Genomic DNA, 53467 nt, shown 5'->3' with positions numbered 1-53467 from the left:
CTTTCCGATCCCGCGCCGCTTCGGCCGGTGGGTCGCGCGAGCTGACGTCGTCAACTACCTCGAGATGTACGCCGTGCACCACCGGCTCGACGTGCGCACCGGCGTCCACGTGAAGCGCGTCGCGCGGGCCGACGGCGGCTGGGTGGTCGAGGCGGAGTCGGGGGAGGTGTTCACCGGGTCGACCGTCGTGGTCGCCACCGGGTACAACCACACGCCCGTGCCGCCGGCGTGGCCGGGCGTCGAGACGTTCGCGGGAGAGCTGGTGCACGCCTCGGCGTACCGCAACGCGAAGCCGTACCGCGGCAAGGACGTGCTCGTGGTCGGTGCGGGCAACACCGGGTCGGAGATCGCCGTCGACCTCACCGAGGGCGGGGCGTCGCGCGTCCGGCTCGCGATCCGCACGCCCCCGCACATCGTCCGACGCTCGAACCTCGGCTGGCCCGCGCAGGGCACCGGGATCGTGGTGCGGCACCTGCCCGTCCGGGTGGTGGATCGCATCGCGGCCGGGGTGGCCCGCGTCGAGGTGCCGGACCTGTCCCCGTACGGCCTCCCGCGGCCGACCACCGGTCTGTACTCGCGCGTCATGGAGGGCTCTGTGCCGTTGCAGGACGTCGGCCTGATCGCGGCCGTCCAGGCGGGACGGGTGGAGCCGGTCGCGGCGGTGGAGTCGTTCGACGACGGTGCCGTGGTGCTGGCCGACGGCTCGACGATCACCCCGGAGGTCGTCGTCGCCGCCACCGGGTACCGCCGCGGGCTCGAGGCGCTGGTCGGCGACCTCGGCGTGCTCGACGAGCGCGGACTGCCGCGAACGCACGGGCCGCGGACGTTCCACTCGGCGCCCGGGCTCTACTTCACCGGGTACACCAACCCCATCAGTGGCATGTTCCGCGAGCTGCGGATCGACGCCGACCGGATCGCGCGGGCGATCAGCCGCGGCTGACGCGGCTCTCCCGCCACGCCTTCCACGCGCCCGTCGACCAGAGCGCCCAGAGCACCAGGACCGGCTGGAAGACGAGCCGGATCGCCCGGGCCCTGTCGGAGTCCAGCCCGAACGCGTCCGTCCGCGTGACCAGCTGGGAGATGTTGCCGGGGAAGATCGCGACGAAGAACGCGGCGGTCAGCCAGCCGACCGTGGCGCGGTGCTTCGGCAGCGCCACGAGCGCGCCGCCGAGGGCGAGCTCCACCAGGCCGGAGCCGACGACGACGGTGTCGGTGTCGACGGGAACCCACGGCGGCACCTGCGCGGCGAACTCCTCCCGGGCGAACGTCAGGTGGCTGGTGCCGGCGAGCAGCAGCACCGCGCCGAGGGCGATCCGGCCGACCGTCCGTGCGGGACAGGTGGAGGTCATACGGCCAGCGTCCCCCACGCCGGGCCTCACCGCACGACGCGGAACGTCAGGTGCGTCGCCTCGTCCGTCGCGACGAGGCCCGTGCGCACCAGCTCGGTGGTCTGGTCCCCGGCGATGTCGAGCAGCCGTTCGCCCCGGTGCAGCAGTACGGGCACCAGGTTGAGCACGACCTCGTCGACCAGCCCGGCGGCCAGCGCCTGCCGGCTCACGTCGGCGCCGCCCATGACGAGCACGTCCCGGTCCCCGGCGGCTGCCACGGCCTGCGCCACGGCGCTCGCGACGCCGTCGGTGACGAACGTGAAGGTGGCGCTCCGCATCGGTCGGGGATCGTGCGCCCGGTGCGTCACCACGAACGTCGGCACCGGGAACGGGGTGTCGCCCCACAGTCCGACGCCGATGTCGTAGGTCCGTCGCCCGACCACCACGGCCCCGGTGCGGGCGAGCTGCTCGTCGGCCACGGCGGCGTCGGCACCGGCGGGCGTCGTGCCGTCCGCGGCGACGGCACTGCCGCCCCCGTCCGGGAACAGCCACCGGTGCAGCCGCTCGCCGCCGACGCCCAACGGCGCCGCGTCCGACGTGTCGGGTCCGGCACTGAACCCGTCCAACGACACCGACGCGCTCACCCGCACGATTCCCATGTGCCCCACGCTAGAACGGCTTGCACCTATCCCACCGGCGGCGTCTACCGGGAGGTCGTGGAGCCGGAGCGGCTGGTGTTCACGTGGGCGGACCCGGGCGACCCGCAGGACGGTGCGCCCGTGGTCACCGTGACGCTCGAGGATCTCGGTGAGCGGACGCGCATGGTCTTCCACGTGGACGGCATCGGCGGGCTGCCCGGGGACGAGTCCGTGTACGACGGCTGGGACTCGGCGTTCGGCGAGCTGGTCGAGCACCTCCCCTGACCGTGCCCGGCAGGGCTGCCGTCCGGTCGAGGCTGTCGGAGACTGGGTTCGTGACCGACCCCGACGGATGGGTGCCGGCCCTTCGAGGACCACTTCGACGGCCTCGACCTCGACCGCGCCGTGTGGCTGCCGCACTACCTGCCGGCGTGGAGCTCGCGTGCAGCCACGGCAGCGTCCTACGAGCTCCGCGACTCGTGGTTGCACCTGCGCATCCCGCCCGACCAGGGACTGTGGTGCGCCGACGACCACCTGCCTCCGATGCGCGTGTCGGGTATCCAGTCCGGCAGCTTCTCCGGCCCGGTCGGCAGCACCCGGGGTCAGCAGCCGTACCGCGACGGCCTCCGGGTGCGCGAGGCGCAGGAGCTGTTCCACGGGTGGACCCCGTCGGGCGGTCGCATCGAGCTGCGGGCGCGCGCCGTGGTGACGCCGAGGTCGATGGTCGCGTTCTGGATGGTGGGGCTCGAGGACCAGCCCGAGCGTTCGGCGGAGATCTGCGTCGCGGAGATGTTCGGCGATGCCGTCCAGCCCGGGTCGGCGGCCGTGGGGATGGGACTACACCCGTTCCGCGACCCGGCGGTCGTCGAGGACTTCGAGGCGGTCCGGCTGCCGCTCGACATCGCGGAGCCCCACACGTACGCGGTGGACTGGTCCGCCGATCACGTCACCCTCCTCGTCGACGGCGCCGAGGTGCGCCGCTGTCCGGCCCCGCCGACGTACCCGATGCAGATGATGCTCGCGGTCTTCGACTTCCCTGAGAAGTCCGTCGGTGACGACGCCGACGCCGTTCCCGAGCTCGTCGTCGACAGCCTTCGGGGCTACGAGCGCCGCTGAGGGACCTCGTGGACGTCGCGCGACGGGACCTGAGCGAGCCACGCGCGGCGGGTCAGGGGCCGCCGCGCGTGGCGGCACGGGCTCAGAACACCCGGTTGGCGATCTCTGCCGGGGCCAGCAGCAGCTCCGTGATCTCGTCGTCCAGCTGGACCAGCGTGAGGGACGCGCCGGCCATGTCGAGCGAGGTGCAGTACTCGCCCACGTAGCTGCGGCCCACGGTGATGCCCTGTGCGGCGAGCTTCTCGTGCGCTAGCCCGTACAGCAGGTAGAGCTCGCTGATCGGGGTGCCGCCGAGACCGTTGATCATCAGCGCCACCGAGTCGCCGGAGGAGTACGGCAGGTCGGGGACGACCGCGCCGAGCAGCTCGTCGACGATCTCGTCGGCGCTGACCAGCTTCGCGCGGCGACGGCCGGGCTCGCCGTGGATGCCGACGCCGACCTCCATCTCGTCGTCGGCCAGCTCGAACAGCGGTGAGCCCTTGGCGGGCGGCGTGCAGGGGGTCAGGGCGATGCCCATGGTCCGCGTGACGGAGTTGACCTTCTCGCCGATCCGCACCAGCTCGTCCAGCGACGCTCCCGCCTCGGAGGCCGCGCCGACGGCCTTCATGACGAAGAAGTTCCCCGCGACGCCGCGTCGACCGACCGTCCAGGTCGAGTCCTTGACCGCCACGTCGTCGTTGATGAACAGCGTCCGCACGTTCAGGCCCTCGGCCTCTGCCAGCTCGGCGGCCATCTCGAACGCCATCTTGTCGCCCGTGTAGTTGTTGACCAGGAGCAGGACGCCCTTGTCGGATGCCAGCAGCTTCGCGGTCTCCAGCACGTACTCCATGGGCGGTGCCGCGAACACGTCACCGGGACACGCACCGTCGAGCATCCCCTTGCCGACGACCATGACGTGCGCCGGTTCGTGGCCCGAGCCGGAGCCCTGGATGATCGACACCTTGTCGTGGCTGGGGGCGTCGGCCCGCATGATCAGGTTGTACTCGGGCACGTAGCGCAGGGTGTCGGGGTTGGCCAGGGCGATGCCCTTGAGCATCTCGGGGACGAAGTTCAACGGGTCGTTGACGAACTTCTTCATCAGTCGTTCCTCCACATCGTCGTGATCGGTCGGTCGCCGCGTCGCCCCCGGAGCGCGGACGTGTGTGTCACCAGGTGTCGGCGACGCGCTCGGCCAGCACCGCGACCGCGACCGCACCGGGGTCGAGCGACCCGATGCTGCGCTCGCCGGTGTAGGAGGCGCGTCCGCGGCGTGCCTGCATGGGCCGGGTTGCCTCGGCGGCCTCCCGGGCGCTGACGGCGGCGGCCTTCGCGATGTCCGCGGGTGCCGACCCCGCCGCGAGCTCCCGCTCGATCGTGTCGGTCATCGGCGCGAGCGCGTCGAGCAGCGTCTTCTCGCCGAGGTCCGCACCGCCGCGCGCCTTGATGCCCTCGATCGCGGCACGCAGCATCGCGACGACGTCGTCGCCGGTGATCTCCTGCTTGCCCTTGACCTGACCGGCCGCGCGCAGGAACGCGGTGCCCCAGATCGGCCCGGACGTGCCGCCGATCCGGCCCGACATGACGACGGCGACCTTCTGCAGGAACGTGCCCGTGTCGGAGCGGTCGAACGCGTCCCACTGGGCCAGCACGTTCTCGAACCCGCGGGCCAGCGAGAACCCGAAGTCACCGTCGCCGACCACGGAGTCGAGGTCCCCGAAGTACTTCTCGTTCTCGACGCAGCCCTCGGTGAGGGTGCGGACGACGGACTCGACACGGGCATCGGACACGGCAGTCGCTCTCTTCTAGGGGGTGGTGTGCAGGAGGTGCTCGACGTGTGACAGCTCGACCTGGCCGTCGATGGCCAGGTCGTGGGGGTTGCTCAGGACGGTGGCGGGGTGCTCGGGCAGGTCACCGAGCGAGCTGACGACCAGGGAGGCGCCGGTGAAGTCCTCGTCGGCCGTGTAGCTGCTCACCGTGACGATCGTTCGCAGCCCGGCACCGAGCGCGGCGCGCAGACCGTTGGCGCTGTCCTCGACGACGACGACGTCCTGAGGTCCGACGCGGAGCTCCCGCAGCGCGAGCAGGTAGATGTCGGGGGCGGGTTTCTTGGCGGGCACGACGTCCCCGGCGAACACCGTGAACGGGGCAGCCAGGTCGGCGCCGACGGCGTGCTCCAGCACGGCCCGGACGGATGCCTCGGCCGACGTCGACGCGACAGCCAGACCCCAGCCGGCGTCGGCCGCCTCCGCCACGATCCGCTCGATGCCGGGACGGCCGGGCAGGACGCCGTCGGCCACCATCGCCGTGTAGTGCGCCGTCTTCGCCTTGTGCCAGCGCGCGATCAGGTCGCGCTGCTCGTCGGGGTCGGTGGGCAGGTGCGCGGTCTCGGCGAACAGCGGCGTGAACACGGTCGCGAGGCGCTCCTTGCCCCCGCCGATCGCGAGCAGGTGCCCGTACTCCTCCTCGCTCCAGTGGATCGGCAGGCCGGCCTCGGCGAACGTCTGGTTGAACGCGGGCAGGTGCCCGTCGCGCTCGGTGTCGGCGAGGACGCCGTCGCAGTCGAAGATCAGCGTGGGGCTCACGAGGACGCCCTCCCGGCCGCGCCGAACTCCTCGATGTGCACCGCGATCGCGGCCTGCACCGCGGCGGAGATGTCCCGGAACATCGACGGCGGGTCCCACCTGTTCGTCGCCCGCGCCTCGGCCAGGTGCTTCTCGGCCGAGCGCATGTAGGCGACCTTCACGCCGGTGGAGATGTTGATCTTGGACACGCCCGCCGCGATGAACGTCGCGAAGTCCTCGGCGGACAACCCCGTGCCGCCGTGCAGGACGATCGGGCGGTCGGTCAGCGCCGCGAGCTCCCGCACGCGTTCCGGGAGCAGGACCGGCTGCGCCGTGTACTCGCCGTGCGCGGTGCCCAGCTGCGGGGCGAGCAGGTCGACCCCGGTGCGCTGGGCGACCGCCGCCAGGGTGCCGACGTCGTAGGAGTGGAGCGAGACGTCCGACCCAACGCCGTCCTCGACGCCGATGATGTTCTCGATCTCCGACTCGACGTCGACCCCCGCGGCGTGCGCCTCTGAGACCACCTCGGCGGTCTCCCGCTCGGCGGTCTCCAGGTCGCGGTCCGAGGCGTCGAACAGCACGGACGACCAGCCCGCCCGGACGACGTCGGAGATGACGGCCCGGTCGGGGCAGTGGTCGAGGTGCAGCGCGACGGGCACGGCCACGTCGCCGGCTGCGTGCCGGAACATCGTCGTGATCAGGTCGGTGCCGATCGAGCGGACGGTCTTGACGGAGATCTGGATGATCATCGGGGAGCTCGCGGCCACCGCCGCGGCGATCACGGCGCGCAGGGACAGGTCGTCGAGGATGTTCACCGCCGGGACCGCGTACCCGCGCTCGCGAGCAGTCCGCGTCATCGTCAGCGTCGACGAGATCATGCCCAGCCCTCCCGGCGAGCGGTCCAGCGCGACCGGGACCGCATCGTCCCGACCTCTCGGCAGTCTAGACAGGTCTACTCATGCACGACCAGACGCGCGCGATCCGTGGAACCCTGGAGCCATGACGAACGTCCTGCAGCGAGAGTCGGCGGTGCCGCTCTACGCGCAGCTCGAGCAGATCCTGCACACCCGGATCACCAGCGGCGAGTGGCTACCCGGCCAGCGCATCCCGTCCGAGAACGAGCTCAACCGGATCTACGGGCTCAGCCGGATGACCGTGCGAGGCGTGCTGACCAAGCTCGTCGGCGACGGCCTGCTGGTGCGCGTGCCGGGCAAGGGCACCTACGTCGCCACGCCCAAGATCAATGCGGTCTCACCGGCCTACCGGGGCGTGCGCGAGCAGCTCGAGGGCCTCGGCTACGAGACGTCGACGCGGCTGGTCTCGGTCGGGCTCGAGACGCCATCGTCGGGGGTTCTCGAGCGGCTCGCGCTCGGCGAGGGTGACGAGACGTACGTGATCGTCCGCGTCCGCTCCGTCCAGGGCGAGCCGATCAGCCTGCACCGCTCCTACGTGCCGGCCCGCCTGGCGCCCGGGCTCGACGGGCACGACGTCGTCGCCAACCAGCTGTGCGTCGTCCTGGAGGAGCACTACGGCCTGCCGATGAAGCGCGTGCACGAGGAGCTCGAGGCCGTCGCCGTGACGTCTGCCGACGCCAAGCACCTGGGCATGCGCCGCGGCGAGCCGGCCCTCCAGCTGCAGGACGTGATCTCCGACGCGCTGTCGCGGCCGTTCGAGTACTCGTCGATCGTCTTCCGCGGCGACCGCATGCGGCTGCGCTTCGACTACGACCGTTGACCATGTAGCACAAGTGCTACGGTGGCTTTCATGAGCCACTCCGTCGGTGTCCGCGAGCTGCGCCAGCACGCCAGCGAGGTCCTGCGCCGCGTCGAGGACGGGGAGCGGCTGACGGTGACGGTCAGCGGACGCGACGTCGCGATGCTCGTCCCCGCAACACGACGTGCCTGGCGTCGGTACGACGAGGTGGCCGACATCTGGGCCAGGCCGGCCGACCCCACGTTCGCGGCGACGCGTGACCTGCTCGACCAGCAGGTCACGGACCCGTTCGAGCGCCACGCGTGAGGGCGTTGCTCGACACCAGCGTGCTCGTGGGCGGCGCTGCCGACTTCGGCGACGCCGAGCTGGCCGTCAGCGCGATCAGCCTGGCCGAGCTGCACTTCGGTGTCCTTGTCGCGCCCGACGCCGCCGCCCGGGCTCTCCGGCTGCAGCGTCTGACGGCGGTCGAGCGGCGGTTCGACCCTCTTCCGGTGGACGCGATGGTCGCGGCAGCGTACGGACAGCTCGCCGCGGCCGTGCTCGCACACGGGAGGCAGCCACGCCGTCGCGCGTTCGACCTCATGATCGCTGCGACCGCGCTGGCGCACGACGCCACGCTGCTCACGTACACCATCGACGACTTCGCCGGGCTGGAGTCGCTGGTCGAGGTCCGCGTCCCGCAGCAGTAGCGGTCAGCCCTCCAGCAGGCCGCCGCCGACCCAGGCGCGGATCGCCGTGACGTCGCCGGCGCTCATCTGCATGCGCGCTCCCCGGCACAGTCCGACGACGTTGTCCGCCCACGCCGTCGCCAGGTCGCGCGACGTGACGGAGGACGTGAGACGCAGCCCGGCGAAGATGATGCCGCCGATGACGAAGTTGACGGTCGAGAGGCCGATCTTGGCGCCCGCCTTCTGGCACGCGTCGCGCACCCGTCGTGAGGTCTCGGCACGGTCGAACGGCTGGGCTGCGAGGTCGGCGGCGAGGGTCGTGAGCAGGACGCGGTAGGTGGACTGGCTCAGGCCGGGGGTGTCGGTCACCGCGACCACCTGGTTCTGCAGCGCGCTCGGCGCCATGTCCGTGACCGCGCCGGGCAGGTCGGCCTCGCCGAAGCGCGTGGGGTCCCAGACGTAGCCCGGCGGACGGGACGAGACACCGACCTCGGGGACGACCTTCGCCAGCCAGGGCAGGAACCCACCGGCACCCGCCCACCGCGACTCCGGCAGGGAGGGCTCGGTCTTCTGAGCCAGCTGCGCGATGGTGCCCAGCGGCACGGGGCGGTCGGCGGTCTGCACCCGCTGGAGCACCGCCTTGCGCGCCGCGGTGCTCGCGGGGGGTGTGGCGGCGACCGGCTCCTGCGCGGCCTTCTTGGCCCGTGCGGGCGGGGCCGTCACGACGGGAGGCTCGGCGACGACCGGGGGCTCGACGACCACGTTCTCCACCGGCAGCGTCGACGCGGTGTGCGTCACCAGGTCCGCCAGCTCGTCGGCGGTGATGACGGAGTCGGCCACCGCGCGGTACGCGCTGGCGGCCGGGCTCGCGGTCATGATCGTGACCCGACGGTCGGCCGCCCGGCAGCGCAGGGCAAGGGGAGTGAAGTCGGCGTCGGCGGAGACGATGACGAACTCCTCGTAGTGCGTCGGCGCGGCCAGCGCGTCGACCGCGTCGAGCACGAGGTTGATGTCGGCGCTGCTCTTGCCCTGCTGCGTCAGCGACGGGCAGTCGACCACCTGGAAGCCGGCGCGCGTGAAGTTGGGCCGGAACTGCGAGAACCGCGACGGGTTGAGGTAGCACGCGCGGATGAGGAACCGCCGCGAGAAGTCGCCCTCCGCGTCGGTGCCGGACTCCAGCTCGCTGAGCCAGTGGGCCGGGTTGGTGGCGAACGCCTCCGCGGCCACGGGGTCCAGGCGCTGCAGGCCGATGTACACGTTGTCGAAGTCGACGAACAGGGCGGTCCGAAAACGCCGAGCGGCGTCGGCACGGTCGGCAGTGGTCACGCTGGAGGAAGTCACCCGAGCATCTTCCCCGCTGACGCGGGCGGGCGCGTACCCCGACGCCGTGTTCTCGGTGTCGGCCTCGTCTCGTACGGCGACGGGCACACTGGACCGATGCACCTCCTGACCGGCGCCGGGGTGCCCGGACCCGCCGCCTGTGCCGAGCACCTGGTCTCGTCCGTCCTGCTCGGACCGGCCGGCCGCAGCCGAGGCGGGGACGCGCCGTGATCCGGCGACACCTCGTCGTCAGCGGGTGGGTGCAGGGCGTCGGCTTCCGGTGGTCGGTGTCCCGGGAGGCGCGCCGGCTCGGGGTGCGCGGCTGGGTGCGCAACCGGTCGGACGGGACCGTCGAGGCCGTCGCCGAGGGGCCCGAGGACGCTGTCGCGGCACTCGTCGCCTGGTGCCGCTCCGGCCCCGGCGGTGCGCAGGTGACCGGGGTCGACGTCACCGACGAGGCCCCTGAGGGGCTGTCCGGGTTCGAGATCGAGCCGTAGCCGGTCAGCGGATCCAGACGCGCAACGGGCCCGCGGGCTCGAAGCCGACCGCCAGCGGAGCAACGAGGTCGGCGCCGGCCTCGTAGCCGACGAGCGGGTGAGCACGCAGCTCTCGACGCGCGATCAGCCCCATCTCGGACCAGACGCGCTCGGGTTCGCCGCGGAGCACCCGCACGTTCGACACGCCCACGACGGTGCCCGCACCTGCCCCGGAACGGTTCAGGGCCGCGACGGCGATCGGCCCGCCGTCGTCGGCCGCCAGGAGCAGACGCACAGCCGGGTCGTCCAGGACGCCGGGCGTCAGCGCCGCCGAGCCGTGGGCCTCGAGCCAGAGCGGCAGCGTGCCGCGGTCGACGGCCCGCCACGGCAGGTCCGCGGCCGTCGGCGGTGCTGCGGGACGCACGAGCCACTGCGCCTCGAACAGCACCGACCAGCCGTGCGGTGCGAGGTCGAGGTCGGCGAACGAGTCCTTCACCGAGGCGCCCGGGGAGTCGTCGATGCCGGCGAGCACCTCGTCGGCTCGCACCCCGGGGCGCAGCGTGACCGCGTCCGGGTAGCCGTCCGGAGAGCGGCGGGACGTCCACCAGAGGTCCGCGCCCGCGGTCGTCGGCAGGCCCGCGGCGCGGCAGACCAGGTCGCACCAGGCGGCGTTGTTCGCGGCGGCGTCGTGCACGCCACGACTCTGCCGCACACGGTTTGCGGCCCGCACGCTGCACCAGTTCCGGCCTAGGGAATGTCCCGCCGGTCCGGTCCGACGTACTGGCTCAGCGGCCGGATCAGCGAGTTGGCGCTGAGCTGCTCCATGATGTGCGCGGTCCAGCCCGTGACGCGGCTGGCGACGAACAGCGGCGTGAAGGTCGGGGTGTCGAACCCCATGAGGTGGTACGCAGGGCCGGTGGGGTAGTCGAGGTTCGGCAGGATGTTCTTGCGCTCGGTCATGGCGGACTCGAGAGCGTCGTACAGGTCGAGCATGTCGTGGCGGTCGTAGTGCTCGACCAGGGTCACCAGCGCCTCGCGCATGGTCGGCACCCGCGAGTCGCCGTGCTTGTAGACGCGGTGGCCGAAGCCCATGATCTTGCGCTTGCTCGCCAGGGCGTCGTCGAGCCAGGCGGCCGCACGATCGGCGGTGCCGATCTCGGCGAACGTCTTCATGACCGCCTCGTTGGCACCGCCGTGCAGGGGTCCCTTGAGCGCGCCGACCGCACCCGTGACCGCCGAGTGCAGGTCCGACAGGGTGGACGCGATGACGCGGGCGGTGAACGTCGAGGCGTTGAACGAGTGCTCCGCGTACAGCACCATCGAGACCTCGAACGCCTTCACGACGACGGGGTCGGGCACCTCGCCGAACGTCACGTGCAGGAAGTTCTCCGCGAAGCCGAGGTCGTGCCGCGGGGCCACCGGCTCCTGCCCGCGCCGGCGCCGCTGGTCGAGCGCGACGACCCCCGGCAGCTGCGCGAACAGCCGCACGGACTTGGCCAGGTTCGCCTCGACGGAGGAGTCCTCCTCGGTCGGGTCGTGCGCGCCGAGGACGCTCACCGCGGTGCGGACCACGTCCATCGGGTGGCAGGTGGTGGGCAGCGACAGCACGGCCTGGACCACGTCGTCGTCCAGCGCGCGCTGCGAGCGCTCGTCCTGCTGCAGCTGGGCTAGCTCATCGGGGGTCGGCAGCTCGCCGTGCCACAGCAGGTACGCGACCTGCTCGAACGAGCACCGCGCCGCCAGCTGCTGCACGGGGTAGCCGCGGTACAGCAGCGAGTTGCTCGCGGCGTCCACCGAGGAGACCTGCGTGGTGTCCACGACGACGCCGGCGAGGCCCTTGTGGATCTGGGTGTCGGACTCGGTCATGCGGTGTGCCTCCATCGTCGTTGACGGGACCCGTGCGTCAGGAAAGCAGAGGTGCTGGTCAGAGCCTGAAGTTGAACACGTTCGCGTCGAACTGACCGTAGGACTCGTAGTCCAGGAGGTCGTAGAGCTCGGCGCGCGTCTGCATCCGGTCCAGCAGCCCGGCCTGCGTGCCCTCGGCGCGGATGGTGTCGAGCCCCGCCATCGCGGCCCCCATCGCCAGCCGGAGCAGCGTGACGGGGTAGATGACGATGTTCATACCGATGTCCTCGAGCTGGCGTGCGGTCAGCAGCTCACCCTTGCCGAACTCGGTCATGTTGGCCAGCAGCGGCACGTCGACGGCGGCGCGCATCGCCGCGAACTCCTCCGCTCCGGTCAGCGCCTCGGGGAAGACCGCGTCGGCGCCGGCGTCGACCAGCGCCTTGGCTCGGTCGACCGCCGCCGCGAGCCCGTCGACCGCCCGGATGTCGGTGCGGGCGATGATCAGGAAGTTCGGGTCACGGCGTCCGTCGACGGCGGCCCGGATGCGCTTGAGCGCGGTGTCGTCGTCGACCACGGCCTTGCCGTCGAGGTGTCCGCAGCGCTTCGGGTTGACCTGGTCCTCGATGTGGCAGCCGGCGAGCCCGGCGTCCTCGAGCCCCTGGATGGTGCGGGCCACGTTCATGGGCTCACCGAACCCGGTGTCCGCGTCCACGATCGCGGGCAGGCCGGTCATCCGCGCGATCTGCCCGGCGCGCTGCGTGACCTCCGTGGCCGTGGTCAGCCCGATGTCCGGCAGCCCCAGGTCGGCGGCGAGCACGGCCCCGGACACGTAGACACCGTCGAAGCCCTTGGCCTCGATCAGCCGCGCGGACAGCGGGTTGAACGCACCGGGCAACCGCAGGAGCCCGCCCGACGCGAGCCCGTCCCGCAGAGCGACGCGCTTGTCGGCCGGCGTCGTGGTCGCGTACAGCATCAGAACAGTCCTTCCGGGGTGCTCACGGCGTCGAGGAGGCCCGCGGGCGCCACGACCGTGAGCCCCGCCAGCTCGTCGGCGGTCAGGGACGGCAGGCGCTGGGCGACGTCGAGGAACCGCTCGATCTCGTCCTGTGCGAGAACCCCGGCGGCGAGCGACCGGAACTTCGCCACGTACTGCTCGCGCGCGAACGGCCGCGCCCCCAGCGGGTGGGCGTCGGCCACGGCCAGTTCCGCGACGACGACCTCTCCGCCGGTGGTCGTGATCTCGACGCGGCCACCGAACGCCTTCTGCGCGGGGTCGCTCGAGTGGTATCGCTCCGTCCACGCGGGGTCCTCGGTGGTGGTGACCTTCTGCCACAGCTTGACCGTGTCCGCGCGGGCAGCCCGGTCGGGCGCGTAGGAGGCGACGTGGTCCCAGACGCCGTCCTGCAGCGCGACCGTGAAGATGTACGGGATCGAGTGGTCGAGCGTCTCGCGCGACGCCGTCGGGTCGTACTTCTGCGGGTCGTTCGCGCCGGACCCGATCACGTAGTGCGTGTGGTGGGACGTGTGGATGACGATCGAGACCACGTTGTGCGGGCTGGCCAGGTCAGGGCGCTCACGGTGCAGGCGGCGCGCCAGGTCGATGAGCGCCTGCGACTGGTACTCCGCCGAGTGCTCCTTGGTGTACGTGTCGAGGATCGCGCGCTTGGCCTCGCCGGGGGCGGGCAGCGGCACGTCGTAGGCGGCGTCAGGCCCGTCGAGCATCCAGGCGATGACGCCGTCCTCGCCCTCGTAGATGGGGGTCGGCGACGTCTCGCCACGCATCGCCCGGTCCACGGCCTCGATGGCGACCTTGCCCGCGAACGCCGGGGCGTAGGCCTTCCAGGACGAGATCTCGCCCTTGCGCGACTGCCGTGTGGCGGTCGTCGTGTGCAGCGCCTGGCCGACCGCGTGGAAGATCACCTCGGGCGACAGGTCGAGCAGCGTGCCCAGACCGGCGGCCACCGACGGCCCCAGGTGGGCGACGTGGTCGATCTTGTGCGCGTGCAGGCTGATCGAGCGGACCAGGTCGACCTGGATCTCGTACCCCGTGGCGATGGCCCGCACCAGAGCGGCCCCGTCCCGTCCGGTGTGCTGCGCGACCGCGACGAGCGGCGGGATGTTGTCCCCCGGGTGCGAGTAGTCGGCCGCGAGGAACGTGTCGTGGTAGTCGAGCTCGCGGACCGCGACGCCGTTGGCCCAGGCCGCCCACTCCGGGCTCACCCGCGTCGCCGGGTCCACCCCGGAGACCGTCGCGCCGTTGCGAGAGCCCGCGTACGGGTGCGCGAGCGCCTGCGCACGGGCGGTCGACGGGGGAGTCCGCGTCAGCGAGGCGACCGTGACCGCCGCGTTGTCGATCACGCGGTTGATGATCATGTCGACCACGTCGTCCGGTACCTCGACGGGGTCGGCGGCGACCTCGGCGATGGCCCAGGCCAGCTGGTCGGTGCGTGCCAGGCGGTCGGCGCTCGGGTGCACGCGCACGGCGTGGTTCTGGGTCATCTGCTCGCTTCCGGTCAGTTCAGTGCGGGTGGGTCAACGTGCGTGAGCCATGTCCCCGACGGCCAACCGTCGGAGCACCTCGACGACGACGGCCGCGGACCGGTCGGCAGCGTCGTCGACGTGCGTGAGGAAGTCCGCGCCGGCGACCGGGCCGCACAGGTCCGAGATGCCGCGGACCGACAGGAACGGCACCGCGTAGAGGTGTGCGGTGTGCGCGAGCGCGGCCGACTCCATGTCCGTGGCCATGGCCGCCGGGAACGCGCTGCGGATCCGGTCGATGCGGCTGGCGTCGATGAACGCGTCGCCGGACAGGATGGTGCCGGTCAGGACGCGCAGGTCGACGGCCGCCGTCACGGCCGCGTCGTGCAGGATCTGTTCGGCCTCGTACACCTCGGGCATGCCCGGGACCTGGCCCAGCTCGTACCCGAACGCCCGCGCATCGGCACCGGAGTAGAGGTACTCGGAGCCGACGACGACGTCGCCGACCCGCACGTCGAGCCCGACGCCGCCCGCGCTGCCGGCGCTGATGACGGCCCGCGGGTGCGTGCCCTGGATGGCGACGGCGGCGGCCGTGGCGGAGTTCACCAGCCCGATCCCGCACTGCACCAGCAGGACCTGCCGGCCGCAGACGGTCAGCAGGCGGTGCTCGGCGTGACCCATCTGTGTGGGGTCCCCGACGACGTCGGCACGCGCGAGGAACGCGGCCGACTCGTCGGGCATCGCGGTGACGATGACCGCGTCGACGGCGATCATGCGGTGACGGTCGCCCACTCCGCGCGGGCACCCAGGAACGTCCTGGCGGCGTCCTGCGCCCCGGACAGCGTGTGGTTGGCGCCCCAGCCGCACTGCACCTCGTTCGCGGCCGGCACCTCGGTCGCCGTCGTGATGTCCGTGAGGGTGTCCTCGACCAGGCCCAGGACGTCGTCGTAGTCCCACTCGCCCTGCAGGATCAGGTAGAACCCCGTCTGGCAGCCCATCGGGGAGAAGTCGATGACGCGCTCCGAGTGGTTGCGCGAGTGCTCCGCGAACAGGTGCTCGAGGGAGTGCACCGTCGGCATCTCGAGGTGGGCGACGTTCGGCTGCGTGAAGCGGACGTCGTACTTCTGGATCACGTCCCCGGCGGGCAGCTGCTTGGTGTCCGCCAGGCGCACGTACGGCGCGGCGACGGTCCGGTGGTCGAGGTTGAACGACTCGACGTTCATGCGGGGCTGGTTCACGGCACAGGTCCTTCTCGGTCGGCGACGGTCCATTCTCACCCGCGAGCGCCCGGCGGCCGAACGCACGTCCCCTACGATCGGCCGGTGCCGACCCCTGAGTACGTCCTCGCCCTGCGTGCTGCCGCCGGTCACGCGCTGCTCTGGCTTCCCGGTGTGACGGCCGTCGTCGTGCGCGGCGACGAGGTCCTCCTGGTCAAGCGTGCGGACAACGGCGAGTGGACGCCGGTCACCGGCATCATCGACCCGGGGGAGGAGCCGGCCGTCGCCGGCGCCCGCGAGGTGCTCGAGGAGGCCGGCGTCGTCGCGGTCGCGGAGCGTCTGACGTGGGTGCACGCGCTGCCGCCGATGGCCTACGACAACGGGGACCGCGCGCAGTACCTCGACCACACGTTCCGGTTCCGGTACGTGTCGGGCGAGCCCTTCCCTGCGGACGGGGAGAACACCGAGGCGGCCTGGTACGCGCTCGACGCGCTCCCGCCCATGTCCGCGGAGATGCACGCGCGGATCGCGAGCGCACTGGCCCCCGCCGGACCGGCAGCGTTCGAGTCCTGAGTCACCGCGCAAGGCGCTCGACGTCACCGTGCAGGGCGCTCGACGTCACCGCGCGAGGCGCTCGACGACCGCGCCGTACAGCCGGGGTGCCGTGACGGCCAGCGGCACGATTCCGCGCCGCAGCGGTGACCCGGCGGCGGCGAGCAGGCCGCTGGTGAGCACCCGGTAGTCGCGGGTGGCCGCGGTCCACGCCTTCTCGTAGGCCGCGTTGGAGCGGCGGACGTCGTCGTCCAGCGTGGCGACGGCCGCGTGCGCCTGCGCGAGCCCGACCCGTACCCCCTCGCCGGTCAGGGCGTCGACGTAGCCCGACGCGTCCCCCACCAGGCGGACGCGCCCTGTCGTGCGGTGCTGGCTCTGCTGGTACATCGGGCCGGCGCCGCGGACGGGGCCCAGCCGCTCGGCGTCACCGAGGCGTCGGCGCAGGGCGTCGAACGAGTCGAGCGTCCGGTCGTAGTCGTGGTGGGCCGGGCCCAGGAGCGCGACGCCGACCACGTCGTCGGCCACCGGGGTCACGTAGGCCTCGACGGTGCGCCCCCAGTGCACCTCGACCAGGTCGGTCCACGGCTCCACCCGGAAGTGGCGGCGCACCCCGAAGCGTCGGGCGCGCAGGCGGTGGTGCGTCGCGAGGTCGACCTGGCGGCGCACCGTCGAGTGCAGTCCGTCGCAGGCCAGGAGCCAGCGCCCCCGGATCCCCGCGCACCACACGGAGGACGCGTCCTGCTCGACGGCACCGGCCCGCCCGGGGACGACGTGGGCACCCAGCTCCAGCGCGCGCGCGGCGAGGGCGGCGTGCAGCACGGTCCGTCGGACCCCGCGGCCGGGCGACGACCTGAAGAGATGGTCGGCGGTGCGCTCGCCCCGCAGGTACCGGATCCCGGTGAGCGTGTGCCCCGTGGGATCGACGCCGAGCCGGGCGAGGGCCTCGACCGCGCCCGGCATCAGCCCTTCGCCGCACGCCTTGTCCACGGGCGTCGCACGGGGCTCGACGACGATGACGGACAGCCCCGCGAGCCGCCCCTCGATCGCCACGGCGAGCCCCACCGGTCCGCCGCCGATCACCAGCAGGTCGGCGTCGGGTGTCATGCCGGGGCCGGGCTGACAGACCGCAGGGCGCGCTCCTCCGTGGGGATCCGGAAGCCGAGCAGGAGCACGGCGTTCAGCACGGTGAACGCGACCGCGGTGACCCACGCCGTGTGCACGAGGGGGAGCGCGGCTCCCTCGACAGCGACGGCGACGTAGTTCGGGTGGCTCAGCCAGCGGTACGGGCCGCGGCGGACCAGCGCCACGCCGGGCACGACGATGACCCGGGTGCTCCACTGGTTGCCGAGCGTGCCGATGCACCACCAGCGCAGCACGTTCGCCGCGACGACGAGTGCCAGCGCGGTCCACCCGAGCGCGGGGACGAACGGCCGGTCCGCCACGTGCACCTCGACCACGCACGCGACGAGCAGACCGGTGTGCAGCGCCACCATCGGCGGGTAGTGCCGCTTGCCGGTCTCGACGCCGCCGTGCGCGAACGCCCAGGTCACGTGGCGTTGGGAGACGATCAGCTCGGCCAGGCGCTCGAACGCGACGACGACGATCAGCCAGTCGTACCAGCTCACCTACGGCTCCTCGGGCCAACGCAGCAGGACGGTCTCCGTGCACACGCCGGGACCGATGGCGAAGAGGACACCGGCGGACCCGGGGATCTGCCCACCGGTCGCCAGCTCGTCGGCGAGCACGTGCAGGACTCCGGACGAGCTCAGGTTGCCGACCCGCGCCAGCGACCGCCAGCTCGCCGCAAAGGCCTCCTCGGGCAGCTCGAGCGCGCTCGCCGCGGCCTGCAGGATGCGTGGCCCGCCGGTGTGCGCCACCCACGTGCCGACGTCGGCGACCTTGAGGTCGTGCGCGGCGAGCAGGTCGACGACGCCGGGGCCTAGGTTCTGCTCGACGATGTCCGCGAGGCTCGCCGCGAGCACGATCCGGAACCCGCTGCCGCCGATGTCCCAGCCGAGCGCGTCGGTGGTGCCCGGCACCAGGTCGCTGCGGGAGTCGACCACGTCGACGCCGCCGGGCACGTCGTCCACGCGGTCGCTGCCCACCATCACGACGGCCGCGGCGCCGTCCCCGAACAGCCCGCTGGACACGATGTTCGCCATCGAGTCGTCGCCCTGCTGCAGCGTGAGCGAGCACAGCTCGACCGAGACGAGCAGGGCGACGTCCTGCGGGTGGCCCTGCAGGTGGTCCCGCACCCGGGCGATCCCCGCGGCGCCCGCGACGCACCCGAGCCCGAACACGGGGACCCGCTTGACGTCGGGGCGCAGCCCGACCCGCTCGACCAGGAGCACGTCGAGCGACGGGGTGGCGATGCCGGTGATCGACGTGACCATCAGGAAGTCGACGTCCTCGGGCTCCAGCCCGGCCTGTGCCAGGGCCCGCCGGCATGCCTCGGCCGCCAGGGACGTGCCCTCCCGGACGAACACGTCGTTGGCGGTCGTGAACGAGGTCAGACCGGCGTACTGGTCGAGGGGCAGCGTGAGGTGGCGGGTCTGGATGCCTGTGGCGGCGTGGATCCGCTCGATCGTCGCCAGCCGGCGCGGGTCGGACGAGAGCAGCGGAGCGATCGCTGCGGTGATCTCGCTCTGGGCGTGGACGTGCTGGGGGAGGACGGGGGCAATCGCGGCGATACGCGCCATCCGGGCATCGTGCCATGCGCTGGTGCGTCGGGCACGCGTCTGGGCCGTGCGGAACAATCTCTCGAGATGTCGCCCGACCTGCGACGATGGCGCGTCGATGCGGAGGTGAGCAGGTGGGGATGCGTTCCGGTGGGTCGCGCGCCGTCGACCTCGCCCTGGCCTGCCACCCGGGACCGACGTTCGCGGTGACCGTCTTCGCGGTCGCCATGGCCGCGGGAGCCGACGCGCCACCCGCGACGACAGCGCTGGTCGGGGCCGCGGTCCTGGCCGGGCAGCTGTCGGTCGGCTGGTCCAACGACTGGATCGACGCGGACCGGGACGCCGCGGTCGGGCGCACGGACAAGCCCGTCGGTGCCGGGCGGTTGGCGGTCTCGACCGTCCGCACGGCGGCGCTGAGCGCGGCGGCGGCGTGCGTGGTGCTCTCCCTGGCGCTCGGCTGGCGCGCGGGCGTGGTCCACCTGGCGACGGTGGCGTCGGCCTGGGCCTACAACGCCCGCCTCAAGAGCACGGTCTGGTCGTGGGCGCCGTACGCGTTCTCGTTCGGCTTCCTGCCCCTGGGGATCGCGTTGGCGCTGCCCGGCTCGCCGGTCGCCGCCTGGTGGGCCATGGCGTCGGGCGCGCTGCTCGGCATCGGTGCGCACGGGGCGAACGTGGTGCCGGACCTCCAGGACGACCGGGCGACCGGCGTCCGAGGGCTCCCGCACCGGGTGGGCGGGACGGCCACGAGCATCGGCACCGCCCTGGCGCTCGTCGGCGCCACGGTGCTGCTCGTCCTGGCGCCCGCGGGTCCGCCGAGGGCCGCGGCGGCCGTGGTGCTCGTCGTCGCCGTCGGCCTGACGATCGTGGGGACGGTGCTCGCCCTCGGCGGTGGACGCCACCGGCTGCCGTTCATGTTCGCCATCGCGGTGGCGGCGGTTGACGTCGTCCTGCTGGTCCTGTCGGACTGGGTGGTCGGCTGACCGGCCCCAGGGGCTAGGCGGCCGCGTCGGCCGCCGCGTGCAGGGCGGCGACGTCGATCTTGGTCATCGTCAGCAGGGCGTTCAGCGCGCGTCCGGCGCGGCCGGGGTCGGGGTCGCTCAGCAGCTCGGGCAGGGCCTCCGGGATGACCTGCCACGACAGCCCCCACTGGTCCTTGAGCCAGCCGCACTGGCCCGGCTCGCCGCCATCGGCGATCAGGGCGTCCCACACGCGGTCGCACTCGGCCTGGTCGGGGACGTTGACGTAGAACGAGAACGCCTCGGTGAAGGAGTACAGCGGTCCGCCGTTGAGGGCCTGGACCTCCACACCGTCGAGCACGAAGCTCACCGACATCGCCGTCCCGGCCGGCTGGGGAGCACCCTCCCCGTAGCGGGCGACCGACACGATGTGCGAGTTCGGGAAGATCTCGACGTAGCGCTCGGCGGCCTGCTCGGCCTGGCCGTCGAACCACAGGAACGGGCTGATGGTCTGCATCTCGGTGCCTCCGGTGTGAGTGACGCGAGCCTTGGTGCTCGGCGTCCTTTCGTGAGGTGGTCGGAGCCGCGCCCGTGATCTCGACATCGGGCCCGTGACGACTTCTTCCTTCGAGCCGTCGAGCACCTCCCAGCGCGCCACCGCCTCGTTGCGCGAGGACCACCCGGCCCTCGGGCGCGGTCGCGTGAGCACTCTCACCAGTGCGCGGGCGCGACCAGGCCCGACGGGAGGCGGGTCGTGCCGTCGCCGAGCGCCGACGCAACCTGCGGCGGCGTGACGAACAGGGCCCCGACGAGGTCGGCACCGTGCAATCGGGCGCCCCGCAGATCGGCACCGAGCAGGTCTGCCAGCCGCAGGTCGGCGCCGCGCAGGTCCGCGCCGATCAGGAGCGCACCACGCAGGTCGGCACCGTGCAGGTCGGCGCCGGCGAGTCCCGCTCCCGTCAGATCGGCACCGCGCGCCTGCCGGCCGCGCAGGCCGTCCCGCACGAGCGCGCTCACCCGCCCGAGCAGCTCGCCGACCCTGCCTTGCATGTCCGGTCCCGTGCTCGCGTCCCGCGCCTCGGCCACCTCGGCGAGCAGGCGCGCCACCTCCCCGTGCAGGGGCGCAGCAGCGGGGATCGCGAGCGCCCCGCCGAGGTACCAGAGCAGCTCGTGCAGCCCGCGCATCGTCGCGAAGACCGCGAACATCTCGGCGGCGATCGCGGGTTCGTCGCGCCAGGTGCGACCGTCGAACAGCTGTTGCGTGACGAACTGGCCGGCCCCGAAGCACTCGTAGACCGTGCAGCCCGTGAACCCGCTGGTGCGCAGGTCGGCGTGGATGCCACACCGGAAGTCGGCCTGCAGGTTGCGGCACGGGGTGCCCGCCCGCTTGTCGTACGCGAAGTCCGACGACCGCTGGAACGTGTGCGCCACACAGCACAGCCCCGCGCAGCGGGCGCAGTCCGAGCGCAGCTCCCGCAGCGGGATCGGGACGTGGTCGGTCACGAGGTCGAGACTAGATCGGTCGTCACTCCACCGCGTCGATCAGTCGGCGCACCGCCGCGACGTGGTCGCGCAGGGCCTGCCGGCCGACCGGTGTCAGCCCCACCCACGTGGTCCGTCGTCCCGCGTGCACGCCCTTGCGACTGCGCAGGTAGCCGGCCTCGACCAGCGCGGAGACGTGCTTGGACAGCACCGAGTCGCTGACCTCGAGCGCGTCCCGCAACGTCGCGAACTCCGCCTCCGACACCCCGGACAACGTCGTGACGAGCTGCAGCCGCGTCGGAGCGTGGATCAGCGGGTCGAGCCCGGCCATCAGCCGAGGACCAGCAGCGCGGCGCACCCGAGGCACGCGACGACCGCGAGCACCGCGAGCACCCGCGGGGAGGGGCCGCGCGCGTGGGCCACAGGATCCTGTCGGTAGGCGTGCCACCAGTGGCGGACGCCGAGCGCGCAGCCGGCTCCCGCAGCCACGGCCGCCACCCCGACGAGCCACCACCGGGAGTCGAACGCGGCGACGATCCCCACGGCGAGCGCGCCGAGGTAGACGACCGAGGCGCCGGCTCCCGCCGCGAGGACGACCTGGCTGGCCAGGCCGTCCACGCGGACCCCGTTGATCCGACTGAACCGGTGCAGCAGGAGCGCCGCGACGGCCAGGAACACCGCGGCCCCGGCGAGCGCGACGGCGACGCCCGTGACCGTCTGCGCGGCGATCCCCCAGGCCGCGGTGCCGACCTGGACCGCGATCCCGGCGGCGAGCATCGGGTAGAAGCCGACCGGCAGTCGCAGGCCTGTCGTCAGTCTGCTGCGTGCGTCGTCGGCCGCGGCCAGGCCCGCGCGCGGGTCGTCGGGGTTGCTACGAGCTCGGCTACTTTCCATATCGGAAAGTATGGCTCCAACTTTCCAGACTGGCAAGTAGGGCGTCTGCCGTCGGCAGATCTGCCCACGGCAGACCAGGGGTCCGCGCGCGGTCTGCGCGTGTGACGGTCGAGGGACCAGCGACCCACGGAGGCACTCATGACCACCGCACCACCCACTGCGCGTCCCTTCGACGACGACCTGTCCACCCGGCTCCTGCACCAGCGCATCGTGGTGCTCGGTCAGGAGGTCGACGACGTCATCGCCAACCGCGTCTGCGCGCAGCTGCTCCTGCTCTCCGCCGAGGATCCCCGCCGCGACATCGCGCTCTACATCAACTCCCCGGGCGGCTCCGTCAGCGCGGCCCTCGCGATGTACGACACCATGCGGCTCATCCCGAACGACGTCGCGACGCTGGCGATGGGCCTGGCCGCGAGCGCCGCCCAGTTCCTGCTCAGCGCCGGCACCCCGGGCAAGCGGTTCGCGCTGCAGCACTCGCGCGTCCTCATGCACCAGCCGTCCGGCGGCATCGGCGGCACCGCGGTCGACATCGCGATCCAGGCGCAGAACATGGCGCACGTGAAGCGGACCATGCAGTCGCTGACCGCCGAGCACACCGGTCAGAGCCTCCAGACGATCGAGCGGGACGCCGACCGCGACGCCTGGTTCACGGCCGAGGAGGCGCTGGCGTACGGGTTCATCGACCGGGTGGTCGAGCACCTCGACGACGTGCGACCGGACGCGTCGATGCGACGGGCGGGCCTGTGATGGCCGGCCAGTACACGATCCCCGTGGTCATCGAGCAGCGACCGACGGGCGAGCGCGCCTCCGACGTCTACTCCCGCCTGCTCACCGACCGGATCATCTTCCTGGGCACCGAGATCGACGACGGCGTCGCCAACGTCGTCATCGCGCAGCTGCTGCACCTGCAGTCGGAGAGCCAGGACTCACCGATCCACCTGTACATCAACTCGCCGGGCGGCTCGATCACCGCGCTGCTCGCCATCTACGACACCATGCAGTACATCAAGCCGACGGTCGCGACGTTCTGCCTGGGACAGGCCGCGTCCGCGGCGGCCGTGCTGCTCGCGGCGGGCACCCCCGGCAACCGGCACGTCCTGGAGCATGCGCGCGTGCTGCTGCACCAGCCGTCGGGCGGGGGAGAGGGGACCGCGGCCGACCTGGAGATCCAGGCCCGGGAGATCGCGCGGCTGCGCGAGCAGGTGGACGAGATCCTGCACCGCCACACGGGTCAACCGCTGGCCAAGCTGCGGACCGACACGGAGCGCGATCTCATCCTCACGGCGCAGCAGGCGGTCGACTACGGGCTGGCGGACCGGGTCGTGACGACCCTCAAGGAGGTGCCGCCGATCAGCTGACGCGTCAGGCGGCCAGCAGCAGCGTCGCGCCGACCTGAACGGTCGGCGACGCCGTGTCCGCGTGGGCGGTGAGGGTGGTGACGCTCGCGAGCTCGTGGCGGCCCGAAGACGCCAGGTCGGCGGACGCGGGCGCAGTGAGGTCCACCACGAGCCGGCCCTCGGCGAGCGCGAGCTGCGCGTGCGCGGTGCCGACCAGGTCGACGAGCCGCAGCCCGAGCGCCCGGCAGACCGCGGCGAGGACCTCGGACGACGCCTCCTTGCGGCCGCGCTCGACCTCGGACAGGTACGCGACGGACACCCGGGCGTCCCCGGCGACGTCGCGCAGGGTCCGCCGCTGACGCTCCCGCTGCTCCCGCAGGATCGAGCCCACGAGCCGTCGGAGCAGTGGCTCGGTGCGGTGCTCGAGGTGCGTCAGGTGCGGCGTCATCGCGTCCTCCGGGGTCCTGTGGTGCTCCCGCCACGCTAGCTCGCGATACCCGCCGAGCGGCGTCGCGACCCTTCTGCCCTGAGCGGACGGGTGAGCGGCGGTCGTGGTCAGGTGCGAGGTGCGTACATGATGACGGCGACGCCGAGCAGGCAGATGGCGGCGCCCGTGAGGTCCCAGCGGTCGGGCTGGAACTTGTCGACGGCCATGCCCCAGGCCAGCGAGCCGGCGACGAAGATCCCGCCGTACGCGGCCAGGATCCGTCCGAAGCTGGCGTCGGGCTGCAGCGTCGCGACGAACCCGTAGGCGCCGAGCGCGAGCACGCCGGCACCGATCCAGAGCACGCCGCGGTGCTCCCGCACGCCCTGCCAGATCAGCCAGGCGCCACCGATCTCTGCGACGGCCGCGACAGCGAACAGGAGCAAGGAGCGCAGCAGGGTCATGGGAGCAGTCTCGCGGGGTCAGGGTGCGGACGCGGCGCGCTCGATCGGGCGGACTCAGGCGGCGGTGCCGAACATCGCCGCCACGACGTCGACGGCGTCGTCCGGCGCCTGGACCTCGAGGCGAACCTGGCCGGTGGTCATCTGCAGGGTGAAGGTGAAGAAGGTGCAGCAGTCCTGTTCGGCGGCGGCGAGCCGGGCGACCTCCGCGACGAGCTCGGGCGAGGCGCCGAACTGCAGGGCCATACCGCCCGTGATCGGCTCGCGTCTCACCGCCTGGGCGACGAGCGCCTGCCAGTCGGAGATCCGGTCCGGCATCGAGCCGGCGTCCAGGGAGCACGCGATCACCGGTGCATCCGGCGCTGGGACGGCCGGACCGCGGGTCAGCGGGACGAGCGTCCGCCGGTCGGCCAGCGGGGCAGGTGCCGCGGTCGCGCACGGGCACCCGTCCCCGCAGGGACCCGAGGTGGGTGCGTCAGCGAGCCGCGCGGAGACCGTCTGCAGCTCGGCGGCCAAGCCCACGAGCTCGCCGATGCGCTCCTGGGTCTCGGCCAGCCGCGTGGCGACCATCTCCACGACCTGGTGCGCCACGGACGAGCAGTCCTCGACGTCGTACGCCGTGACCAGCTCCGCGACGTCGCCCAAGGGGATGCCGAGGTTCTTGGTGGCGGTGATGAAACGCAGCCGCGCGAGGTCGGCGTCGTCGTAGGACCGGTACCCGTTCCCCGTGCGGGCGGGCTGGTCGATCAGACCGATGTCCTCGTAGTAGCGCAACGTCGTGGCAGGGACCCCGACCAGCTCTGCGGCTTCAGCGATGCGGTAGGTCATGCCACGACGGTAAACCTTCAAGTCGAGTCGAAGGTCAAGCCCCAGAGGTCAGCTCGACACGTCCGCCGTCGTGAACCGGCTCCACGCCAGCGCCCCGAAGATCACCACCCACGCCGCCTGCAGGGCGAGCCCCTGACCGAGCACGCCCCAGTCCGGTTCGAGGCGGAGGAACTCGGCGAAGTCGAGCCAGTGGTGGGTCAGCAGCGCGGGCGCGATCGTGGCCAGCTGCGGGAGCTGGTCGAGGACGCCGCAGACGATCGCGGTGACGACCGTCGCGGCCATCGCGCCGACCGGCACCTCGGTGAGCGTCGAGTAGAACAGCCCGACCGCGACGAGGCCGGTCATCGACAGCCCGACGTAGACGACGACCGCGGCGATGCGCAGGATGCCGTCGCCCAGGGAGACGGTGGTCCCGGACAGCAGGGTGATGCCGCGCAGACCGAAGTACGCCGCGCCGGCCACGATGCCGACGACCGCGATGGCCAGCACGGCGGACGCCGCGAACGTCAGGGCGCCGACGGCCTTGACGGCGAGCAGCCGTCCGCGCGCGACGGGCACGGTCAGCAGGTAGCGCAGGGTGCCGGCGGACGCCTCGCCCGCGATGGCGTCGCCGGACGCGATCCCGATGGTCAGCGGCAGCAGGAACGGCAGGCACAGGAACAGGGACGCGACCACGAGGAACAGCCCGTTGCCGGTCACCCGACCGACGAACCCGGGCCCCTGGCCGCTGAGGGCGGTGTCCTGGGAGAGGAACAGCACGGTGCCCAGCAGCAGGGGGACCAGGGAGAGCCCGGCCAGCAGGACCAGGTTGCGCCGGCGGCCCAGGACGAGGCGGAGCTCGCTGCGGACCAGCCGCGCGAGCGATCCTCGCAGTGGCCTGATCGGCGGAGCCGTCTCAACGAGCGACATCGAAGCCCTCCCCGGTCAGCTCGACGAAGATCTGCTCGAGATTCGGTCGGCGGACCTCGAGGCCCAGCAGGTCGACGCCCCCGTGCACGAGCGCGGCCGACACCTTCTCGGGCGGCACGGCGCCCAGCAGCGCGGAGACCGTGACCCCCGTGGCCTGCACGTCGGTGAGGCCGAGCCCGGTCAGGACCTCCGCCGCGGCGCCGACGTGGTCAGCCGACGTCTGCACCGACAGCCGCGGCAGGCCGCGGGAGATGAGGTCGGCGCGGTCGCCCTGGAGCAGCAGGTGCCCGCTGCTCATGATCCCGATGTGGCTGCACACCTGCTCGATCTCGGCCAGCAGGTGCGACGAGACCAGCACGGTCGTGCCGTTCAGGGCGAGCTCGCGCACCAGGTGGCGGACCTCACGCGTGCCCTGCGGGTCGAGGCCGTTGGTCGGCTCGTCGAGCACCAGCAGGTCGCGAGGCCGCAGCAGGGCCGCCGCGAGCCCGAGCCGCTGCTTCATGCCGAGCGAGTACTGCCGGTACGGCTTGCCGGCCGCAGCGGCCAGCCCGACGCGGTCGAGCGCCTCGGCGGCGCGCTGCCGGGAGGTGCGGGGATCGGCCGTCGCGTCGCTGGCCTCCAGCCGCGCGAGGTTGGCCGAGCCGGTCAGGTACGGGTGGAAGGCCGGTCCCTCGACGAGCGCGCCGACGCGTGGCAGCACGTCGGAGCCGGCCCCCGGCATCTCGCCGCCCAGCAGGAACGCGCGCCCGCTCGTCGGCCGCACCAGCCCCAGCAGCATGCGGATGGTCGTCGTCTTGCCGGAGCCGTTGGGGCCGATGAAGCCGTACACGGCACCGCGCGGGACGCGCAGGTCGATGCCGGCGACCGCCACCTGCCCGGAGCGGAACCGCTTCGTGAGCCCGTCGGTCGAGATGGCGAGGCCGTCCGGGGACGCGACAGAAGCCGCACCGGAGGGTGCGGCTCCCGTCGTCGGGTCCGTCACTGGGCCGCCAGGGCCTGGAGCGTGGCGCCGGGCACCGCGCCGACCAGCACGCGGCCGTCGTCGGTGACCAGCACCGACAGGAGCGCGGAGGACAGCAGCCGCCCCTCGGGCACCTCGGTCGTCAGGGTCTCGTACAGCGCGGTGGTGTCGAGGTCACCCATCGGCGACCCGGACCCCTCCTCCGGCACGAACTCCGAGTAGAGGTCCGCGGCACCCTGCGAGCCGAACGTCTTGTCGACGCCGGGCAGGCTGGCCGCGGCCGACGGGTCACCGGCGACCAGGGCGGCCACGTCGAGCCCCGAGGCCTGCACGACGGTGTCCCAGCCGGTGCCGCTGACGGTGACGCCCTCCGGCAGCTCCTTGTCCGGAGTCGCCGTCGTCGCCTCGGCGGGCACCTCCGGCAGCGGGACGACGACCTCGCGGGTCGACGACCCGGCCGGGGCCGAGAACGCGAGGACCGAGTCGGCCGGCGTCGTGAACGAGACGTCGGTGAACCCGATCTCCAGAGCGGGCGTCTGGGTGTCGGACGTGCTCCACACCTGCACCCGCAGCGGGGTCGAGGTCTCGGCGTCCACGGCCACCACGATCCTCCCGACCAGGGTCGTGTCGCTGGTCGGCGTCACCACCAGCTGGTAGGCGGGCCGCCCGGCGACCTCGGTCTGCGCGTCGAGCGTCACGGTCGAGGTGAGCCTGGCCATCCCGACCGCCTGCCGACCGGCCTCCTCCGGCGTGGGCAGGTCGCCCTGCACGGGCAGGTCACCGGCCTCCGCCTGCGCTGCCAGCTCGTCATACCGGGCGGCGTCGGCCGCGGTCAGGCTGTAGTGCACGACCGCGTCGTCGGTGCTGGAGTACGTCCATGCCTCCGGGCCGTCCTGCACCACCGAGAACTCCGACGTCGCCCCCAGCAGCGCGACGCGGGACCGCTCTCCACCGTCCGACCAGACCCGCATCGTCGAGCTGCCACCGAGCAGGGCGACGGGGTCGGCACCGCCGACCTCACCGAACGGGAGGGCCGGCAGCCCGAGGCGCGCGGTGTAGACGACCGTGCCGGACAGCGGCGACGGCTCGGCGGCCGCCACCTGCGTGGCGAGCTCTTCGGGACTGATGGTCGGCAGGCCGGCGTCGTCGGCCGACGCGAACAGCGGGGGCGCGGCGAACGCGAGGCCCACCGCGACGGCGGCGACCACGGGGACGGCCCAGCGGCTTCTGGGGGAGAGGGTGTGACGGGAGTCGGTCATGGCTCCACTGTGCGTCATGCCTGCTGAGGGCATCCTGAGAGCGCGACGACCTGGGCGTGGGCACCGGATGGGATGCTCGGATCATGCGGGTTCTGGTGGTGGACGACGAGCGCGGTCTGGTGCGTGCGCTGCACCGCGGGCTGACCGCCGAGGGCTTCGCCGTCGACGTCGCGTTCGACGGGGTGCGCGGTCTCGAGCTCGCCTCCCAGGGCGGCTACGACGTCATCGTGCTCGACGTGATGCTCCCGCGGCGCAACGGGTACGACGTCGTCACCGAGCTGCGCGCCCAGGACGTGTGGACGCCCGTCCTCATGCTCAGTGCCAAGGACGGCGAGTACGACGTCGCCGACGGGCTCGATGTCGGCGCCGACGACTACCTGACCAAACCGTTCGCGTTCGTCGTCCTCGTCGCGCGGCTACGAGCCCTCCTGCGGCGGCAGGGCGACGTGCGCCCGCCGGTGCTGACCGTCGGCGACCTGGTCCTCGACCCGGCGACCCGGCGCGTGACCCGGTCGGGCGAGGACGTGGCGCTGACCACCCGCGAGCTCGCGCTGCTCGAGTACCTGATGCACCACGCCGACCGGGTCGTCGGCAAGGTCGAGCTGCGTGACCACGTGTGGGACGGCACCGGCGAGGACGTCAACGTGGTCGAGGTCTACGTCGGCTACCTGCGCCGCAAGCTCGGCCGCCAGACCGTCGAGACGGTCCGCGGTGCCGGGTACCGCGTGGCGGGCTGACCGTGACCGACCCGGTGACGGTCCCGGTGCGCCGGGGGGCGTCGCTGCGGCTGCGGCTGACGCTGCTCGCATCGGGGGCGCTGTGCGTGGCGCTCGTCGTCGGGGCGATCGCGCTCACCACCGTCCTGCGCAGCACGCGCATCGACGCCCTCGACGACGTGGTCCGCGACCGCGCCGCCACCGTGTCCGCGCTCGCGTCCGACGACCGTCTGCCCGAGACGTTGCCGGTCGCCGAGCCGGGGGAGATCGCGCAGCTCATCGACGCCGGCGGCGCCGTGCTCGCCACGTCCCCGAACGCGAGCCGGACGCTGCCCGTGCTGCCGCAGGACGTCCTGGCGGAGCTGACCGGCGTCTCGACGACCGACCGCAGCGCCTACGACGACGTCGCCCGTGTCGCCGTGGAGGGCGCGACCCACCGTGGCGAGCCGGTGACGGTCGTCGCGACCGTGCCGCTGACCGAGGTCCAGGGGGTGATCGACGCGCTCCGGGTCGCGCTCGCGGTGGTCGTGCCGCTGCTCACCGTGGCGTTGGGCCTGGTCGTCTGGCTGATCCTCGGCCGGGCGCTGCGACCGGTCGAGGAGCTGAGGCGCGGAGCAGCACTCGTGGCGTCGTCGGGCGGTCCCGGCTCGCTGCCGGTCCCGGCCCGCGACGACGAGCTCGGCGCCCTTGCGCGCACGCTCAACTCGATGCTCGACCGGCTCGAGGCCGGTGCCGCGCGGCAGCGGGCGTTCGTCGCGGACGCCGCGCACGAGCTGCGTTCCCCGCTGGCCGCCCTGCGGACCAGCGTCGAGGTCGCGCGGGCTCACCCGCAGTCCTACCGGACCGACGAGCTGGCGGCCGAGCTCGAGGGCGAGGTGCTGCGGATGCAGGCGCTGGTGGACGACCTTCTGCTGCTCGCCCGGGTGGGGTCCACCCCGATGGCGCACGAGGAGCTCGACCTCGCCGCGGTCGCGCGGGACGTCGTGCGGCCGACCGAACCCGTGACCGTCACCGGCGCCGGGCACGCCCGCGGGGACGCCGCCGCGGTCGGTCGCGTGCTGCGCAACCTCGTCGACAACGCCGTCCGGCACGCGGGGTCCCGGGTCGAGGTGGTTGTCGCCGACGGGTCCGTGCGGGTGGACGACGACGGTGCCGGGCTCGACCCGGGGGACCGCGAGCGCGTGTTCGAGAGGTTCGTGCGGCTGGACGAGGCACGTCAGCGAGACGAGGGCGGCAGCGGGCTGGGGCTCGCGATCGCCCGCGAGATCGCGCGCGAGCAGGGCGGCGACGTCGTGCTCGGGGCCGCCGACCTCGGCGGGCTGCGGGCCGAGCTGCGGCTGCCGCACTGACAGGGGTCCACTCGTCGTCGTAGCGTGGTGGCGACGAGTTCCGGAGGTGACGATGCCCGAGCACGACCCGGTGCGCGACGCGGCCCGGTACCGCGTGGAGCGCGACTCGAAGGGCGAGCACGACCCGCAGCAGCCCGCTCCGCCGCGGGGCCGGATGGAGAACCGGCACCAGTGGGTCGACGTCGTCATCGACCAGGCGATCGCTCGAGGCGAGTTCGACGACCTGCCCCTGGCCGGCAAACCGATCCCGGGCATCGCCCGGCACGACCCGGACTGGTGGCTCAAGGCGCTCATCGAGCGGGAGCAGATCTCGGGCGTCCTGCCGGAGGCGATCCAGCTGCGCAAGGACGACACGGTCATGGCGGACCGGCTGGATGCGCTGCACACCGAGGACGACGTGCGCGCCGCCGTCGAGGAGTTCAACGCCCGGATCGTGTCAGCGCGGCGTCAGCTGATGGGCGGTCCGCCCGTGGTCACGCCGCTGCGGGACGTCGACCGCGAGGTCCGCGAGTGGCACGCGCGACGCCGGGCGCCGGAGCCGCCACCGGAGCCGGAGCCGGTCCGTCAGCGCCGTCGTGGCAGCTACCTCTGGCGCCGCCGGTCGGCGAGCTGACGCGTCAGGCGCGGTCCTCGAGCGCCGGCAGGATCGTCGTCGGGATCGCGAACGCGAGCGAGACGGCGGCGATGCCACCGGCGAACACCCACGCGCCCCAGTCGTCGACATTGAAGGCCACCGCGAACAGGGCGAGACCCAGCAGGAAGAGGATGGCGGGGAAGACGACGCTGAGCATGCGACCGGGCGTGCCCGACCCGTCGTCCTCGCGACGCTCGATCACCGGGTAGCTCATGGTCGGTCCTCCACGGAGTGCTGCGCTGGGGTCCCCGGCGGTCGTTCCACCGAGGACCCCAGCGTAGTCAGTGCGCCAGGGCGGGCGCCGCCTCGTCGACCGGTGCGCCGTGCGGTGACGGAGCGGCCTTGACGAAGAACGCGGCAGGGATCGCCGCCAGGGAGATCACCGCGCCCACCAGGAACGCCGCGTGGATCCCGCCCGCGGTCGCGTCGACCGCTTCGGACCCACCGGCCAGCAGCGTGGCGCTCTGCGCGGTGAGCACGGTGACGAACAGCGCCGTGCCGGCGGCCCCGGCCACCTGCTGCACCGTGCCGACCATCGCGCTGCCGTGCGAGTACAGGTGCATCGGCAGCGCACCCAGCGCTGAGGTGAACAGCGGCGTGAACATCAGGGCCAGGCCCGCGCTGAGCGTGACGTGGCACGCGAGCATGAGCCACGGCGAGCTCGTCGCGCCCAGGAGGGTGAAGCCCCACGCGCTGGCGCTCACGACGATCGCCCCCGGGACGAGCAGCGGCCGCGGACCGACCCGGTCGTACGCGCGCCCGACGCTCGGGGCCAGCAGGCCCATGAGCAGCCCGCCGGGGAGCAGCAGCAGACCGGTCTGCAGCGCCTCGAGCCCGAGCACCGTCTGTGCGTAGAGGGGCACCAGGATCAGCGTCCCGAACAGCGACATCATGCTGATCGCCATCACGCCCACCGAGACGGTGAACGTGGACGACGAGAACGTGCGCAGGTCCAGGAGCGCGCCGTCGACCTTCTGCAGCTGCAGCTGGCGCAGCACGAAGACCACCAGCGCGACCGCGCCGGCGCCGAGCGACACCCAGGTCGTCGTCGTGATGCCGGTCGTCGCCACCGCACCGAGTCCGCTGAGCCCGTACACGATCCCGCCGAACGCGACGGCCGAGAGGATCACCGAGCCGACGTCGACGCGGGCGCTTCGGGTCTCGGTCAGGTTCGGCAGCCGGACCGCGCCGAGCGCCAGCGCACCGATCGCGATCGGCAGCACCAGCGCGAACAGCCAGCGCCAGTCGAGCACGCTGAGCACCAGCCCCGAGATGGTCGGCCCGATGGCGGGAGCGACCGAGATGACGATGGAGATGTTGCCCATCGTGCGGCCGCGGCTCGCGGGCGGGGTCACGGTCATGACGGTCGTCATGAGCAGCGGGAGCATGATCGCCGTGCCGCACGCCTGCACGACGCGGCCGACGATGAGCGCGTCGAACCCTGGCGCCAGCGCGCAGATCGCGGTGCCCAGGCTGAACAGTGTCATCGCCGCCAGGAACACCGCGCGCGTGGTGAACCGCTGGATCACGAAGCCGGTCACGGGGATGACGATCGCCATCGTCAGCATGAACGCGGTGGTGACCCACTGGGCCGTGCTGGCCGGGATGTCCAGGTCGCTCATCAGCCGGGGGAGCGCGACGCCCATGATCGTCTCGTTGAGGATGACGACGAACGTCGAGATCAGCAGCAGGCGGACCGCGAGACGGTCGCGCACGCCGGTCCCGGCGGCCGCGGCCGCGTCCGAGGGCGGATGGGTGGTGGTCAGGGTCTCGTCGGTCACAGGGGTACACCTCGGGTGTCAGAGGGAAGAGTGTGGCGCGGCCGGTGGTGATCGGCGCGGACGGTGAGCACAGTCTGTGCGGTGCGGCCCTGGCGGGTCGACGTTTTTCGCTGTCAGGAGACGGTCGTCACAGCCCCAGGGGCCAGAACGGCCGGACCTCGACGCGTCCGAAGCGGGCCATGGGGTGCGCCGCCGCGCGTTCCAGTGCCTCGTCGAGGTCGGCGCACTCGAGCACGTCGAAGCCGGCGATGGACTCCTGCGTCTCGGCGAACGGTCCGTCGGTGACCAGCAGCTGTCCCGAGCGCACGCGGACCGTGCGGGCGTCGGCGGGGGGCCGGAGCCGGTCGCCGATCACGCTGAGGTGGCGACGGTCGTTCTCCGCCACCCAGTCGACGATGGTGTCGTCCTCGGGTCGGTACGTCTCGGCGGTCGGGTCGTCGCAGATCAGGAGCAGGAATCGCATGGGTCCTCCAGGAGGTGATCGGTCCGTCATCAGGTGGACGATCCTGCGAGCGTCGGATCGACACGATCGGGCGAGCAGTTTTCAGTGCAGCGGTCGAGCGCGGGGTGCGCGTGGACCGAACTTCGGTGCGCGCGAGGTCTGCGTGAGCTCCAGCAGCCTGATCACGCGCTGCCGATGACCGGCCCAGCGTTCCAGCAGGCGCAGCATCCCGGCGTCGTCGGTGCGGCTCCCGGTCAGCGCCCACCCGACCAGGTGCGCCAGGTGGAAGTCGCCCACGGAGACCGCGTCGGCGTCGCCCAGCGCACGCGAGGCGACCTCCGCGACCGTCCACGGGCCGATGCCCCGCACGGTGAGCAACCGCCGGCGTGCCTCCTCGATCGACAGGTCCGCGCCCTCCTGCAGGCGGCGCGCCACGACGGCGGCCCGCAGCACCGTGCCTGACCGAGCCTCCTCGACGCCCGCTCGGCGCCAGTCCCACACCGGCACCTCGCGCCAGCCCGCAGCGGTCGGCGGCACCCGCATCGTGCGCGGAGCCGGACCCGGCGCCGGGGTGCCGTGCTGCAGCACGAGCCGTCGCCACGCCGCCTTGGCGTCCAGCCCGACGACCCTCTGCTCGAGGACCGCCGGGACGAGCGCCTCGAACACGTTGCCCGACCGCGAGATCCGCATCGCCGTGCGACTGCGGTAGGCCTCGCGGACAACGGGGTGCAACGACGGGTCGAACCCGCGCGGGTCGTCGTGGGCACCCAGCAGGTCGGCGACACCGGACAGCGCCCGCTCCGCACCCGGACCCCACGCGGTGGCGTGCACCCCGTCGCTGCGCACGACGAGGTGGCGGGTGGCGGGACCGTCCGCCGTCCAGGTCGCCTGCCAGACCGCTCCGTCCGGCGCGAACCACCACGCCGGGTCGCCACCCCCGCGCCGGTGCGGACCGAGCGTCAGCCTCAGGTCGACGCGGTCGCGCGGGCGGTAGACCGACGTGAGACCCGCCTGCTCGGCGGTCGGGACGGAGGTCACGCCACCACTATGCGCCGCACCGCCGACACACTGGGCGCATGACCATCCGCACGGGGATCTCCGGCTGGCGCTACGCACCGTGGCGCTCGGTGTTCTACCCCGCGGGCCTGCCGCACCGTCGCGAGCTCGAGTACGCGTCCCGCCGGCTCACGTCCATCGAGATCAACGGCTCCTTCTACGCGCTCCAGAAGCCGGAGAACTACGTCGCGTGGGCCGCCGAGACGCCCCAGGACTTCGTGTTCTCGGTCAAGGGCCCGCGCTTCGTGACCCACATGAAGAAGCTGGCCGACGTGCGGGTGCCGGTCGCCAACTTCTTCGCCAGCGGCGTGCTCGCGCTCGGGCCCAAGCTGGGACCGATCCTGTGGCAGCTGCCGCCGAACCTCGGGTTCCACCCCGACCGGCTCGCCACGTTCGTCGACCTTCTGCCGCGCACCACGGCCGCCGCCGCGCAGCTGGCCACCGAGCACGACGAGCGACTCGACGACAGGTCGTGGACCACCACGGACGCCGACCGACCCCTGCGGCACGTGCTGGAGGTCAGGCACGCGAGCTTCGAGGACCCGGCCTTCGTCGAGCTCCTGCGTGCGCACGGCATCGGTCTCGTCGTCGCCGATGCCGCCGGCCGGTGGCCAGTGATCGAGGACGTGACCGCCGACCTCGTGTACGTGCGGCTGCACGGCGAGACCGAGCTGTACGCCAGCGGCTACGACGACAACGCGCTCGACCGGTGGGCGACGAAGGTCCGTGCGTGGGCGTCCGGCGGCGAACCGGTGGGCGCCCGGACGCTGGCCGGTCCGGCCGAGCGGGCCGGCGAGCGCGACGTGTTCGTGTACTTCGACAACGACCTGAAGGTCCGAGCCCCCTACGACTCGATGGCGCTCGCGGCACGGCTGGGCCTGAGCCCGGGTCAGTGACCGCGCAGCTTCTGGATCAGGCGGCGGTCACGCTTGGTGGGTCGGCCCGCGCCGCGGTCGCGCTCGCCCGCGACCACGTGCTCCTTGGGCAAAGGAGCGGGGGAGCGGTCGAGGTAGCAGGCGACCGCGACCGGGGCACCGACGCGCTTCACGACGGTCCGCTGCACGACGACGATCCGCTCGCGCTCACCCCCGCGGACGTGCACCTCGTCACCGGGGACGACCATCGTCGCGGGCTTGGCGCGGTCGCCGTTCACGCGGACGTGCCCGGCGCGGCACGCGGCCGCGGCGGCGGACCGGGTCGGGAACAACCGCACCGCCCAGGTCCACGCGTCCACGCGCGCCCGCGTCACCTCACCCATCGCCCGAGCCTCTCACGGGCACGCGTGCGGGTGGCGGGCCGCCCCGGCCGCTGTCGGCCGCGACCGAAGACCGCTGGTCGCGCGAGCGCCCGAGAGACCGCCGGTCGCGCCGGTGCCCGACCAGTCCGCCGCGCCTCGTCAGGCGCGGAGCTCCAGGTAGCGGCTGATCAGGGCGCGGGTGGACGGGTCCTGCGCTGCCAGAGCCGCGGCGTCGCCCTGCACCGCCGGGGCGATCTCGAGCGCGAGCTTCTTGCCCAGCTCCACGCCCCACTGGTCGAACGAGTCGATGCCCCAGACGACGCCCTGCACGAACGTGATGTGCTCGTACAGCGCGATGAGCTGGCCCAGGACGCTCGGCGTCAGGGACGCGGCCAGGATCGACGTGGTCGGGCGGTTCCCGGAGAACACCCGGGCGGCGACGATGTCCTCGGCGGTGCCCTCCGCGCGGACCTCGTCGGCGGTCTTGCCGAACGCGAGGGCCTTGGTCTGCGCGAAGAAGTTGGCCAGGAACAGGCCGTGCACGTCGACGCCGCCGTCCGCCAGCGGGTATGCCGGGTTGGCGACCGCGATGAAGTCGGCGGGGATGAGCCGCGTGCCCTGGTGGATGAGCTGGTAGAACGCGTGCTGGCCGTTGGTGCCCGGCTCGCCCCAGAACACCTCGCCGGTCTGCGTGGTGACGGGGGTGCCGTCCCAGCGGACCGACTTGCCGTTGGACTCCATGGTCAGCTGCTGCAGGTACGCCGCGAACCGGTGCAGGTGCTGGGCGTATGGGAGCACCGCGTGGGTGTGCGCGCCGAGGAAGTTGACGTACCAGACGTTCAGCAGCCCCATGAGGACGGGCACGTTCTGCGCGAACGGGGTGGTCGCCACGTGCTGGTCGACGGCGTGGAACCCGCCCAGGAACTCGCGGAACGCGTCGGGGCCGACCGCGATCGCGAGCGAGGTGCCGATCGTCGAGTCGACGGAGTAGCGACCGCCCACCCAGTCCCAGAAGCCGAACGCGTTGGTCGGGTCGATGCCGAACGCGGCGACCTTGTCCAGCGCGGTGGACACGGCGACGAAGTGCTTGGCGACGGCCGCGTTGCGCGACTCGTCGTCGTCGGCGGTGCCCAGCTGCTCCCAGAGCCACGTCCGGGCCAGCCGCGCGTTGGTGAGCGTCTCCAGGGTGCCGAACGTCTTGGACGCGACGATGAACAGCGTGGTCGTCGGGTCGAGGCCCTTGACCGTCTCCGCGAGGTCGCTGGGGTCGATGTTGGAGACGAACCGCACCTCGAGGCCGTCCTGCACGTACGGCTTGAGCGCCTCGTAGGCCATGACCGGGCCGAGGTCGGAGCCGCCGATGCCGATGTTGACGACCGTGCGTACGCGCTCGCCGGTGACGCCCGTCCACTCGCCCGAGCGCACCTTGTCCGCGAACGCGAACATCTTCGCCAGCTCGGTCTGGACGTCGGTGTCGATGTCCTGCCCGTCGACGACGAGCGGCGGCTGCGCGCCGGCGGGACGGCGCAGCGCCGTGTGCAGGACCGCGCGGTCCTCGGTCACGTTGATGTGGTCTCCGCGCAGCTGCGCCTGCAGCCGGTCGGCCAGGCCGACCTCGTCGGCGAGCCGGACCAGCAGGGCGAGCGTCTCGTCGGTGACCAGGTTCTTGGACAGGTCGACGGTGAGATCCGCCAGCGGGAGGGTCAGGCGCCTGGCGCGCTCGGGGTCGTCGGCGAACCAGGCGCGCAGGTCGGGGCTGAGCGTCGACTCGTGGACGCTGAGCTCCTGCCAGGCAGCGGTGGACGTGGCGTCGATGGGCGAGGTGGGCATGGGCACCACCGTATTGCGCGAGCACGATCCCTCGCACCGTCGTCCGCGTCCTACGGTGGTGCCCATGTCTCGCGTCCCCACCGCCGTCATCGCCGCGCTCACCCTGGTGGTCGGGTTCGCCGTCGCCGACGTCACCGAGGTGCGTGCCCTGGGCGGGGTTGTCCTGGTTGCCGGGGTCGTGTGGTGCGCGGTGCGTGCCCGCGCCGCCGGCTGGTGGAGGGTCGCGGCCGTCGTCCTGACCGGTGCCGTGTGCTTCGCCCTGTCGCACCCGCTCGGTGGCGTGATCGGTGCGTGGCCGGCCGTCGTGGTCGCGGCCCTGGTGCTGGGGGTCGCGACGCTCGCGCTGGTCGACCGCCCCGTCGCGCAGCCTGCCCGCGTCGCGTGACCGCGCTGCTGGTCTGCTGCGGCCTGGCGACGCTCGACGTCGTCCAGGTGGTCGACCGGCTGCCGGCGGCTGACGAAAAGGTCGTCGCCCGCAGCCTGGACGTCACGTTCGGTGGTCCGGCCGCGAACGCGGCGGCGACGGCGGCCGCGCTCGGGATCCGCACGGTGCTGGTGACGGCGCTCGGGACCGGACCGGTTGCCGACCTCGTCCGCGCCGGGCTCGCGGCCGCAGGGGTCGACGTCGTCGACCTGCTCGCCGGGCCCGGGACGCCGGCCGTCTCGACCGTCCTGGTGACGCACGCGACGGGCGAGCGGGCTGTCGTGTCCGTCAACGCGGTCGGCGTGCCGGACCTGGCCGCCGGAGCACGGGCACTCGGCCTGCACCGGGACGCGACGGCGGTCCTGGTCGACGGCCATCACCTGGGAGCCGCGACGGTGCTCGCGGCCGACGCCACCGCGCGGGGCATCCCGGTGCTGCTCGACGGCGGCAGCTGGAAGCCCGGGCTGGACAGCTTGCTGGCCCACGTCGACCACGCGGTGCTGTCGGCGGACTTCCGGCTGCCCGACTGTGCTGAGGGTGCCGAGGGTGTGCGCGATGCTGACGAGCTGCTCGACCGCGTCGCCGACCTCGGACCGCGTCTCGTGGCCCGGTCGGCGGGACCGGGTCCGGTCCGGATCCGCACCGTCGACGCCGACGGTCGGCGGTCGTCGTCGGTCCTGCACCCGCGGGCCGTCCCCGCCGCGGACGTCGTCGACACGCTGGGCGCGGGCGACGTGCTGCACGGCGCGACGGCCGCCTCGCTGGCGGCAGGTCACGCGGTGCTGACGGCGCTCGCCGACGGCGTCGACCGGGCGACCGAGTCGGTGCGCCATCCCGGTGCGCTCGGTTGGGTGCACTGAGGGACGACGCGCATCTCGGCCGATCGGTCGAGCCGCACGAGAGCGCGCGTCCCTAGGCTGCGGACGTGATCCCCGACGCCCTCCGCCCGCTCTGGACGGCCCCGCGGCCGCCCGGCGCGCCCGCACGGGTGTGGCGCGACTGGGCTCTCGTCGCCGTGCTCGTGCCGACCGCGGTGCTGGAGGGGGTGCAGCGGCCGGACGTGACCTGGCGGCCGGTCGCTCTCGTCCTGGCCCTCGTGGTGGTCCTGTCGCTGCTCTGGCGCCGGACCCACCCGCTGGGCGCGGTTCTCGTCGTGTTCGGCACGCTCACAGTGGCGGACACGGCCGCCCTCGTCGGCGGGGCGGGTGAGCTGGGTCTGTACACGACAGCCTGCGTCCTCCTCCTGCCGTACTCGCTCTGCCGCTGGGGGAGCGGCCGCGAGGTGGTGCTCGGACTCGCGGTCATCCTGGCGGGTTCGGCGCTGGGTGTGGCGGCGGACTACACCGGGGTGACGGACGCCGTGCTCGCGGTGATCGTCGTCCTGTCACCCGCCGCCATCGGCGCCGGGATCCGCCTCGCGGCGACCTCCCGGCTGCGGGAGCAGGACCAGGTCCGGCTGCGCGAGCGTGAGCAGCTGGCCCGCGAGCTGCACGACACCGTGGCGCACCACGTCTCCGCGATCGCGATCCGTGCGCAGGCGGGACGGGTGGTGGCGGCGTCGGACCCGTCCGCGGCGCTCGACGCGCTCGTCGTGATCGAGGGGGAAGCGTCGCGCGCCCTCACCGAGATGCGGTTGATGGTCGGCGCGCTGCGCGACGACGGAGCCGCGGAGCTGGCGCCACAGCGGGGGGTCGCAGACATCGGGAGCCTCGCCACCGGGGGGCCGCCCCAGGTCGCGGTCGAGCTCTCCGGTGACCTCGACGACCTTCGACCGTCGGTCGGTGCCGCGATCTACCGGCTCGCCCAGGAGTCGGTGACGAATGCGCTGCGGCACTCGCGGCACGCCTCCCGGGTCAGCGTGGCGGTGCAGGCGGACGACGACAGCGTCCGCCTGACGGTGGTCGACGACGGTGACCTCCAGGGTCGTGCCGGGACCGGGTACGGACTGGTGGGCATGGCCGAGCGCGCGGCCCTCCTGGGCGGCACGCTGGATGCCGGACCGGGACCGGAGCGCGGCTGGACCGTGGTCGCCGTGCTGCCGAGGACGGGGACGTTCGCATGACGATCCGGGTGCTCGTCGCCGACGACCAGGAGCTGGTCCGCACGGGCCTGTCGATGATCCTCGACGCGCAGCCCGGGATCGAGGTGGTGGGTCAGGCCGCGGACGGCCGCCAGGCGGTGTCGCGTGCCCGCGCGCTGCGCCCGGACGTGTGCCTGTTCGACATCCGGATGCCGGGGCTGGACGGCATCGAGGCGACCCGCCTGATCGCCGGACCGGACGTCGCGGACCCGATCGCGGTGGTGGTGATCACGACGTTCGACCTCGACGAGTACGTGCACGGTGCGCTGAAGGCGGGCGCCCGCGGCTTCCTGCTCAAGGACGCGGGCCCGGAGCTCCTGGTCCAGGCCGTGCACGCGGCTGCCGCCGGCGACGCGCTCATCGCACCGAACGTCACGGTCCGCCTGCTGGCCGCGTTCGCCGCCACGGACAGACGCAGCCGGGTGCTGCCGCCCGTGGTGCCGCTCACCGGCCGGGAGGAGGAGGTCCTCGCCACGGTGGCCCGCGGTCGGACGAACGCCGAGGTCGCCGACGAGCTCCACATCAGCCTGAGCACGGTGAAGACGCACCTGGGTGCCCTCATGGACAAGCTCGGTGCCCGGAACCGCGTCGAGCTGGCGATGTGGGCCTACGAGTCGGGCCGGATGGACTGACGTCCGATCAGCCCAGCGCTGCACGCACGAGCGGCGCGACCTGCGTTCCCAGCAGCTCGATGGAGCGCAGCGACTCCTTCTGCGGCACCCCGGACAGGTCCATCTGGAACGCCTGCCGGTCGTGGTGCAGCACGCCGTGCAGCGCGACGATGCGCTCCGCGATCTGCTCCGGCTCACCGACGAAGTACGCACCGCCGCGCGCCGCCTGTGCCTCGTACGAGATCCGGTTGGGCATCGGGAACCCGCGCTCCGAGGAGATCCGGCGCATGGACTCCAGCCAGTACGGGTAGAAGTAGTCGCGGGCGACCTTGGCGTCGTGCGCGACGAAGCCCATGCCGGCGACGGACACGAAGCGGTCTGCCGGCGCGTGCCCGGACTCCGCGTGCGTCCGACGGTAGAGGTCGACCAGGGGAGCGAACTGGGCCAGCTGTCCGCCGATGATCGCGTAGCTGATGGGGAGCCCGAGCACCCCCGCGCGCACCGACGACTGCGGGTTGCCGCCCGTCGCCACAGCGATGCGCAGGTGCTGCCCGCGGCCGGGGTGGTCGAACGGGCGGGGGAGGACCAGGGCGTCGTCGAGCGCGGGCCGGAACCGTCCCTGCCACGTGGTGCGCTCGGCCGCGTCGAGCCGCAGGAGAAGCTGGATCTTCTCGTCGTAGAGCTCGTCGTAGTCGTCGAGCGACGCGCCGAACAGGGGATAGGACTCGATGAACGACCCCCGCCCTGCCAGCAGCTCGACGCGGCCCTCCGACAGCAGGTCCATGGTCGCGAACTGCTGGAACACCCGGACCGGGTCCTCGGTGGACAGCACGGTCACGGCGCTGCCGACGGTGATCCGAGAGGTCTGCGCCAGGGCGGCAGCGATCACGGTCGACGGGGACGAGATCGCGTAGTCGGGGCGGTGGTGCTCGCCGATGCCGACGTAGTCGAGACCGACCTCCTCGGCCAGCCGGATGCGTTCGAGGATCTCCCGGATGCGGTGGCCGGGGGAGACCTGTGCCCCGGAGACGGGGTCGGGGTGGACGTCGCCGAACGTGTAGAGACCGAGTTCCATGAGGATGCGAACGTATCGACCGCCCGGGCTGTTCCCCGTGTTCGCGCAGGTGAAGGCCTCGCGCGTTGAATCGATTCGGCTCTGTCACTCCAGGCGTCGGGGAGGTGAACGTCCGATCACGATGTGGTCACAGTCACAGGGCCGACTTGACAACGGATTTGTAAGGAAGGTCTACTAACAAACGTGACAGCGACGACGCAGCCCCTCGCGGCAGCCCACGGAGTCGGTCGGGCACTGCGCCCGACGGGCAAGGTGCTGCCCGAGCACGCTCGCGCGCACAACCGGTCGCTGGTGCTCGCGCACCTCTTCCACACCGGCCACGCCTCCCGCGCCGACATCGCCCGCAGCACCGGCCTGACCCGGGTGACGGTGTCCGGTCTGGTGGCCGAGCTGATCGCCGAGGGACTGGTCGAGGAGCTCGGGGTCCGGGTCGAGGGCAAGGTCGGCAAGCCGGCCACGCTCGTCGGCATGCGGACCGAGGCCTTCCAGATCGTGGCGGTGGACCTCACGGACGACGCCCACCTGCGAGGGGCCGTGATGACCCTCGTCGGCGCCGTCGTCGCCCGGCGCTCCGTCGCCCTCGAAGGGCGCACGGGACAGGCCGCTACCGACCTGCTGGAGAGCCTGTGCCGCGACCTGCTCGCGGTGGCGACCCGTCCGGTCATCGGCGTCGGCATCGCGTCTCCGGGCGTCATCGACGTCGACGGCACGGTCGTCCAGGCACCGAACCGGGGCTGGTACGACCTGCCGCTCGCCGCAGACCTCACCGAGAGCCTCGGTGTCCCGGTGCACGTCGCCAACGACGCCAACACCCGCGCGCTCGGCGAGTTCACCTACGGCTCCGCGGCCGGGTCCGGCTGCATGGTCCTGACGATCGGGGAGGGCGTGGGCGCCGGCATCGTCGTCGACGGCGCCCTCGTGCTCGGTCGCCACCACGCCGCCGGCGAGATCGGCCACGTCACCGTCGTCGACGGCGACGCGCGGGACGAGCCGCCGCTGGACTGCGCCTGCGGCCGCTCCGGCTGCCTCGAGACGGTGCTGAGCGTCCCGGCCCTGCGCCGCCGGACCGCCGGTCTGTCCACCGAAGACTCCGACGCCGCCCTGGCGTCGGTCGGACGGTTGCTGGGCATCGCCCTGGCACCCGTCGTCAGTGCGCTCGACCTCGCAGAGGTCCTGCTCTCCGGTCCGCCGGAGCTGCTGGACGGCGCTCTGCGCGAGTCGGCGCTGGCCACCGTCCGCGCACGCACGATGCCCGTCATCGGGCACGGACTGGCACTGCGGATGGGATCTCTCGACGAGGACGGGGCGCTCGCTGGTGCAGCAGTCCTCGTCCTGTCAGGCCAGCTGGGGGTCTCGTGACGACCCCCAGCCAGCCCACTGCAGGTCAGAAGAACCACCCGGCGGCGCCGTCCGGCGCACGCCTCGCTCACGGGAGGAACCCCAACGTGAAGATCCTACGTTTCGCGGCCGTCGGCGTGGCGGCCGCGCTCACGCTCACGGCGTGCGGCAACGGCGACGACGCCGCTGACTCGCCCACCGAGAACGGGACGCCCGAGCCCGCCACGATCAAGCTGTGGCTCAACGGCACGGACACCCCGGACGCGCTCCGCGAGTACCTCACGACGACCTTCGAGTCGGAGAACCCCGGCTCCAAGCTCGTGATCGAGGAGCAGGACTGGAACGGCCTCGTGCCGCGTCTCCAGACCGCGCTGGGCTCCGCCGACCAGACGCCTGACGTCGTCGAGATCGGCAACACGCAGTCCCCGACGTTCACCTACGCCGGTGCGTTCGCCGACATCACGGACATGTACGACGAGCTGGGTGGCGACAACCTGCTCGAGGGCTTCGTCGAGGCCGGTAGCGCGGACGGCAGCTTCTACGCCGCCCCGTACTACTCCGGTGCCCGTGCCGTGTTCTACAACAAGGACGCGTTCGCCGCGGCCGGTGTCGAGGTCCCCACGACGCTCGCCGAGTTCACCGAGGTCGCCAAGAAGCTGCAGTCCGACACCCAGTCGGGCTTCTGGTTCCCCGGTCAGGACTGGTACAACGGCGCCGCCTGGATCTACACCAACGGCGGCGACTTCGCGGTCAAGGACGGCGACGCCTGGAAGGGCGCGCTCTCCTCTGCCGAGTCGATCACGGGCCTCGAGGAGGTCCAGGACCTGCTCGCCAACGCGACCAACGCGCCGGCCGACAGCGACTCGAACGAGCCGTGGGTCCCGTTCAACGCCGGCCAGGCGGCCATGTTCTCCGCGCCGACGTGGGCCCGGTGGAGCATCGACCTGCCGCAGTGCAACAAGGCCGTCGACCCCGAGGACGAGTCCGAGGAGGCCAAGGCGCTGCGCGCTGAGCAGCAGGCCTGCAACGAGGAGCACACCGGTGTCTTCCCGCTGCCGGGTCTCGAGGAGGGCACGTTCGCGAACGGCTTCGCGGGCGGCTCGAACATCGCCGTCGCGGCGAAGTCCAAGCACCCCGAGCTGGCCAAGAGCCTCCTGAAGATCATCTTCACGGAGGAGTTCCAGAACATGCTCGGCGAGAACGGCCTCATCCCGGGCAACACGGAGTACGCCGCCTCGATGGGTGACGACGTGTACGCCAAGGCTGCCGTCGACGCCGCGCTCAACGCCAAGCTCACGCCGGCGGCCGAGAAGTGGGCCGACGTCGAGGGTGACCGCATCCTGGAGGACTTCTTCCAGCAGCTCGCCACCGGTGCGGACGTCAAGGAGGCTGCCGCGGATACGGACCAGCTCCTCGAGGACGCGCTGAACTGATCACCACCCCGGCCGGCCGTGCGCGCACGGCCGGCCGGGACAGGTGATCCACGAACCGCCGGTCCGCCGCATCTCGTTCGGCTGATCACCTGATCCGGGCACGACCGGGCCTGCCCACGCAGGCCGGCCCGGTCGTGCCACCAGACAGGAGCTCCCCATGGCAGCCACTGCCCCCGCGCTGCAGCAGGACGACACGGTCGTCTTCCCGCGCCGCCGCCGCCGCAAGCTCGGCGTGTACGGCCTGCTCGTCCCCGCCGCCGTCCTCATGGGCGTCGCGCTGGGCTACCCGCTGGTCCGCCAGTTCGTCATCTCCTTCCAGGAGTACGGGCTGCGCCAGCAGTTCGGTCAGCCCGCCGAGTGGGTCGGCCTGAAGAACTACACCGACCTCCTGACCGACCCCTACGTGTGGACGGTCATCGGGCGCTCGATCGCCTTCTGCCTGGTGAACGCCGCGGTCACGATGCTCATCGGGATCGCGTTCGCGGTCCTCATGTCGCGGATCGGCACGGCCTCGCGCATCACGCTGCAGGTGGCGCTGCTCCTCGCCTGGGGCACACCGGTCCTCGCGTCGATGACCGTCTGGCAGTGGCTGTTCGACTCGCAGTACGGCGTCGTCAACTGGGTGCTGTCCAACGTCTTCGGGCTCGAGGACATGGCGGGCCACTCCTGGATCATCGAGCCGCTGTCCTTCTACTTCGTCGCGACGGTCATCGTCGTGTGGATGTCCGTGCCGTTCGTCGCCTTCTCCATCTACGCGGGCCTGCTCCAGGTGCCCGAGGAGACGATGGAGGCCGCGCAGCTCGACGGTGCCTCGTCCCGGCAGCGGTTCTGGAACATCACCATCCCGATGATCCGCCCGGTCCTGTCGATCGTGATGCTGCTGCAGGTGATCTGGGACTTCAAGGTGTTCACCCAGATCTACGTGCTCCAGCGAGCAGGGGCCCCGACGCGCGAGACCAACCTCCTGGGCACCCTCATCTACTCCTACGCCAGCGAGTTCTCGCTCGCCGGTGCGCTCGCCACGATCATGCTCGTCATCACGCTCGCCCTCACCGGGTTCTACATCCGGCAGATGCTGAAGGAGGACGAGCTGTGAGCGCCGTCGACGTGCCTGCACCCGCCCCGCAGGCCACACCGCAGGAGATCCGGCTCCGCAAGGTGACGAAGTCGTCCGAGGCCGGTCGCGCCCAGTCGAAGCGCGGCCGACGATCGCTCGGCGTCGTCGCCGTCGTGCTGGCGGTCATGTGGGTCTTCCCCATCTACTGGATGATCAACAGCGCGTTCCTGCCGCTGAACAAGCTCCAGACGCCGGACCCGACGTTCTTCCCCGTGGGCGGCACGCTGTCGAACTTCCGCCGCGTGCTCGACGACCCCACGTTCTGGGCCGCGATGCGCGTCTCGCTGGCGGTCGTCATCGTCGTCCTCGTCGCCGCGCTGCTGTTCGCCTTCCTCGCCGCACTGGCCGTCAGCCGGTTCCGGTTCCGGGGCCGCAAGGGCTTCATCCTCACGATCCTCGTGGTCCAGATGATCCCGGCCGAGGGCCTGTTCATCTCGCAGTACCAGATGCTCGACGGCTGGAACCTGGTCAACAAGATCGCGGGGCTCTCCCTGGTCTACACGGCGGCGATCCTGCCGTTCACGATCTGGATGCTGCGCGGGTTCGTCGCGGGCGTGCCGATCGAGCTCGAGGAGGCCGGGATGGTCGACGGGCTCTCCCGGACCGCCGCCTTCTTCCGCATCACGTTCCCGCTGCTGGCTCCCGGGCTGGTCGCCGCCGGCGTCTACGGGTTCCTCCAGGCGTGGAACGAGTACACCTTGGCCCTCGTCGTGATGACCGACCCCGCGCAGCGCACGCTGCCGCTGTGGTTGCAAGGGCTCGTCGAGTCCAACCGCGCCACCGACTGGGGTGTCGTCATGGCGGGCTCGGCACTCATCGCGATCCCCGTCATCGTCTTCTTCCTGTTCGTGCAGAACAAGATGACGTCCGGGCTCGTCGCGGGTGCGGTGAAGGGCTGACGTGAACGCGCAGGGGATCCCGACGCCGCACCAGGCGCCGGTCGGGGAGACGCGTCGCTGGTCCGTCGGTCTGGACGTCGGCGGCACCAAGGTGCTCGGCGTGCTGCTGGACGCCGACGGCGTGGTGAGGCACCAGCTGCGGTGCGCCACGGTCGGCGGAGCAGCGGGGGTGGCCGACACCGCGGGCACCGTCGTCGAGGAGCTGTGCGCGGCCGCCGGCATCCCGGTCGTCGAGCTGGCCGGCGTCGGTATCGGCCTGCCGGGGGTGGTCGACCCGGCGGAGGGCACGGTCGAGCACGCGGTCAACCTCGGCATCGAGGAGCGCACCCCGCTCGCGGCGCTGGTCGCCGAGCGGCTCGGGGTGCGGGTCCGCGTCGAGAACGACCTCACCGTCGCTGTCGTCGGCGCCGCGCACACGGTCGAGGGCCAGCACGCGTCGACGGACGACGCCGTCGTGCACGACCTCGCGTTCCTCGCGCTCGGCACCGGCCTCGCCGCGGGGCTGCTGCTCGAGGGACGCCTGCGGCGCGGGTCGACCGGTGGTGCCGGGGAGATCGGGCACCTGACGCTCGTCCCCGACGGTCTGCCGTGCAAGTGCGGCCAGCTGGGGTGCCTGGAGCAGTACGCCTCGGGCTCGGCGCTCGACACGGCGTGGCCCAGCACGTACGGGCGGCCCGCCCCCGAGGAGCTGTTCGCCGCGGCGGAGGCGGGCGACGTGCGGGCGATCGAGCTGCGGGACCGGTTCGCCTGGGCGGTCGCCGCTGCGGTACGGATCCTGGTGCTGACCTGCGACGTCGAGCGCGTCGTCATCGGTGGCGGCGTGAGCGCGCTGGGCCAGCCGCTGCTGCGGGCCGTGACCACCGAGCTCGAGCGGGAGGCGCAGGCGTCGCCGTTCCTTGCCACGATGGGACTGGCGCGACGGGTGAGCCTCGCGCCCGCGGACGTGCCGGTCGGCGCGGTCGGCGCGGCGCTGCTCGGCAGAGGGGAGTACGTCTGATGGAGGTCGTCATCGCACCCGGCCGCGAGCTGGGCCGGCTGGCCGCCGCGGCGGTCGAGCAGCTGGTCCGCGACCAGCCCGACGCCGTGCTGGGCCTCGCCACGGGGTCGAGCCCGCTCGCTGTCTACGACGAGCTGGCCCGCCGGCACGCCGAGCACGGACTGTCGTTCGCGCGCGTACGCGCCTTCATGCTCGACGAGTACGTCGGCCTCGCCGCGGACCACCCGGAGCGCTACCGCAACGTCATCGAGAAGGAGATCGCGTCGCGCGTGGACTTCGCGCCCGGCGCGGTGCAGGGGCCGGACGGGCTCGCCGAGGACCTGGTCGGGGCCTGCGCGGCCTACGAGGACGCCATCGCCTCCGTCGGCGGCGTCGACCTGCAGCTCCTCGGCATCGGCACCGACGGCCACATCGCCTTCAACGAGCCCGGCTCGTCGCTCGCGTCGCGCACCCGCATCAAGACCCTCACGCGCCAGACGCGCGAGGACAACGCACGCTTCTTCGGCGGCGACCTCGACCAGGTGCCGCAGCACTGCCTCACGCAGGGCCTGGCGACGATCATGTCCGCGCGGCACCTGGTGCTCCTGGCCACCGGCCGCGGCAAGGCCGAGGCGGTGCACCAGCTGGTCGAGGGGCCGGTCAGCGCGATGTGGCCGGCGACGATCCTGCAGCACCACCCGCACGTCACGGTGCTCGTCGACGACGCGGCCGCGAGCCGCCTCCAGCTGGCCGACTACTACCGCGAGACGTTCGCCTCGAAGCCGGACTGGCAGGGTCTCTGAGCGCGGACGTCCTCGGGTCGTGTCCGCCCTCCGACGTACACTTCACGCCATGAGCGAGCCCCTGCCTCCGAGCACCGGACCCGACGACCCGTTCTCCTCGGACCCGGGCACGTCGACCAGCGTGCTGGAGCGCGAGGAGACCACCGAGCAGGTAGAGCCGGGCGATCACGAGCGGTTCGCGCACTACGTGCGCAAGGAGAAGATCCTCGACTCCGCCATCAGCGGCAAGCCCGTCATCGCGCTCTGCGGCAAGGTCTGGGTGCCGGGCCGGGACCCGAACAAGTTCCCGGTCTGCCCCGTCTGCAAGGAGATCTACGAGGGGCTCCGCGAGCCGCAGGACGGCGACAAGAACGAGGGCGGCAAGGGCTCCGGCGGCGGCCGGAAGTGGGGCTTCGGCCGTAACCCCGGCAGCGGCGGCGCGTGACGGCGGCCCCGCGCCCGTCCTCCCTCCCCTCGACCCACGCATCCTCGTCGGCGGCCTCCCAGCTGCCGCCGGCGTTCCCCGCGCGTGCGCCCTGGGGCACGGCGGGCAAGCTGCGCGCCTGGCAGGCGGAGGCGATCGAGACCTACCGGATGGCCAACCCGCGCGACTTCCTCGCGGTGGCGACGCCCGGCGCCGGCAAGACGACGTTCGCCCTGCGCATCGCCACCGAGCTGCTCGAGGCGAAGCTGGTCCGCCGCGTGACCGTCGTCGCTCCCACCGAGCACCTCAAGCGCCAGTGGGCCGACGCCGCCGCACGCGTGGGGATCACGCTGGACCCCAACTTCAGCAACGCCCAGGGCCGCCACGGCCACGGGTTCGACGGCGTCGCGGTGACGTACGCGCAGGTGGCCAGCAAGCCCGCCCTGCACGCCGCCCGCACCGCCGCCGCGCCCACGCTGGTGATCCTCGACGAGGTGCACCACGGTGGTGACGCGCTGTCCTGGGGCGACGCCGTCCGGGAAGCCTTTGAGGGCGCCACCCGCCGGCTGGCGCTGACGGGCACGCCGTTCCGGTCCGACACGGCGGCCATCCCGTTCGTGCGCTACGACCGCGACACCGACGGGATCCGGCGCAGCGTCGCCGACTACACCTACGGATACGGGGACGCGCTGCGCGACCACGTCGTGCGTCCGGTCATCTTCCTGTCGTACAGCGGCTCGATGCGCTGGCGCACCAAGGCGGGTGACGAGGTCAGCGCCCGGCTGGGGGAGCCGCTGACCAAGGACATCACCGCCCAGGCGTGGCGGACCGCCCTCGACCCCAACGGGGAGTGGATCCCGAGCGTGCTCGCGGCCGCCGACCGTCGCCTCTCCGAGGTGCGCCGGGCCATCCCCGACGCGGGCGCGATGGTCATCGCGACGGACCAGACGGACGCCCGGGCCTACGCGGGCCACCTCGCGCGCATCACCGGGAGGTCGCCGACGGTCGTGCTGTCCGACGACGACGGGGCCAGCGACCGGATCGACGAGTTCTCCGCGGGCGACTCGCGGTGGCTCGTCGCGGTGCGGATGGTCTCGGAGGGTGTCGACGTGCCGCGCCTTGCCGTCGGCGTCTACGCGACCAGCACCGCCACGCCGCTGTTCTTCGCGCAGGCGGTGGGCCGGTTTGTGCGGGCTCGTCGTCGCGGGGAGACCGCGTCGGTGTTCCTGCCGAGCGTCCCGCAGCTCCTCGCGCTGGCCAACACCCTGGAGCTCGAGCGGGACCACGCGCTCGACCGCCCGAAGACGCTCGAGGAGCAGGGCGTCGACGTCGGCCTGGACGACGGGATGCTCGACGAGGCCAACCGTGAGCGCAACGGGCCGGACGAGATCGGCCCGGACGGCAAGCAGGGTGCGTTCGAGGCTCTGGAGGCGCAGGCGTCGTTCGACCGGGTGCTGTTCGACGGCGGCGAGTTCGGCACGGGCGCCGAGATGGGGTCGGACGAGGAGCTCGACTTCCTCGGCCTGCCCGGGCTGCTCGACGTCGACCAGGTCTCCGCGCTGCTCCGGCAGCGGCAGGCCGACCAGATCAGCGGGCGCAAGAAGGCGGGCTCGACCGCGGAGGCGCTGGCGGAGATGGACCACCGCAAGCAGGCGGAGCTGCGCAAGGAGCTCTCGCAGCTGGTGGGGGCGTGGGCGCGCAAGAGCGGTCAGCCGCACGGGTCGGTGCACAACGAGCTGCGGAGGCGGTGCGGGGGACCCGAGGTCGCGCTGGCGGACCCCGAGCAGCTCACTGCGCGGGTGGCCATGGTGCGCGGGTGGTTCGTCGGCAAGAAGTGACCCGATGGCTCCATGAACGTCGCTCGGCTACCTCTAGAACAGGCAAAGTCGCAAGGGCCATCTCACCATTCGGACCACCCACATTCGCAGTAGATGTGCAGGTCAGAGCCCTGGACGCGCGACCACATAGCAGTCCGGTTCGCTGACGCAACTTTTCTCTCGACGTGCCGAGCTCGTCCGGGGCTGCCACATTTGTTCTGTGACACACGGCGCCGGGTACCCCCGGATGCCGGATCGGTGACCACAGAACGAAAGGGTCAACCATGCCTACCTGGCTCATCCTCATCATTGTCGGTGTCGTCCTCCTCATCCTCGGAGTCGCGACGGGCATCGGCCAGTGGCTCATCTGGATCGGTGTGGCGGTGCTCGTCATCAGCCTCATCCTGGCGCTCGTCGGTCGGGGCCGTTCGCGGGTGTAACCCGGCGGGTGACGGCCAGGCGTGCTGACCGCCGGATCTCCCGGCTCTCCGCCCGGCCGCACCAGCACGGCCGCTCTCCCGTCGGTCCGCTCGTGCCGTGACAGAGCACAGCGCACGCAGGCCGCAAGACCGGCGCTGCGGCTCGGGACCTGTCAGTCCCCGAGCCGCAGCGCCACGGTCGGCACCGCTGCCTCGTCGTCCGACAGCCGTCGCGCCCCGCGCGGCAGCTCGTCGCGCGAGGCGCGGTGCCGTTCTGCTGCCCGGCGCACCCCGTCGGCGCCCACCCAGCGAGGGTCGACCACCCCGTCGGTCACCAGGGGCACGTGCAACGGGCGCAGCGCCGCCTCCGTGGACGACCACCCCCGGACGTCGTCGTCGGGACCTGTGACCAGCACCTCTTCCACGGCCCGACCGTCGGCCCCCAGCCGCCGCGCCGCCGCCTTGCGGCCCCCGACGCTGATCTTTCCGCGCGCAGCCTTCGCCACCGGGGCCAGGACCCCGTCGGCCCCCTCGCGGGCGACCAGCTTGTAGACCATCCCGCACGTCGGCGCACCGGACCCGGTGACCACCGACGTGCCCACCCCGTAGGAGTCCACCGGCGCCACCGCGAGGGACGCGATCGCGTACTCGTCCAGGTCCGAGGTGACCGTGATCTTCGTGCCCCGGGCGCCGGCCTGGTCCAGCTGCGCGCGCACCTCGTGCGCGAGGACCCCCAGGTCGCCGGAGTCGAGCCGCACGGCGCCCAGCTCCGTCCCCGCGGCGGCCATCGCGAGCTCCACCCCGCGCCGGACGTCGAAGGTGTCGACCAGCAGCGTCGTGCTCGGGCCGAAGGCGGCCACCTGCGCCGCGAACGCGGACGCCTCGTCGTCGTGCAGGAGCGTGAACGCGTGCGCGGCCGTGCCGATCGTCGCGAGCCCGTACCGCCGTCCCGCCTCCAGGTTCGACGTCCCCGCGAAGCCTGCGACCACCGCCGCCCGGGCCGCCGCGACGGCGGCCTCTTCGTGCGCGCGCCGCGACCCCATCTCGAGGCACGGGCGGTCGACGGCCGCACTCGTCATCCGCGACGCCGCCGACGCGACCGCCGAGTCGAAGTTGAGGATCGACAGGACGAGCGTCTCCAGCAGGACCGCCTCTGCGAACGTGCCGTCGACGACCATGACCGGCGACGTCGGGAAGAACGCCTCGCCCTCCGCGTACCCGACGACGGACCCGGAGAACCGGTAGTCCGCCAGGTACGCGAGCGTGGCGTCGTCGACGACGTGCTCGTCGGCCAGCCAGTCGAGCTCCGCCGCGTCGAACCGGAAGCGCGGCAGCGACTCGAGCACCCGGCCGGTCCCGGCCACGACCCCGTACCGCCGCCCGGCGGGGAGCCGACGGGTGAACACCTCGAAGACGCAGCGTCGGTGTGCGGTCCCGTCGGCCAGCGCCGCCTGGAGCATCGTCAGCTCGTACCGGTCGGTGAGGAGCGCCGCACTGGGCGGCCGCGGGGCGGTCATGGGTTCAACGTAGGGGTGCTGATCCCACCGGACGCGGCGAGCGGTGCGGTGTGGCGCTCCAGATCAGCGACTGTTCTTGTGGTCGCTCTGACCTTCCGTTCCGCTCCAGGCGGGTGCGCTGGCGCGCCCCCACCTTCCGCTGCACTCCAGGTCAGCGCTCCGCTTACAGTGGACGACGTGCCAGTGCAGACCCTCCCCGACGCCAGCGTCGAGCAGGAGGAGAAGACCGCGGTCGCCGACCCGTGGGTGACGATCGTCTGGAACGACCCCGTGAACCTCATGAGCTACGTGACCTACGTGTTCGAGGCCTACTTCGGCCACCCGCGGCCGAAGGCCGAGCGACTGATGAAGCAGGTGCACGAGCAGGGGCGGGCGGTCGTGTCGACCGGGTCGCTCGAGGCGATGGAGGTCGACGTGCAGGCCATGCACGGCTTCGGGCTCTGGGCGACGCTCCAGCGCAGCGGTCAGTGATGCGCGCGTTCAAGCGTCGCCGGGGGATGTACGCCGCCCGCCTGGACACCGACGAGCGCGACGTCATCGCCGCGCTCGTGGCGGACGTCGCGGAGCTGCTCGGCGGCGGGCGCCTGGAGGCGCGGGGCCCCGAGGCGGCGGTCGTCGGCGACGGCGACCCGCGCATGCGGATCGAGCCGCTCCCGCCGCCGTCGGACCCCGCGGTTCGCCGGCTGCTGCCGGACGCGTCCCGCGACGACCCGCAGATCGCGGAGGAGTTCCGCCGGCTCACCGAGGACGACCTGCGTGCGGGCAAGATCGCGCGCCTGACGAAGCTCTGGGACGCCCTGACCACGCCGGCCGAGGGCTGGCGGGCGGACGCGTTCGTCGTGGCACCGCAGGACGCGCAGGAGCTCGCCGCCGCGATCACCGACCTGCGCCTCGTGCTCGCCGAGCGCCTCGGGATCCGGACGGACGAGCAGGCCGAGCGCCTGTACGACGCGCTGCTGGACTCCCCGCAGGCGGAGGTCGCGGACGACGCCGTGGAGCCTGCCGAAATCCTCGACCCGGCCGCGCGGCGCTACCTGGTCGCCGTCTACGGCGCCTTGAGCTGGCTGCAGGAGTCGCTCGTCGACCTCCTGCTGCACGATCTGCGCGCCCCGGGGCGCCCGGCGGGCCCGTGACCCGCCAGCGGTTAGGCTCGTCCGCGTGAACGACGCCCCTCTCGGCATCTTCGACTCCGGCGTCGGCGGGCTCACCGTGGCCCGGTCGATCCTCGACCAGCTGCCCCAGGAGTCCACCCTCTACATCGGGGACACCCTCAACACGCCGTACGGCTCCAAGCCGCTCGCGGCCGTGCGCGCCCACGCCCTGGAAGTCATGGACGACCTGGTCGACGCGGGCGTGAAGCTGCTGGTCATCGCGTGCAACACGGCGTCGTCGGCGATGCTGCGCGACGCCCGTGAGCGGTACACGCTGCG

The 53467-nt window shown here is 72.6% G+C and carries 65 protein-coding genes (2 of these 65 cut by a window edge); 31 read left to right on the top strand and 34 right to left on the bottom strand.

The window, feature by feature from the left end:
- Positions 1–940, top strand: the 3' portion of a protein-coding gene (locus tag ASG23_RS06185) for a flavin-containing monooxygenase (RefSeq protein ID WP_056021709.1). The gene continues 185 nt to the left of window position 1, outside the view; only the last 940 of its 1125 coding nucleotides appear in the window; its start codon lies off the left edge, out of view; its stop codon occupies positions 938–940.
- Here the strand turns inward: ASG23_RS06185 and ASG23_RS06180 are convergent.
- Positions 927–1349, bottom strand: coding sequence for a DoxX family protein (locus tag ASG23_RS06180; RefSeq protein ID WP_056021706.1), 423 nt, complete (start codon positions 1347–1349; stop codon positions 927–929). The two genes, ASG23_RS06185 and ASG23_RS06180, sit on opposite strands and share 14 nt — an antisense overlap.
- 26 nt (positions 1350–1375) lie before the next feature.
- Entirely contained in the window at positions 1376–1987 is a 612-nt protein-coding gene (locus ASG23_RS06175) for a dihydrofolate reductase family protein (RefSeq protein ID WP_056021703.1), read from the bottom strand.
- On the opposite strand from ASG23_RS06175, the gene ASG23_RS19445 reads away from it, so the two are divergent.
- On the top strand, positions 1988–2251 hold the full coding sequence (locus ASG23_RS19445) for an SRPBCC family protein (RefSeq protein ID WP_235520910.1): 264 nt from the start codon (positions 1988–1990) through the stop codon (positions 2249–2251).
- Positions 2252–2371: 120 nt separating this feature from the next.
- On the top strand, positions 2372–3082 hold the full coding sequence (locus tag ASG23_RS06165) for a glycoside hydrolase family 16 protein (protein WP_056021698.1): 711 nt from the start codon (positions 2372–2374) through the stop codon (positions 3080–3082).
- Between the two features lie 82 nt (positions 3083–3164).
- Here ASG23_RS06165 and dhaK read toward each other — a convergent pair whose 3' ends face one another.
- The 4 genes from dhaK to ASG23_RS06145 form a co-directional block, all read right to left on the bottom strand.
- Positions 3165–4160 (bottom strand): dihydroxyacetone kinase subunit DhaK, encoded by a 996-nt coding sequence (dhaK, locus tag ASG23_RS06160; protein ID WP_082515877.1) that lies wholly within the window; start codon positions 4158–4160, stop codon positions 3165–3167.
- Between the two features lie 67 nt (positions 4161–4227).
- Positions 4228–4848, bottom strand: coding sequence for a dihydroxyacetone kinase subunit DhaL (dhaL, locus tag ASG23_RS06155; RefSeq protein WP_056021696.1), 621 nt, complete (start codon positions 4846–4848; stop codon positions 4228–4230).
- Positions 4849–4863: 15 nt separating this feature from the next.
- Positions 4864–5643 carry an HAD-IA family hydrolase gene (locus tag ASG23_RS06150; RefSeq protein WP_056021693.1) on the bottom strand — a complete coding sequence of 260 codons (780 nt, stop codon included), beginning with the start codon at positions 5641–5643 and terminating at the stop codon, positions 4864–4866.
- On the bottom strand, positions 5640–6500 hold the full coding sequence (locus ASG23_RS06145; protein WP_056021690.1) for a class II fructose-bisphosphate aldolase: 861 nt from the start codon (positions 6498–6500) through the stop codon (positions 5640–5642). The genes ASG23_RS06150 and ASG23_RS06145 overlap by 4 nt, the downstream gene beginning before the upstream one ends.
- Before the next feature lie 121 nt (positions 6501–6621).
- Here ASG23_RS06145 and ASG23_RS06140 point away from each other — a divergent pair, with 121 nt between their 5' ends.
- From ASG23_RS06140 to ASG23_RS06130, 3 genes are read left to right on the top strand one after another with little or no spacing between them, the layout of a single operon-like run.
- Entirely contained in the window at positions 6622–7356 is a 735-nt protein-coding gene (locus tag ASG23_RS06140; RefSeq protein WP_056021687.1) for a GntR family transcriptional regulator, read from the top strand.
- Between the two features lie 30 nt (positions 7357–7386).
- Positions 7387–7641, top strand: a complete 255-nt coding sequence (locus tag ASG23_RS06135) for a type II toxin-antitoxin system Phd/YefM family antitoxin (protein WP_056021684.1) — start codon at positions 7387–7389, stop codon at positions 7639–7641.
- Positions 7638–8024, top strand: a complete 387-nt coding sequence (locus tag ASG23_RS06130; protein ID WP_056021681.1) for a PIN domain-containing protein — start codon at positions 7638–7640, stop codon at positions 8022–8024. The genes ASG23_RS06135 and ASG23_RS06130 overlap by 4 nt, the downstream gene beginning before the upstream one ends.
- Before the next feature lie 3 nt (positions 8025–8027).
- On the opposite strand, the gene ASG23_RS06125 is transcribed toward ASG23_RS06130, so the two are convergent.
- Positions 8028–9344, bottom strand: coding sequence for an NYN domain-containing protein (locus ASG23_RS06125; RefSeq protein WP_162242663.1), 1317 nt, complete (start codon positions 9342–9344; stop codon positions 8028–8030).
- A 206-nt stretch (positions 9345–9550) separates the two neighbouring features.
- On the opposite strand from ASG23_RS06125, the gene ASG23_RS06120 reads away from it, so the two are divergent.
- Positions 9551–9820: an acylphosphatase gene (locus tag ASG23_RS06120; protein WP_056021674.1), complete on the top strand. Its 270-nt coding sequence runs from the start codon at positions 9551–9553 to the stop codon at positions 9818–9820.
- A 4-nt stretch (positions 9821–9824) separates the two neighbouring features.
- Here ASG23_RS06120 and ASG23_RS06115 read toward each other — a convergent pair whose 3' ends face one another.
- The 6 genes from ASG23_RS06115 to ASG23_RS06090 are packed head-to-tail and all read right to left on the bottom strand — an operon-like array spanning position 9825 to position 15345.
- Positions 9825–10493 (bottom strand): hypothetical protein, encoded by a 669-nt coding sequence (locus tag ASG23_RS06115; RefSeq protein ID WP_056021670.1) that lies wholly within the window; start codon positions 10491–10493, stop codon positions 9825–9827.
- Positions 10494–10546: 53 nt separating this feature from the next.
- The gene (locus ASG23_RS06110) at positions 10547–11665 is read right to left on the bottom strand and encodes a bifunctional 2-methylcitrate synthase/citrate synthase (RefSeq protein WP_056021666.1); all 1119 of its coding nucleotides are present in this window, start codon (positions 11663–11665) and stop codon (positions 10547–10549) included.
- Positions 11666–11723: 58 nt separating this feature from the next.
- Complete coding sequence (gene prpB, locus ASG23_RS06105; protein ID WP_056021663.1) at positions 11724–12617, bottom strand: methylisocitrate lyase; 894 nt, start codon at positions 12615–12617, stop codon at positions 11724–11726.
- Complete coding sequence (locus ASG23_RS06100) at positions 12617–14143, bottom strand: MmgE/PrpD family protein (RefSeq protein WP_056021660.1); 1527 nt, start codon at positions 14141–14143, stop codon at positions 12617–12619. Before ASG23_RS06100 ends, prpB begins: the two co-directional genes overlap by 1 nt.
- Positions 14144–14176: 33 nt before the next feature.
- Positions 14177–14896: a 5'-methylthioadenosine/adenosylhomocysteine nucleosidase gene (locus ASG23_RS06095; protein WP_056022687.1), complete on the bottom strand. Its 720-nt coding sequence runs from the start codon at positions 14894–14896 to the stop codon at positions 14177–14179.
- Positions 14893–15345, bottom strand: coding sequence for an S-ribosylhomocysteine lyase (locus ASG23_RS06090; RefSeq protein ID WP_056022684.1), 453 nt, complete (start codon positions 15343–15345; stop codon positions 14893–14895). Before ASG23_RS06090 ends, ASG23_RS06095 begins: the two co-directional genes overlap by 4 nt.
- 99 nt (positions 15346–15444) lie before the next feature.
- Here ASG23_RS06090 and ASG23_RS06085 point away from each other — a divergent pair, with 99 nt between their 5' ends.
- Positions 15445–15912: an NUDIX hydrolase gene (locus tag ASG23_RS06085; RefSeq protein ID WP_056021656.1), complete on the top strand. Its 468-nt coding sequence runs from the start codon at positions 15445–15447 to the stop codon at positions 15910–15912.
- A gap of 45 nt (positions 15913–15957) precedes the next feature.
- Here ASG23_RS06085 and ASG23_RS06080 read toward each other — a convergent pair whose 3' ends face one another.
- The 3 genes from ASG23_RS06080 to ASG23_RS06070 are packed head-to-tail and all read right to left on the bottom strand — an operon-like array spanning position 15958 to position 18590.
- A complete protein-coding gene (locus ASG23_RS06080; RefSeq protein WP_056021653.1) occupies positions 15958–16995 on the bottom strand; it encodes an NAD(P)/FAD-dependent oxidoreductase in 1038 nt (345 codons plus the stop codon).
- On the bottom strand, positions 16992–17516 hold the full coding sequence (locus ASG23_RS06075; protein WP_056021651.1) for an isoprenylcysteine carboxyl methyltransferase family protein: 525 nt from the start codon (positions 17514–17516) through the stop codon (positions 16992–16994). Before ASG23_RS06075 ends, ASG23_RS06080 begins: the two co-directional genes overlap by 4 nt.
- A complete protein-coding gene (locus ASG23_RS06070; RefSeq protein WP_056021648.1) occupies positions 17517–18590 on the bottom strand; it encodes a type III polyketide synthase in 1074 nt (357 codons plus the stop codon).
- A gap of 119 nt (positions 18591–18709) precedes the next feature.
- On the opposite strand from ASG23_RS06070, the gene ASG23_RS06065 reads away from it, so the two are divergent.
- A complete protein-coding gene (locus ASG23_RS06065) occupies positions 18710–19549 on the top strand; it encodes a UbiA family prenyltransferase (protein WP_056021645.1) in 840 nt (279 codons plus the stop codon).
- A gap of 13 nt (positions 19550–19562) precedes the next feature.
- On the opposite strand, the gene ASG23_RS06060 is transcribed toward ASG23_RS06065, so the two are convergent.
- The 4 genes from ASG23_RS06060 to ASG23_RS06045 all read right to left on the bottom strand — a co-directional run bounded on the left by ASG23_RS06060 (position 19563) and on the right by ASG23_RS06045 (position 21901).
- Positions 19563–20042 (bottom strand): VOC family protein, encoded by a 480-nt coding sequence (locus ASG23_RS06060; protein ID WP_056021642.1) that lies wholly within the window; start codon positions 20040–20042, stop codon positions 19563–19565.
- A 194-nt stretch (positions 20043–20236) separates the two neighbouring features.
- Positions 20237–21028, bottom strand: coding sequence for a pentapeptide repeat-containing protein (locus ASG23_RS06055; protein ID WP_056021640.1), 792 nt, complete (start codon positions 21026–21028; stop codon positions 20237–20239).
- A gap of 22 nt (positions 21029–21050) precedes the next feature.
- A complete protein-coding gene (locus ASG23_RS06050; protein ID WP_082515873.1) occupies positions 21051–21338 on the bottom strand; it encodes a transcriptional regulator in 288 nt (95 codons plus the stop codon).
- Positions 21338–21901 (bottom strand): hypothetical protein, encoded by a 564-nt coding sequence (locus ASG23_RS06045; protein WP_157465538.1) that lies wholly within the window; start codon positions 21899–21901, stop codon positions 21338–21340. Before ASG23_RS06045 ends, ASG23_RS06050 begins: the two co-directional genes overlap by 1 nt.
- A 138-nt stretch (positions 21902–22039) precedes the next feature.
- Between ASG23_RS06045 and ASG23_RS06040 the strand changes: the two genes are divergently transcribed.
- Both ASG23_RS06040 and ASG23_RS06035 read left to right on the top strand, forming a co-directional pair.
- Positions 22040–22648, top strand: a complete 609-nt coding sequence (locus ASG23_RS06040; protein WP_056021634.1) for an ATP-dependent Clp protease proteolytic subunit — start codon at positions 22040–22042, stop codon at positions 22646–22648.
- Positions 22648–23259, top strand: coding sequence for a ClpP family protease (locus ASG23_RS06035; protein WP_056021631.1), 612 nt, complete (start codon positions 22648–22650; stop codon positions 23257–23259). The genes ASG23_RS06040 and ASG23_RS06035 overlap by 1 nt, the downstream gene beginning before the upstream one ends.
- Before the next feature lie 4 nt (positions 23260–23263).
- Here ASG23_RS06035 and ASG23_RS06030 read toward each other — a convergent pair whose 3' ends face one another.
- The 6 genes from ASG23_RS06030 to ASG23_RS06005 all read right to left on the bottom strand — a co-directional run bounded on the left by ASG23_RS06030 (position 23264) and on the right by ASG23_RS06005 (position 28080).
- Positions 23264–23686: a helix-turn-helix domain-containing protein gene (locus tag ASG23_RS06030; RefSeq protein ID WP_082515871.1), complete on the bottom strand. Its 423-nt coding sequence runs from the start codon at positions 23684–23686 to the stop codon at positions 23264–23266.
- Between the two features lie 107 nt (positions 23687–23793).
- Positions 23794–24126, bottom strand: a complete 333-nt coding sequence (locus tag ASG23_RS06025; protein ID WP_056021628.1) for a YnfA family protein — start codon at positions 24124–24126, stop codon at positions 23794–23796.
- Positions 24127–24180: 54 nt separating this feature from the next.
- Complete coding sequence (locus tag ASG23_RS06020) at positions 24181–24951, bottom strand: MerR family transcriptional regulator (RefSeq protein ID WP_056021625.1); 771 nt, start codon at positions 24949–24951, stop codon at positions 24181–24183.
- A gap of 48 nt (positions 24952–24999) precedes the next feature.
- Positions 25000–25860, bottom strand: coding sequence for an ABC transporter permease (locus ASG23_RS06015; protein ID WP_056021622.1), 861 nt, complete (start codon positions 25858–25860; stop codon positions 25000–25002).
- Positions 25847–26842 carry an ABC transporter ATP-binding protein gene (locus ASG23_RS06010; protein WP_056021620.1) on the bottom strand — a complete coding sequence of 332 codons (996 nt, stop codon included), beginning with the start codon at positions 26840–26842 and terminating at the stop codon, positions 25847–25849. The genes ASG23_RS06015 and ASG23_RS06010 overlap by 14 nt, the downstream gene beginning before the upstream one ends.
- Positions 26839–28080 carry a LolA family protein gene (locus ASG23_RS06005; protein WP_082515869.1) on the bottom strand — a complete coding sequence of 414 codons (1242 nt, stop codon included), beginning with the start codon at positions 28078–28080 and terminating at the stop codon, positions 26839–26841. The genes ASG23_RS06010 and ASG23_RS06005 overlap by 4 nt, the downstream gene beginning before the upstream one ends.
- Before the next feature lie 83 nt (positions 28081–28163).
- Here ASG23_RS06005 and ASG23_RS06000 point away from each other — a divergent pair, with 83 nt between their 5' ends.
- Genes ASG23_RS06000 through ASG23_RS05990 form a run of 3 tightly spaced genes read left to right on the top strand, consistent with a single transcriptional unit; the run spans position 28164 to position 30758 of the window.
- A complete protein-coding gene (locus tag ASG23_RS06000; RefSeq protein WP_056022675.1) occupies positions 28164–28817 on the top strand; it encodes a response regulator transcription factor in 654 nt (217 codons plus the stop codon).
- Between the two features lie 2 nt (positions 28818–28819).
- Positions 28820–30145, top strand: a complete 1326-nt coding sequence (locus ASG23_RS05995; protein ID WP_056021614.1) for an ATP-binding protein — start codon at positions 28820–28822, stop codon at positions 30143–30145.
- 52 nt (positions 30146–30197) lie between these two features.
- Positions 30198–30758: a J-domain-containing protein gene (locus ASG23_RS05990; protein ID WP_056022673.1), complete on the top strand. Its 561-nt coding sequence runs from the start codon at positions 30198–30200 to the stop codon at positions 30756–30758.
- 4 nt (positions 30759–30762) lie between these two features.
- On the opposite strand, the gene ASG23_RS05985 is transcribed toward ASG23_RS05990, so the two are convergent.
- From ASG23_RS05985 to ASG23_RS05970, 4 genes are all read right to left on the bottom strand, one after another.
- Complete coding sequence (locus ASG23_RS05985) at positions 30763–30993, bottom strand: hypothetical protein (RefSeq protein WP_056021611.1); 231 nt, start codon at positions 30991–30993, stop codon at positions 30763–30765.
- Between the two features lie 67 nt (positions 30994–31060).
- Complete coding sequence (locus ASG23_RS05980; protein ID WP_082515868.1) at positions 31061–32560, bottom strand: MDR family MFS transporter; 1500 nt, start codon at positions 32558–32560, stop codon at positions 31061–31063.
- Between the two features lie 127 nt (positions 32561–32687).
- Positions 32688–33023 (bottom strand): YciI family protein, encoded by a 336-nt coding sequence (locus tag ASG23_RS05975; protein ID WP_056021607.1) that lies wholly within the window; start codon positions 33021–33023, stop codon positions 32688–32690.
- An 81-nt stretch (positions 33024–33104) separates the two neighbouring features.
- Positions 33105–34040 carry a DNA-3-methyladenine glycosylase family protein gene (locus ASG23_RS05970; protein ID WP_235520908.1) on the bottom strand — a complete coding sequence of 312 codons (936 nt, stop codon included), beginning with the start codon at positions 34038–34040 and terminating at the stop codon, positions 33105–33107.
- 38 nt (positions 34041–34078) lie between these two features.
- On the opposite strand from ASG23_RS05970, the gene ASG23_RS05965 reads away from it, so the two are divergent.
- Positions 34079–34954 (top strand): DUF72 domain-containing protein, encoded by an 876-nt coding sequence (locus tag ASG23_RS05965; protein ID WP_056021604.1) that lies wholly within the window; start codon positions 34079–34081, stop codon positions 34952–34954.
- Here ASG23_RS05965 and ASG23_RS05960 read toward each other — a convergent pair.
- A complete protein-coding gene (locus ASG23_RS05960; RefSeq protein WP_056021601.1) occupies positions 34948–35316 on the bottom strand; it encodes an RNA-binding S4 domain-containing protein in 369 nt (122 codons plus the stop codon). The genes ASG23_RS05965 and ASG23_RS05960 overlap by 7 nt on opposite strands.
- Positions 35317–35454: 138 nt before the next feature.
- Positions 35455–37125, bottom strand: coding sequence for a glucose-6-phosphate isomerase (pgi, locus tag ASG23_RS05955; protein ID WP_056022664.1), 1671 nt, complete (start codon positions 37123–37125; stop codon positions 35455–35457).
- 64 nt (positions 37126–37189) lie between these two features.
- Between pgi and ASG23_RS05950 the strand changes: the two genes are divergently transcribed.
- From ASG23_RS05950 to ASG23_RS05935, 4 genes are all read left to right on the top strand, one after another.
- Positions 37190–37510, top strand: a complete 321-nt coding sequence (locus ASG23_RS05950) for a hypothetical protein (protein ID WP_056022662.1) — start codon at positions 37190–37192, stop codon at positions 37508–37510.
- Positions 37507–38409 carry a PfkB family carbohydrate kinase gene (locus ASG23_RS05945; protein ID WP_056021598.1) on the top strand — a complete coding sequence of 301 codons (903 nt, stop codon included), beginning with the start codon at positions 37507–37509 and terminating at the stop codon, positions 38407–38409. The genes ASG23_RS05950 and ASG23_RS05945 overlap by 4 nt, the downstream gene beginning before the upstream one ends.
- A 65-nt stretch (positions 38410–38474) precedes the next feature.
- A complete protein-coding gene (locus ASG23_RS05940; RefSeq protein ID WP_056021595.1) occupies positions 38475–39611 on the top strand; it encodes a sensor histidine kinase in 1137 nt (378 codons plus the stop codon).
- Positions 39608–40261, top strand: coding sequence for a response regulator transcription factor (locus ASG23_RS05935; RefSeq protein ID WP_056021592.1), 654 nt, complete (start codon positions 39608–39610; stop codon positions 40259–40261). Before ASG23_RS05940 ends, ASG23_RS05935 begins: the two co-directional genes overlap by 4 nt.
- Before the next feature lie 7 nt (positions 40262–40268).
- Here ASG23_RS05935 and ASG23_RS05930 read toward each other — a convergent pair whose 3' ends face one another.
- A complete protein-coding gene (locus tag ASG23_RS05930; RefSeq protein ID WP_056021589.1) occupies positions 40269–41315 on the bottom strand; it encodes an LLM class flavin-dependent oxidoreductase in 1047 nt (348 codons plus the stop codon).
- 183 nt (positions 41316–41498) lie between these two features.
- On the opposite strand from ASG23_RS05930, the gene ASG23_RS05925 reads away from it, so the two are divergent.
- The 9 genes from ASG23_RS05925 to ASG23_RS20115 all read left to right on the top strand — a co-directional run bounded on the left by ASG23_RS05925 (position 41499) and on the right by ASG23_RS20115 (position 50541).
- Positions 41499–42674: an ROK family transcriptional regulator gene (locus tag ASG23_RS05925; RefSeq protein ID WP_056021587.1), complete on the top strand. Its 1176-nt coding sequence runs from the start codon at positions 41499–41501 to the stop codon at positions 42672–42674.
- An 86-nt stretch (positions 42675–42760) separates the two neighbouring features.
- Complete coding sequence (locus tag ASG23_RS05920; protein ID WP_056021584.1) at positions 42761–44086, top strand: extracellular solute-binding protein; 1326 nt, start codon at positions 42761–42763, stop codon at positions 44084–44086.
- Between the two features lie 157 nt (positions 44087–44243).
- Entirely contained in the window at positions 44244–45182 is a 939-nt protein-coding gene (locus ASG23_RS05915) for a carbohydrate ABC transporter permease (protein ID WP_056021580.1), read from the top strand.
- Positions 45179–46102: a carbohydrate ABC transporter permease gene (locus ASG23_RS05910; RefSeq protein ID WP_442856808.1), complete on the top strand. Its 924-nt coding sequence runs from the start codon at positions 45179–45181 to the stop codon at positions 46100–46102. Before ASG23_RS05915 ends, ASG23_RS05910 begins: the two co-directional genes overlap by 4 nt.
- Before the next feature lies 1 nt (position 46103).
- Complete coding sequence (locus ASG23_RS05905) at positions 46104–47099, top strand: ROK family protein (RefSeq protein ID WP_235520906.1); 996 nt, start codon at positions 46104–46106, stop codon at positions 47097–47099.
- Positions 47099–47881 carry a glucosamine-6-phosphate deaminase gene (gene nagB / locus ASG23_RS05900; RefSeq protein WP_056021578.1) on the top strand — a complete coding sequence of 261 codons (783 nt, stop codon included), beginning with the start codon at positions 47099–47101 and terminating at the stop codon, positions 47879–47881. The genes ASG23_RS05905 and nagB overlap by 1 nt, the downstream gene beginning before the upstream one ends.
- Positions 47882–47930: 49 nt before the next feature.
- Entirely contained in the window at positions 47931–48305 is a 375-nt protein-coding gene (locus tag ASG23_RS05895; protein WP_056021576.1) for a DUF3039 domain-containing protein, read from the top strand.
- Positions 48302–50122 carry a DEAD/DEAH box helicase gene (locus tag ASG23_RS05890; RefSeq protein WP_056021575.1) on the top strand — a complete coding sequence of 607 codons (1821 nt, stop codon included), beginning with the start codon at positions 48302–48304 and terminating at the stop codon, positions 50120–50122. The genes ASG23_RS05895 and ASG23_RS05890 overlap by 4 nt, the downstream gene beginning before the upstream one ends.
- A gap of 263 nt (positions 50123–50385) precedes the next feature.
- A complete protein-coding gene (locus tag ASG23_RS20115) occupies positions 50386–50541 on the top strand; it encodes a DUF4175 domain-containing protein (RefSeq protein WP_162242662.1) in 156 nt (51 codons plus the stop codon).
- Positions 50542–50693: 152 nt separating this feature from the next.
- Here the strand turns inward: ASG23_RS20115 and ASG23_RS05885 are convergent, their stop codons facing one another.
- Positions 50694–52037, bottom strand: coding sequence for a nicotinate phosphoribosyltransferase (locus tag ASG23_RS05885; RefSeq protein ID WP_056021572.1), 1344 nt, complete (start codon positions 52035–52037; stop codon positions 50694–50696).
- Positions 52038–52214: 177 nt separating this feature from the next.
- Here ASG23_RS05885 and clpS point away from each other — a divergent pair, with 177 nt between their 5' ends.
- The 3 genes in view from clpS to murI are tightly spaced (at most 25 nt apart) and all read left to right on the top strand, a layout consistent with a single transcriptional unit that may run on beyond the window.
- Entirely contained in the window at positions 52215–52508 is a 294-nt protein-coding gene (clpS, locus tag ASG23_RS05880) for an ATP-dependent Clp protease adapter ClpS (protein WP_056022654.1), read from the top strand.
- Entirely contained in the window at positions 52508–53170 is a 663-nt protein-coding gene (locus tag ASG23_RS05875) for a DUF2017 domain-containing protein (RefSeq protein WP_056021569.1), read from the top strand. Before clpS ends, ASG23_RS05875 begins: the two co-directional genes overlap by 1 nt.
- Before the next feature lie 25 nt (positions 53171–53195).
- On the top strand, positions 53196–53467 hold the 5' portion of the coding sequence (murI, locus tag ASG23_RS05870; protein WP_056021567.1) for a glutamate racemase. It continues 544 nt past the right edge of the window; 272 of the gene's 816 nt are visible here — the first part of the coding sequence; the start codon lies at positions 53196–53198; the stop codon falls past the right edge of the window.

Source organism: Cellulomonas sp. Leaf395 (assembly GCF_001424125.1).
Taxonomy (GTDB): Bacteria; Actinomycetota; Actinomycetes; order Actinomycetales; family Cellulomonadaceae; genus Cellulomonas.
Note: the sequence above shows the minus strand (reverse complement) of the source record. Positions and strands in the feature narration are given on the sequence as shown.

Coding starts and splice junctions, on each gene's coding strand:
- ASG23_RS06145 (WP_056021690.1), bottom strand. CDS start 6,500: ATGATCTCGTCGACGCTGACGATGACGCGGACTGCTCGCGAGCGCGGG.
- ASG23_RS20115 (WP_162242662.1), top strand. CDS start 50,386: ATGCCTACCTGGCTCATCCTCATCATTGTCGGTGTCGTCCTCCTCATC.
- ASG23_RS05875 (WP_056021569.1), top strand. CDS start 52,508: ATGCGCGCGTTCAAGCGTCGCCGGGGGATGTACGCCGCCCGCCTGGAC.
- ASG23_RS05915 (WP_056021580.1), top strand. CDS start 44,244: ATGGCAGCCACTGCCCCCGCGCTGCAGCAGGACGACACGGTCGTCTTC.
- ASG23_RS06015 (WP_056021622.1), bottom strand. CDS start 25,860: ATGTCGCTCGTTGAGACGGCTCCGCCGATCAGGCCACTGCGAGGATCG.
- ASG23_RS06025 (WP_056021628.1), bottom strand. CDS start 24,126: ATGACCCTGCTGCGCTCCTTGCTCCTGTTCGCTGTCGCGGCCGTCGCA.
- ASG23_RS06090 (WP_056022684.1), bottom strand. CDS start 15,345: ATGAACGTCGAGTCGTTCAACCTCGACCACCGGACCGTCGCCGCGCCG.
- ASG23_RS05895 (WP_056021576.1), top strand. CDS start 47,931: ATGAGCGAGCCCCTGCCTCCGAGCACCGGACCCGACGACCCGTTCTCC.
- ASG23_RS06140 (WP_056021687.1), top strand. CDS start 6,622: ATGACGAACGTCCTGCAGCGAGAGTCGGCGGTGCCGCTCTACGCGCAG.
- ASG23_RS05990 (WP_056022673.1), top strand. CDS start 30,198: ATGCCCGAGCACGACCCGGTGCGCGACGCGGCCCGGTACCGCGTGGAG.
- ASG23_RS06030 (WP_082515871.1), bottom strand. CDS start 23,686: ATGACGCCGCACCTGACGCACCTCGAGCACCGCACCGAGCCACTGCTC.
- ASG23_RS06095 (WP_056022687.1), bottom strand. CDS start 14,896: ATGATCGCCGTCGACGCGGTCATCGTCACCGCGATGCCCGACGAGTCG.
- ASG23_RS05935 (WP_056021592.1), top strand. CDS start 39,608: ATGACGATCCGGGTGCTCGTCGCCGACGACCAGGAGCTGGTCCGCACG.
- nagB (WP_056021578.1), top strand. CDS start 47,099: ATGGAGGTCGTCATCGCACCCGGCCGCGAGCTGGGCCGGCTGGCCGCC.
- ASG23_RS06180 (WP_056021706.1), bottom strand. CDS start 1,349: ATGACCTCCACCTGTCCCGCACGGACGGTCGGCCGGATCGCCCTCGGC.
- pgi (WP_056022664.1), bottom strand. CDS start 37,125: ATGCCCACCTCGCCCATCGACGCCACGTCCACCGCTGCCTGGCAGGAG.
- ASG23_RS05885 (WP_056021572.1), bottom strand. CDS start 52,037: ATGACCGCCCCGCGGCCGCCCAGTGCGGCGCTCCTCACCGACCGGTAC.
- ASG23_RS05950 (WP_056022662.1), top strand. CDS start 37,190: ATGTCTCGCGTCCCCACCGCCGTCATCGCCGCGCTCACCCTGGTGGTC.
- ASG23_RS05960 (WP_056021601.1), bottom strand. CDS start 35,316: ATGGGTGAGGTGACGCGGGCGCGCGTGGACGCGTGGACCTGGGCGGTG.
- ASG23_RS06040 (WP_056021634.1), top strand. CDS start 22,040: ATGACCACCGCACCACCCACTGCGCGTCCCTTCGACGACGACCTGTCC.
- ASG23_RS06020 (WP_056021625.1), bottom strand. CDS start 24,951: ATGACCTACCGCATCGCTGAAGCCGCAGAGCTGGTCGGGGTCCCTGCC.
- prpB (WP_056021663.1), bottom strand. CDS start 12,617: ATGCTGTACGCGACCACGACGCCGGCCGACAAGCGCGTCGCTCTGCGG.
- ASG23_RS06065 (WP_056021645.1), top strand. CDS start 18,710: ATGCGTTCCGGTGGGTCGCGCGCCGTCGACCTCGCCCTGGCCTGCCAC.
- ASG23_RS06175 (WP_056021703.1), bottom strand. CDS start 1,987: ATGGGAATCGTGCGGGTGAGCGCGTCGGTGTCGTTGGACGGGTTCAGT.
- ASG23_RS06080 (WP_056021653.1), bottom strand. CDS start 16,995: ATGACACCCGACGCCGACCTGCTGGTGATCGGCGGCGGACCGGTGGGG.
- dhaK (WP_082515877.1), bottom strand. CDS start 4,160: ATGAAGAAGTTCGTCAACGACCCGTTGAACTTCGTCCCCGAGATGCTC.
- ASG23_RS06135 (WP_056021684.1), top strand. CDS start 7,387: ATGAGCCACTCCGTCGGTGTCCGCGAGCTGCGCCAGCACGCCAGCGAG.
- ASG23_RS06045 (WP_157465538.1), bottom strand. CDS start 21,901: ATGGAAAGTAGCCGAGCTCGTAGCAACCCCGACGACCCGCGCGCGGGC.
- ASG23_RS05975 (WP_056021607.1), bottom strand. CDS start 33,023: ATGCGATTCCTGCTCCTGATCTGCGACGACCCGACCGCCGAGACGTAC.
- ASG23_RS06070 (WP_056021648.1), bottom strand. CDS start 18,590: ATGGCGCGTATCGCCGCGATTGCCCCCGTCCTCCCCCAGCACGTCCAC.
- ASG23_RS05930 (WP_056021589.1), bottom strand. CDS start 41,315: ATGGAACTCGGTCTCTACACGTTCGGCGACGTCCACCCCGACCCCGTC.
- ASG23_RS06110 (WP_056021666.1), bottom strand. CDS start 11,665: ATGACCGAGTCCGACACCCAGATCCACAAGGGCCTCGCCGGCGTCGTC.
- ASG23_RS06005 (WP_082515869.1), bottom strand. CDS start 28,080: ATGACCGACTCCCGTCACACCCTCTCCCCCAGAAGCCGCTGGGCCGTC.
- ASG23_RS06100 (WP_056021660.1), bottom strand. CDS start 14,143: ATGACCCAGAACCACGCCGTGCGCGTGCACCCGAGCGCCGACCGCCTG.
- ASG23_RS05965 (WP_056021604.1), top strand. CDS start 34,079: ATGACCATCCGCACGGGGATCTCCGGCTGGCGCTACGCACCGTGGCGC.
- ASG23_RS06035 (WP_056021631.1), top strand. CDS start 22,648: ATGGCCGGCCAGTACACGATCCCCGTGGTCATCGAGCAGCGACCGACG.
- ASG23_RS06000 (WP_056022675.1), top strand. CDS start 28,164: ATGCGGGTTCTGGTGGTGGACGACGAGCGCGGTCTGGTGCGTGCGCTG.
- ASG23_RS05985 (WP_056021611.1), bottom strand. CDS start 30,993: ATGAGCTACCCGGTGATCGAGCGTCGCGAGGACGACGGGTCGGGCACG.
- ASG23_RS06050 (WP_082515873.1), bottom strand. CDS start 21,338: ATGGCCGGGCTCGACCCGCTGATCCACGCTCCGACGCGGCTGCAGCTC.
- ASG23_RS06060 (WP_056021642.1), bottom strand. CDS start 20,042: ATGCAGACCATCAGCCCGTTCCTGTGGTTCGACGGCCAGGCCGAGCAG.